This is a genomic window from Winogradskyella costae (genome assembly GCF_013403865.1).
GTDB classification, from domain to species: domain Bacteria; phylum Bacteroidota; class Bacteroidia; order Flavobacteriales; family Flavobacteriaceae; genus Winogradskyella; species Winogradskyella costae.
Genome location: NZ_JABFDK010000006.1, coordinates 115,344 through 173,014, shown reverse-complemented (window position 1 = coordinate 173,014; position 57,671 = coordinate 115,344). Strand labels below are relative to the sequence as shown.

Annotated in this window: 50 protein-coding genes and 1 other RNA gene (2 of these 51 cut by a window edge); 19 read left to right on the top strand and 32 right to left on the bottom strand. The window is 33.2% G+C overall.

Features of this window, described 5'->3' with window-relative positions; translation table 11 throughout:
* The 7 genes from HM986_RS13150 to HM986_RS13120 all read left to right on the top strand — a co-directional run.
* A protein-coding gene (locus tag HM986_RS13150; RefSeq protein ID WP_179335549.1) for a T9SS type A sorting domain-containing protein crosses the window boundary here: on the top strand, positions 1–1,113 show its 3' portion. It extends 288 nt beyond the left edge of the window; the window shows 1,113 of its 1,401 coding nt (coding positions 289–1,401); the start codon falls outside the window, past its left edge; it ends in the stop codon at positions 1,111–1,113.
* 267 nt (positions 1,114–1,380) lie between these two features.
* Positions 1,381–3,987: a T9SS-dependent choice-of-anchor J family protein gene (locus tag HM986_RS13145; protein WP_179335548.1), complete on the top strand. Its 2,607-nt coding sequence runs from the start codon at positions 1,381–1,383 to the stop codon at positions 3,985–3,987.
* Between the two features lie 157 nt (positions 3,988–4,144).
* The gene (locus HM986_RS13140; RefSeq protein WP_179335547.1) at positions 4,145–5,146 is read left to right on the top strand and encodes a glycosyltransferase; all 1,002 of its coding nucleotides are present in this window, start codon (positions 4,145–4,147) and stop codon (positions 5,144–5,146) included.
* Between the two features lie 7 nt (positions 5,147–5,153).
* Complete coding sequence (locus HM986_RS13135) at positions 5,154–6,116, top strand: YbbR-like domain-containing protein (protein WP_179335546.1); 963 nt, start codon at positions 5,154–5,156, stop codon at positions 6,114–6,116.
* A gap of 2 nt (positions 6,117–6,118) precedes the next feature.
* Entirely contained in the window at positions 6,119–6,706 is a 588-nt protein-coding gene (gene coaE, locus HM986_RS13130; protein WP_179335545.1) for a dephospho-CoA kinase, read from the top strand.
* Between the two features lie 72 nt (positions 6,707–6,778).
* Complete coding sequence (locus tag HM986_RS13125) at positions 6,779–8,347, top strand: sensor histidine kinase (RefSeq protein ID WP_246288508.1); 1,569 nt, start codon at positions 6,779–6,781, stop codon at positions 8,345–8,347.
* Positions 8,348–8,356: 9 nt separating this feature from the next.
* Entirely contained in the window at positions 8,357–9,064 is a 708-nt protein-coding gene (locus HM986_RS13120; protein WP_020895995.1) for a response regulator transcription factor, read from the top strand.
* A 67-nt stretch (positions 9,065–9,131) separates the two neighbouring features.
* Here the strand turns inward: HM986_RS13120 and miaA are convergent, their stop codons facing one another.
* From miaA to HM986_RS13075, 9 genes are all read right to left on the bottom strand, one after another.
* A complete protein-coding gene (miaA, locus tag HM986_RS13115) occupies positions 9,132–10,049 on the bottom strand; it encodes a tRNA (adenosine(37)-N6)-dimethylallyltransferase MiaA (protein WP_179335543.1) in 918 nt (305 codons plus the stop codon).
* 15 nt (positions 10,050–10,064) lie between these two features.
* Positions 10,065–10,961 (bottom strand): ion transporter, encoded by an 897-nt coding sequence (locus tag HM986_RS13110; protein ID WP_179335542.1) that lies wholly within the window; start codon positions 10,959–10,961, stop codon positions 10,065–10,067.
* 24 nt (positions 10,962–10,985) lie between these two features.
* Positions 10,986–12,932, bottom strand: a complete 1,947-nt coding sequence (locus HM986_RS13105) for a DUF3857 domain-containing protein (RefSeq protein WP_179335541.1) — start codon at positions 12,930–12,932, stop codon at positions 10,986–10,988.
* Between the two features lie 5 nt (positions 12,933–12,937).
* Positions 12,938–14,302 (bottom strand): exonuclease domain-containing protein, encoded by a 1,365-nt coding sequence (locus HM986_RS13100; RefSeq protein WP_179335600.1) that lies wholly within the window; start codon positions 14,300–14,302, stop codon positions 12,938–12,940.
* 80 nt (positions 14,303–14,382) lie between these two features.
* Positions 14,383–15,042, bottom strand: a complete 660-nt coding sequence (locus HM986_RS13095; RefSeq protein ID WP_179335540.1) for a YggS family pyridoxal phosphate-dependent enzyme — start codon at positions 15,040–15,042, stop codon at positions 14,383–14,385.
* Positions 15,043–15,119: 77 nt separating this feature from the next.
* Positions 15,120–16,358 (bottom strand): DUF1015 domain-containing protein, encoded by a 1,239-nt coding sequence (locus HM986_RS13090; RefSeq protein WP_179335539.1) that lies wholly within the window; start codon positions 16,356–16,358, stop codon positions 15,120–15,122.
* 77 nt (positions 16,359–16,435) lie between these two features.
* A complete protein-coding gene (locus tag HM986_RS13085) occupies positions 16,436–16,789 on the bottom strand; it encodes a four helix bundle protein (RefSeq protein WP_317167362.1) in 354 nt (117 codons plus the stop codon).
* A gap of 78 nt (positions 16,790–16,867) precedes the next feature.
* Positions 16,868–17,758: a 3-hydroxyacyl-CoA dehydrogenase family protein gene (locus HM986_RS13080; RefSeq protein WP_179335538.1), complete on the bottom strand. Its 891-nt coding sequence runs from the start codon at positions 17,756–17,758 to the stop codon at positions 16,868–16,870.
* 57 nt (positions 17,759–17,815) lie between these two features.
* Positions 17,816–18,775, bottom strand: a complete 960-nt coding sequence (locus HM986_RS13075; RefSeq protein WP_179335537.1) for a Gfo/Idh/MocA family protein — start codon at positions 18,773–18,775, stop codon at positions 17,816–17,818.
* A 312-nt stretch (positions 18,776–19,087) separates the two neighbouring features.
* On the opposite strand from HM986_RS13075, the gene HM986_RS13070 reads away from it, so the two are divergent.
* Positions 19,088–19,729 carry a protein-L-isoaspartate(D-aspartate) O-methyltransferase gene (locus tag HM986_RS13070; RefSeq protein WP_179335536.1) on the top strand — a complete coding sequence of 214 codons (642 nt, stop codon included), beginning with the start codon at positions 19,088–19,090 and terminating at the stop codon, positions 19,727–19,729.
* Positions 19,730–19,865: 136 nt separating this feature from the next.
* On the opposite strand, the gene HM986_RS13065 is transcribed toward HM986_RS13070, so the two are convergent.
* From HM986_RS13065 to smpB, 9 genes are all read right to left on the bottom strand, one after another.
* The gene (locus HM986_RS13065; RefSeq protein WP_179335535.1) at positions 19,866–20,402 is read right to left on the bottom strand and encodes a hypothetical protein; all 537 of its coding nucleotides are present in this window, start codon (positions 20,400–20,402) and stop codon (positions 19,866–19,868) included.
* Between the two features lie 55 nt (positions 20,403–20,457).
* On the bottom strand, positions 20,458–22,299 hold the full coding sequence (locus HM986_RS13060; protein ID WP_179335534.1) for a Xaa-Pro dipeptidyl-peptidase: 1,842 nt from the start codon (positions 22,297–22,299) through the stop codon (positions 20,458–20,460).
* Between the two features lie 14 nt (positions 22,300–22,313).
* Positions 22,314–23,588, bottom strand: a complete 1,275-nt coding sequence (locus HM986_RS13055) for an alpha/beta hydrolase-fold protein (RefSeq protein WP_179335533.1) — start codon at positions 23,586–23,588, stop codon at positions 22,314–22,316.
* Positions 23,589–23,734: 146 nt separating this feature from the next.
* Positions 23,735–24,748, bottom strand: coding sequence for a TQO small subunit DoxD (locus tag HM986_RS13050; protein ID WP_179335532.1), 1,014 nt, complete (start codon positions 24,746–24,748; stop codon positions 23,735–23,737).
* A 72-nt stretch (positions 24,749–24,820) separates the two neighbouring features.
* Positions 24,821–25,204, bottom strand: coding sequence for a hypothetical protein (locus HM986_RS13045; RefSeq protein WP_218841440.1), 384 nt, complete (start codon positions 25,202–25,204; stop codon positions 24,821–24,823).
* A 138-nt stretch (positions 25,205–25,342) separates the two neighbouring features.
* A complete protein-coding gene (locus HM986_RS13040) occupies positions 25,343–25,861 on the bottom strand; it encodes a hypothetical protein (protein WP_179335530.1) in 519 nt (172 codons plus the stop codon).
* Between the two features lie 9 nt (positions 25,862–25,870).
* Positions 25,871–28,336: a DUF5686 and carboxypeptidase regulatory-like domain-containing protein gene (locus tag HM986_RS13035; RefSeq protein ID WP_179335529.1), complete on the bottom strand. Its 2,466-nt coding sequence runs from the start codon at positions 28,334–28,336 to the stop codon at positions 25,871–25,873.
* A gap of 241 nt (positions 28,337–28,577) precedes the next feature.
* Positions 28,578–29,414: an SH3 domain-containing protein gene (locus HM986_RS13030; RefSeq protein WP_179335528.1), complete on the bottom strand. Its 837-nt coding sequence runs from the start codon at positions 29,412–29,414 to the stop codon at positions 28,578–28,580.
* Positions 29,415–29,426: 12 nt separating this feature from the next.
* Positions 29,427–29,885 carry an SsrA-binding protein SmpB gene (smpB, locus tag HM986_RS13025; protein WP_179335527.1) on the bottom strand — a complete coding sequence of 153 codons (459 nt, stop codon included), beginning with the start codon at positions 29,883–29,885 and terminating at the stop codon, positions 29,427–29,429.
* Positions 29,886–30,024: 139 nt separating this feature from the next.
* On the opposite strand from smpB, the gene HM986_RS13020 reads away from it, so the two are divergent.
* On the top strand, positions 30,025–30,810 hold the full coding sequence (locus tag HM986_RS13020) for a DUF6503 family protein (RefSeq protein ID WP_179335526.1): 786 nt from the start codon (positions 30,025–30,027) through the stop codon (positions 30,808–30,810).
* Here HM986_RS13020 and HM986_RS13015 read toward each other — a convergent pair.
* The 4 genes from HM986_RS13015 to clpB all read right to left on the bottom strand — a co-directional run bounded on the left by HM986_RS13015 (position 30,796) and on the right by clpB (position 35,766).
* Positions 30,796–31,308 carry a SixA phosphatase family protein gene (locus HM986_RS13015; RefSeq protein WP_179335525.1) on the bottom strand — a complete coding sequence of 171 codons (513 nt, stop codon included), beginning with the start codon at positions 31,306–31,308 and terminating at the stop codon, positions 30,796–30,798. The genes HM986_RS13020 and HM986_RS13015 overlap by 15 nt on opposite strands.
* Before the next feature lie 80 nt (positions 31,309–31,388).
* On the bottom strand, positions 31,389–32,087 hold the full coding sequence (gene deoD, locus HM986_RS13010; RefSeq protein ID WP_179335524.1) for a purine-nucleoside phosphorylase: 699 nt from the start codon (positions 32,085–32,087) through the stop codon (positions 31,389–31,391).
* A 27-nt stretch (positions 32,088–32,114) separates the two neighbouring features.
* On the bottom strand, positions 32,115–32,777 hold the full coding sequence (gene deoC, locus HM986_RS13005) for a deoxyribose-phosphate aldolase (protein WP_179335523.1): 663 nt from the start codon (positions 32,775–32,777) through the stop codon (positions 32,115–32,117).
* A gap of 382 nt (positions 32,778–33,159) precedes the next feature.
* Positions 33,160–35,766: an ATP-dependent chaperone ClpB gene (gene clpB, locus HM986_RS13000; protein ID WP_179335522.1), complete on the bottom strand. Its 2,607-nt coding sequence runs from the start codon at positions 35,764–35,766 to the stop codon at positions 33,160–33,162.
* 358 nt (positions 35,767–36,124) lie between these two features.
* Between clpB and ytxJ the strand changes: the two genes are divergently transcribed.
* A complete protein-coding gene (gene ytxJ, locus HM986_RS12995; RefSeq protein WP_179335599.1) occupies positions 36,125–36,511 on the top strand; it encodes a bacillithiol system redox-active protein YtxJ in 387 nt (128 codons plus the stop codon).
* A 484-nt stretch (positions 36,512–36,995) separates the two neighbouring features.
* Here the strand turns inward: ytxJ and HM986_RS12990 are convergent, their stop codons facing one another.
* A complete protein-coding gene (locus tag HM986_RS12990) occupies positions 36,996–38,180 on the bottom strand; it encodes a hypothetical protein (RefSeq protein WP_218841439.1) in 1,185 nt (394 codons plus the stop codon).
* A 225-nt stretch (positions 38,181–38,405) separates the two neighbouring features.
* On the opposite strand from HM986_RS12990, the gene HM986_RS12985 reads away from it, so the two are divergent.
* Complete coding sequence (locus HM986_RS12985) at positions 38,406–40,091, top strand: RluA family pseudouridine synthase (protein WP_179335521.1); 1,686 nt, start codon at positions 38,406–38,408, stop codon at positions 40,089–40,091.
* A gap of 87 nt (positions 40,092–40,178) precedes the next feature.
* On the opposite strand, the gene fahA is transcribed toward HM986_RS12985, so the two are convergent.
* Positions 40,179–41,471 carry a fumarylacetoacetase gene (gene fahA / locus HM986_RS12980; protein ID WP_179335520.1) on the bottom strand — a complete coding sequence of 431 codons (1,293 nt, stop codon included), beginning with the start codon at positions 41,469–41,471 and terminating at the stop codon, positions 40,179–40,181.
* Between the two features lie 110 nt (positions 41,472–41,581).
* Between fahA and glyA the strand changes: the two genes are divergently transcribed.
* Entirely contained in the window at positions 41,582–42,856 is a 1,275-nt protein-coding gene (gene glyA / locus HM986_RS12975; RefSeq protein WP_179335519.1) for a serine hydroxymethyltransferase, read from the top strand.
* A 102-nt stretch (positions 42,857–42,958) separates the two neighbouring features.
* Here glyA and HM986_RS12970 read toward each other — a convergent pair whose 3' ends face one another.
* The 4 genes from HM986_RS12970 to HM986_RS12955 all read right to left on the bottom strand — a co-directional run bounded on the left by HM986_RS12970 (position 42,959) and on the right by HM986_RS12955 (position 46,962).
* The gene (locus HM986_RS12970) at positions 42,959–44,527 is read right to left on the bottom strand and encodes a right-handed parallel beta-helix repeat-containing protein (protein ID WP_179335518.1); all 1,569 of its coding nucleotides are present in this window, start codon (positions 44,525–44,527) and stop codon (positions 42,959–42,961) included.
* A gap of 152 nt (positions 44,528–44,679) precedes the next feature.
* On the bottom strand, positions 44,680–45,453 hold the full coding sequence (locus HM986_RS12965) for a hypothetical protein (protein WP_179335517.1): 774 nt from the start codon (positions 45,451–45,453) through the stop codon (positions 44,680–44,682).
* Between the two features lie 83 nt (positions 45,454–45,536).
* On the bottom strand, positions 45,537–45,926 hold the full coding sequence (locus tag HM986_RS12960) for an acyl-CoA thioesterase (RefSeq protein ID WP_179335516.1): 390 nt from the start codon (positions 45,924–45,926) through the stop codon (positions 45,537–45,539).
* A 7-nt stretch (positions 45,927–45,933) separates the two neighbouring features.
* Positions 45,934–46,962: a glutaminyl-peptide cyclotransferase gene (locus tag HM986_RS12955; RefSeq protein WP_179335515.1), complete on the bottom strand. Its 1,029-nt coding sequence runs from the start codon at positions 46,960–46,962 to the stop codon at positions 45,934–45,936.
* Between the two features lie 87 nt (positions 46,963–47,049).
* Between HM986_RS12955 and ffs the strand changes: the two genes are divergently transcribed.
* From ffs to fsa, 3 genes are all read left to right on the top strand, one after another.
* An RNA gene (gene ffs, locus HM986_RS12950) (signal recognition particle sRNA small type) lies at positions 47,050–47,148 on the top strand.
* Between the two features lie 144 nt (positions 47,149–47,292).
* Positions 47,293–48,096, top strand: a complete 804-nt coding sequence (locus HM986_RS12945; RefSeq protein WP_179335514.1) for an SDR family oxidoreductase — start codon at positions 47,293–47,295, stop codon at positions 48,094–48,096.
* A 567-nt stretch (positions 48,097–48,663) separates the two neighbouring features.
* The gene (gene fsa / locus HM986_RS12940; RefSeq protein ID WP_020894780.1) at positions 48,664–49,317 is read left to right on the top strand and encodes a fructose-6-phosphate aldolase; all 654 of its coding nucleotides are present in this window, start codon (positions 48,664–48,666) and stop codon (positions 49,315–49,317) included.
* A 19-nt stretch (positions 49,318–49,336) separates the two neighbouring features.
* Here the strand turns inward: fsa and HM986_RS12935 are convergent, their stop codons facing one another.
* Positions 49,337–50,797 (bottom strand): TlpA family protein disulfide reductase, encoded by a 1,461-nt coding sequence (locus HM986_RS12935; RefSeq protein ID WP_179335513.1) that lies wholly within the window; start codon positions 50,795–50,797, stop codon positions 49,337–49,339.
* Positions 50,798–51,149: 352 nt separating this feature from the next.
* Here HM986_RS12935 and HM986_RS12930 point away from each other — a divergent pair, with 352 nt between their 5' ends.
* Positions 51,150–52,775 carry an ABC-F family ATP-binding cassette domain-containing protein gene (locus HM986_RS12930; RefSeq protein ID WP_179335512.1) on the top strand — a complete coding sequence of 542 codons (1,626 nt, stop codon included), beginning with the start codon at positions 51,150–51,152 and terminating at the stop codon, positions 52,773–52,775.
* A 163-nt stretch (positions 52,776–52,938) separates the two neighbouring features.
* Here the strand turns inward: HM986_RS12930 and HM986_RS12925 are convergent, their stop codons facing one another.
* Positions 52,939–53,181, bottom strand: coding sequence for a putative signal transducing protein (locus HM986_RS12925; protein WP_179335511.1), 243 nt, complete (start codon positions 53,179–53,181; stop codon positions 52,939–52,941).
* A gap of 211 nt (positions 53,182–53,392) precedes the next feature.
* Between HM986_RS12925 and katG the strand changes: the two genes are divergently transcribed.
* Positions 53,393–55,624 carry a catalase/peroxidase HPI gene (gene katG, locus HM986_RS12920; protein ID WP_179335510.1) on the top strand — a complete coding sequence of 744 codons (2,232 nt, stop codon included), beginning with the start codon at positions 53,393–53,395 and terminating at the stop codon, positions 55,622–55,624.
* Positions 55,625–55,695: 71 nt separating this feature from the next.
* Positions 55,696–56,169 carry an ankyrin repeat domain-containing protein gene (locus HM986_RS12915; RefSeq protein WP_179335509.1) on the top strand — a complete coding sequence of 158 codons (474 nt, stop codon included), beginning with the start codon at positions 55,696–55,698 and terminating at the stop codon, positions 56,167–56,169.
* Between the two features lie 334 nt (positions 56,170–56,503).
* Here HM986_RS12915 and HM986_RS12910 read toward each other — a convergent pair whose 3' ends face one another.
* Positions 56,504–57,067, bottom strand: coding sequence for a thioredoxin family protein (locus tag HM986_RS12910; protein WP_179335508.1), 564 nt, complete (start codon positions 57,065–57,067; stop codon positions 56,504–56,506).
* 35 nt (positions 57,068–57,102) lie between these two features.
* Between HM986_RS12910 and HM986_RS12905 the strand changes: the two genes are divergently transcribed.
* On the top strand, positions 57,103–57,438 hold the full coding sequence (locus HM986_RS12905) for a tRNA-binding protein (RefSeq protein WP_179335507.1): 336 nt from the start codon (positions 57,103–57,105) through the stop codon (positions 57,436–57,438).
* A gap of 174 nt (positions 57,439–57,612) precedes the next feature.
* Here HM986_RS12905 and HM986_RS12900 read toward each other — a convergent pair whose 3' ends face one another.
* A protein-coding gene (locus HM986_RS12900) for a M14 metallopeptidase family protein (protein ID WP_179335506.1) crosses the window boundary here: on the bottom strand, positions 57,613–57,671 show its end. It continues 2,449 nt past the right edge of the window; the window shows 59 of its 2,508 coding nt (coding positions 2,450–2,508); its start codon lies beyond the right edge, outside the window; its stop codon occupies positions 57,613–57,615.

Genomic DNA, 57,671 nt, shown 5'->3' with positions numbered 1-57,671 from the left:
GGATGTGATGCTGACTTTAACGGCTTAGATGTTACGGGTTTTTCTACTATAACGCTTACTTCGAATGATCTTGACGGTTATTTTGATGTAATATTTTTTGATATAGATTTATTAGTTAGCTTTGATGCATCTAGTCCACCATCGTGTGATGCTATGTTATCTGCAACTGAAAATGTATTTTTAGAAGGTGATATTTCATGGTCAGAAGCTTCCGGCATAGTTGATGGTTATGATGTAGCTGTAGGAACTGCCTCTGGATTATCAGATGTTTATTCTGAAACATTAGGTAATGTTACTACGACTAATATTGGTGCGTTATTAGAAGGTACTACGTATTATGTAACTATTACACCATTTAACAGTGTAGGGGCATCAATTGATTGTGCAGAACAAACATTTGTCACATTTGTATTTCCTGTCAATGACGACATTGCTGCAGCCATAGCAATTACTGTAGATGAAGGATTTTGTGATGGTACAAATACTAATGCAAATAATATTCAAACATCAGGTTCTGCTGAAGCATTTGGATCTTGTTTTCAAGGTACAGAGGCGCTTAGTGATGTTTGGTTTACATTTACCGTTCCTGCAGATGTAGCAAGTGTAGATGTTTCTACTGATTTTACAGGAGGAACATTAACAGATACTGAATTAGCAGTTTATTCTGGTATTCCAGGTAATTTAGTAGAAATTGGTTGTAGTCAAGATGAAGGTACTACTGTTTTATCTAATGGGAATACTTACAATTCGTTAATTACAGATTTAGCTGTAACTGTTGGAGAAACTTACTATGTACAAGTAGATGGTTATACTACGCAAACAGGAACGTTTTGCTTAGATATTTCTACTAACCAAGTATTAAGTACTGTTAACTACGAAAGTGAATCTGCTTTCACTTACTATCCAAACCCAGTTAAAAATACATTAACATTAAATGCTCAGAACACAATAGAGCAGGTTGCAATGTATAATATGCTAGGTCAAGAAGTATTAGGAGCTACTCCTAATGCTGTAGATAGTGATTTAGATATGTCTAACTTGGCAACAGGTGCTTACTTTATTAAAGTAACTATAGCAAATGTGACAGAAACAATAAGAGTGATTAAGCAATAAGCATTAAACACTTTATTAAATACAGGAAGCCGCTAATTTTAGCGGCTTCTTTTTGTTTTAGACTCTATTGAATCTCTAAGTTATGCCATATTTATAGCGTTGAAAATAAAAAAAAAATCAAGTTCAAATGTTAGACGTTTTAAAATTAAATAGATGGTTTAGTGCTAAACGTTTTTTTTTGCATTTAAACGATTTGAAAGTTAAACCTCAGATTTATATGAATAATTAACATATTTTTAAAGAATTACTAACTAAAATATATTTTATATGAAGAAAATTACATTAATGTTATTTGCATTCGTTGCCTTTTGCTGGCAGTCTAATGCGCAATTTACCGAGAATTTTGATGCAAGTACTGACTTACCCGTTGGTTGGAATGTTATTAACTTAGGAGGAGTCGGTGAGAGCGGTGTTGATGGTTGGACAATATTTAATCAAGGTGCTTCTGCATTTTCTGGAACTAATATTGCTAGAATTCAATATGATGCTGTAGCACATGACGATTATTTAATCGCTCCAGCTATTACTGTTACTGCAGGTGTAAATGATAGAGTATCATTTTATGTTAGATCTTTGAATAGTGGCTTTTTAGAACCTTACGAGGTGAGACTATCCACAGCATCAAATACTTTAGATACAGATTTTAGTGTTGTTTTACAAACAGAAGAATTAGCAATTGCAGGTTCTTGGGAGCAGAAAGAATTTGACTTAAGTGCTTATGTAGGACAAACTGTTTATGTAGCTATAAGAGCAACAGGGACAGATAGAGATCGTTTAGGTGTGGATGATTTTGTAAGTGATACAGTTCCTTCTTGTTATGCTGCTGAATTTGCTAGCGCAGTTGCCGTTGACGATTGTGATAATTCACAGTTTTCTATTATAGTAGATGTTACTGATTTAGGTAGTTCTGCAAATCTTGAAATCACTAACGATGCAGGTGTTGCTTCAACAATGGTGACTGAAACAGGTGAGGTTACGGTTGGTCCATTTCCAGCAGGAACACCAGTGGTATTAACGCTTGAAAATGAAAATGAGGATACGTGTGATGTTGTGTTAGACTCAGTTTTGGATTTCTGCCCAACCGCAGCAAATACATTAGATTATTATAACTTACAATGGCCTGCTACATTAACATTTCCTGAAAATGAAGCGGCTGACCAATTGGTTTTTGCACAAGTATACGAAGCTGGTTTAACTGACACTACTACAGGTGCAGCAGCAGGTATTGAGGCGTGGATTGGTTACAGTGATACAGATACAGATCCATCTGGTACAGGTTGGACTTGGGAAATTGCACCATTTTTCTCTGAAGAGGGAGGAAATAACAACGATCAATTTGCTGTAGCTATGCAAGATCTTGGTTTAACCGAGGGAACTTATTATTATGCGAGTCGTTTTACTTTGAACGCAGGTCCTTATATGTATGGAGGTTTTGAAGGCGCATGGGATGCAACGACTAATCCATCGGGTGTGTTAACGGTTACAGCACGTTTAGCAGTTCCTGGTGACGATTGTGCAAACCCAATTGTTATAAACACTTTGCCATATAACACTACAGACGATACTGTTAATTACACTAATTTTTTCGGGAATGGTGATAGTGTTTGTAATGCTAATTATTTAAGTGGAAATGACGTTGTGTATACATATACACCAAGCGCAGATGCTAATATTAATTTAGATTTAACAGAATTAACAGCTACGTGGTCTGCTATTCATTTATTGGATGGATGTCCTACGGATGAAGCAACGGCTTGTGTAGGTTTTGCAGGTTCTAGTGGTAGTGCTGATAGAGGTATTGAAGGTGTAGATGTTGTTGGAGGAACTACATATTATATTGTGATTTCTACATTCGCAACACCAAATTCTGTGGGTTACACTTTAGATATTACAGAAAACACTTGTGCCAATGCAACGGCTACATATACTGTAGTTAGTGATTGTGGTACTAGTGGTGGATTTAATATCGAAGTAGATATTACAGATATGGGAACAGCTACTGCTGTTACTGTAACTGACGATCAAGGTAGCGCCGCTCAATCAGCAACAGGAGCAACAATGCTAACATTTGGTCCATATGTAAATGCTACGGATGTGATAATAACAATATCAGATATAAATGATGGAAATTGTGTACAAACAAGTGATGCTTTAACACAACTAGCATGCCCTCCTGTAAATGACGATATTGCTACTGCAATAGCAATTACAGTTGATGAAGGATATTGCGATGGCACAAATACTAATGCAACTAATTTGTCTGCAACTGACTCAGGAGAGACAGTAGGAGAGTGTTTTCAAGATGCAACAGCAAATAATGATGTTTGGTTTACTTTTACTGTTCCTGCAGGTGTTGCTAGCGTTGATGTTTCTACAGACTTTACAGGTGGTACATTACTAGATTCTGAATTAGCTGTTTATTCAGGTATGCCAGGTAGTTTAGTGGAAATGGATTGTAGTCAAGATGAAGGAGTTACAATTTTGTCAAATGGATCTTCTTGGAATTCTCTAATTACAGATTTAGCAGTAACAGTTGGTGAAACATATTATGTACAAGTAGATGGTTATAGTGATATTAGACAAGGTTCATTTTGTTTAGATATCTCTACTAACCAAGTATTAAGTACTATTAACTACGAAAGCGAAGCTGCTTTCACATACTATCCAAACCCAGTTAAAAATACATTAACTTTAAACGCTCAGAACACGATAGAGCAGGTAGCAATGTATAATATGCTAGGTCAAGAAGTATTAAGAACTAATCCTAATGCTGTTGATAGTGATTTAGATATGTCTAACATGGCAATAGGTGCTTATTTTGTTAAAGTAACTATAGCTAACGTTACAGAAACAATTAGAGTGATTAAGCAATAAGCTTATTAACTACATAATTTTAAAAGCCGCTATTTTAGCGGCTTTTTTATGCACTAAAATCAACAAAACTCTGTTCTATATATTTCCGAGTTTTAACTTTATTTTAAGCGACAGTAACTGTTAAAAATTGCGTTTGGTTTATTTACCTTTGTAACTTATGAAGGCCATTAATTTTTCATTTATTATTCCTGTTTATAACAGACCAAACGAGATTAAAGAACTTTTAGAAAGTTTTTCAAATTTTGAAGGTCAGCATACCTATGAAATTGTAATTGTAGAAGATGGCTCAACCGAGACATCAGAGAATGTAGTTAATGAATTTAATAATGAATTAAATATATCTTATCATTTTAAGCCTAATTCAGGACCAGGAGATTCTAGGAATTATGGTATGGAAAAGGCTAAAGGAAATTATTTTATCATTTTAGATTCCGATGTGCTATTGCCTTCTAATTATTTATCAGAAGTGAAAACGTTTTTAGAGGCGTCATTTTATGATTGTTTTGGTGGTCCGGATGCGGCTCATAGTTCGTTTTCTAATCTTCAGAAAGCTATAAATTTTGCGATGACTTCTTTTATAACCACAGGAGGTATAAGAGGAGGAAAGCAAAATGTAGAAGACTTTCAGCCACGAAGTTTTAATATGGGTTTGTCTAAGAAAGCGTTTTTGGCATCAGGTGGATTTGGTAAAATTCATCCCGGCGAAGATCCAGATTTATCCTTACGATTACAAAAATTAGGATTTAAAACGACCTTAATTGAAACTGCTTTTGTGTATCATAAACGACGAATATCGTGGTCTAAATTTTATAAACAAGTTTATAAATTTGGTATGGTTAGACCTATTCTCAATCAGTGGCATCCAAATTCTAAAAGTATAGTGTATTGGTTTCCTACAGTATTTAGTTTGGGTTTTATAGTTTCCGTCTTTATGGCTATACTTCATATACATCTGCTATTATATTTCTATGGATTATATTTCGCTTTAGCATTCATATTAGCATTAATTACAAATCGAAATTTAAGTGTTGCATTTCAAGCTTTGTTGGCCGTTTTTGTTCAATTTTTTGGATATGGCTATGGATTTTTGAAATCTACTTTTAATTTGGTTATCTTAGGAAGAAAACCTGAAGAATCTTTTCCTCAATTATTTTTTTAAATTCAAAATGGCTTCAAAAAAGAACGAAAATATATTGCACCATTTAAAAAAGAAAAACGTTAAACTGTTTACGCTGTTTTTCGTAGTTGCATTTGTATTTTTAATTTTCTCTAAATTATCGAACGACTATAAGCAAACTATAGAATTAAAAGTAAATTTAGTTAATGTTGCTGATGAGATACTCGTAAAGAACGATTCTGCGAACTATATTAACGCCTACGTAGAAGCAAAAGGATTTTCCTTAATGCCTTTTATATTTAACAACTCTAAGACGTTAGATATCAATGCAAAAAGTGATGTGACTTTAAAGTCTAACAATTTTGTGTTCGATGTTGTAAAGCATAAATATCTTATTGAGAGTCAATTAGGTAGTGCTTATGAGGTCATTTCTTTGATGCCTGATACACTCTTAATCGCGTACTCAAAAAGAGCTTCAAAGATTGTTCCTGTTACATTTAAAAAAACCATTAATTATGCTATTGGTTACGATTTAAAAGGTGAATTTCGTTTTAACATAGACAGCGTAAAAGTTGTTGGGCCGTTAGAAGAGGTGAATAAAATAAAGGCTATTACTACAGAAGAGTTGGTATTAAATGATATAAAAAGTGATATTCAACATATTGTGAGGTTAGATGTTTCTGATTACCAACATGTGGAAGTGTTTCCAAAAACATTAGAGGTGTCCGGTAATGTTACACGGTTTACCGAAGGCATAATAGAGGTGCCAATTGTAATTACTAATCAGCCAAAAACTATTGTAATTAATTATTTTCCTAAAACTGTTACGCTTTCATATTATGTAGATTTAGAAAATTATGACGCCATAAAAGCTTTAGACTTTAAAGTGGAATGTAATTATGCTGAATTAGAAGACAATCAAACTTTTTTAATACCAAAAGTGGTAAAGCAGCCAAGTTTTATAAAACATGTCAATATAAAGCAAAAACAAATAGATTTTATTGAACTCTAGTTATGATAGTAGGATTAACAGGCGGAATTGGGAGTGGTAAATCCACTATATTAGAATATTTTAAATCATTCGGTGTCCCTGTATATATTGCCGATGATGAAGCAAAAAAACTAATGAACAATTCAAAAATCATTCAGCGAAAGCTGATAAAATTGTTTGGGGAAGAGGCGTATGTCAATGGCACATTGAATAGACCCTATTTGGCTTCAAAAATTTTTAATGATAAAACTCTACTCTCTAAAATGAATGCTGTAGTGCATCCTAAAGTTGGAGCGCATTTTAAACAGTGGCTTAATAATCAAGATGCGGAATACGTTATAAAGGAAGTAGCCATTATTTTTGAAAACAATTTACAAAACCAATACAATTATATAATAACAGTTGTTGCAGACGAAGATCTAAGAACGCAACGCGTTATGAAACGAGACAATGTTTCAAAAGAAAAAGTTAAGGCTATTATGAAAAATCAATGGTCTGATGAAGACAAAATAGCAAAATCTGACTTTGTTATTGTTAATAATAACCTGCAAGAAGCTAAGAAGCAAGCGCTAAATATTCATAATATGCTACTTAAAATACTAAAACGTTAATTATCTACTTTCATTTGTTAACGTTAGGTTAAACCTAATTTATACTAAATGTTAAAATGTTAAATTTGACTGATGAGCAAAAAGCTATTTGTGTTATTGATAGTTTTAATGAGTTTATCTCTCATTGGAATTATTTTTGTGCAGTCATTTTTTATAAATAACAGTATAATTAATGAGGATAAAAACTTTACGTTTAGTGTAAAGCGTTCGCTAAGTTATGTTTCTAAAGCTATTGAGGAATATGAACTTAGAAATTATTTCGATAAAATAGGACCGTATCTAAACAAAGAGAATAAGATGGATTCTTCCATCATTAAACAATTGTTAATAGCAGAAGATGATGATGTTAATGATAAGACCATAGTACATCGTAATACGGTTTTAGAAGAGCGTTTTAAAGTGCCTTCCTTGTTTAACGAGATCGATGCAGATAGTTTTAGTATCAGTAAATTATATAGTGAGCGTATTACCGAGACTTATAATATTACAACTATAGATGGTGTAAGGCGAATAGACCCAGAAACTAGAATAAGAGAATATTCATCTTTAAATGCTTTTGAGAAGCAGTTTTATTCAGATTCTTTTAAAGATTTATTAAAAGATAAATTGGTTTATAATCGTGTTACAGCAACTCAGGTTGAAACTTTTTTAAGACGTGAATTAGAAGATGAAGGGGTAAGTTTAGATTTTGAATTTGCCATTTATGATAATGATCTTGCAACCAAAGTACAGTCTCAAAATTTTGAAATGACACCAGATGCTCATGGCATTAAAATATTTTTAGATAACAATAATGAAAGCAGTTACAATCTTTGGATTGATTTTCCTGAAAGAAAGAAGTATTTAATATCATCAATATTTTGGATGATTATTCTTTCAATAATATTTACAGGTATTATAATTATTGCTTATACCAGTGCTATATATCAGTTAATAAGGCAACGTCAAATATCACAGATAAAAACGGATTTTATTAATAATATGACGCATGAGTTTAAAACACCAATTGCCACTATTAATTTGGCTTTAGACTCTATTAAAAACCCTAAAATAATTAATGACCAAGAAAAGGTGTTACGTTATTTAGGAATGATAAAAGAGGAGAATAAGCGTATGCATGCACAAGTAGAAAATGTATTGCGTATTTCTAAGCTAGATAAAAATGAGCTTAATATTAGTAAGGAACGTATAGACTTACACGACTTAGTCGAAGATGCTATTACACACGTAGAGTTGATTGTTGAAGATAGAAAGGGTTACGTAAAAACGCATTTAAAAGCAGACCAAACATCAGTTTTGGCCAACGATACACACTTTACTAATGTTATTGTTAATGTATTGGATAATGCTATTAAATATTCGGACAATGCACCAAAAATAGATGTGTATACCGAAAATGTAGGAAACAATATCATTGTGAAAATAGCTGACCAAGGTAACGGAATGTCTAAAGCCGTTGCAAAACGAGTGTTCGAAAAGTTTTATAGAGAACATACAGGAAACGTGCACAATGTAAAAGGACACGGATTAGGTTTAGCATATGTTAAAAAGATTGTAGAAGACCATCAGGGTCATATATCAGTAGAAAGTGAAAAAGGAAAAGGCAGTACTTTTATAATAAAGATGCCGTTAATATCATAAAAACGAATTATGGAAGAGCAAAATAAAAAAATTCTTTTGGTAGAAGACGATCCAAATTTTGGAACTGTTTTAAAAGATTATTTAATGATGAACGATTACGACGTAGTACATGCCAAAAATGGTATGGAAGGTTTTGAGAAGTTCAAAAAGGACGATTATGATCTTTGTATTTTAGACGTTATGATGCCTTACAAAGATGGTTTTACACTCGCCAAAGAGATTAGAGAAAAAAATGAAGATGTGCCTATTGTGTTCTTAACGGCGAAAGCCATGAAAGAGGATGTACTCAAAGGCTATAAAGTAGGGGCAGATGATTATTTAAATAAGCCTTTTGATAGTGAGGTTTTATTGATGAAAATTAAAGCTATAATGCAACGTAAGGCAAAAGATACTGTTGCAGATAGTAAGCAATTCGAATTTAAGATTGGTCGTTTTGATTTAAACTCTAAATTGCGTTTCCTTAAGTTTGACGGAGGTGAACCATCTAAACTATCACCAAAAGAAAATGAATTATTACGTTTGTTAGCATTACATGAAAATGATTTAATGCCGAGAGAATTAGCATTAACAAAAATTTGGAGGGATGACAATTATTTTACATCTAGAAGTATGGATGTATATATAGCAAAATTACGTAAATATTTAAAACCAGATCCAAATGTTGAGATTTTGAATATTCATGGTGAAGGCTTCAGATTAGTAATTAATAATAAATAAGTTTGTTCTTTATATAAAAACATCCAACTCATTGAGTTGGATGTTTTGTTTTAATATAGTTTGTGTATCACTCAATTTGAGTGTGTATGTAGTTTAAGATGTCTTCAACGTCAGTTTCATAATCAAACCAAGTAATGGACTCGTCTTTTCTGAACCACGTGAGTTGTCTTTTTGCGAAACGTCTGGTATTTTTTTTGATTTCAGAAATGGCAAATTCTAAAGTGAATTCGCCCTCAAAATAAGCAAACAACTCTTTGTAACCCACCGTGTTTAGTGCATTGAGACTTTTATAAGGTAATAATGCTTTAGCTTCTTTTAATAGACCGTTTGCAATCATTATATCTACACGTTGATTAATTCTATCATAGATAATAGAACGGTCTGCATTAAGTCCGATTTGAATGGTTTTAAATCCTCTATCCTTTTCAGAGTTAGTTAGAAAGGAAGAATACGGTTTACCAGTTCCGATACAAATTTCTAAAGCTCTAATCACACGTTTGGGATTATCTATCGCAATACTGTTGTAAGCCTCCTGATCTAAACTTTGCAATTGTTCTTGTAAAGGTAATAAGCCTTCACTTTCTAATTGAAGATTTAGGGTCGTTCTAATAGTAGGATCTACATCAGGAAAATAATCTAAACCCATAGTTACTGCTTTAACATAAAGGCCAGAACCTCCAACAATAATCACAGTCGGGTTGTTTTGATGTAATTCTTCAATTTTTGAAATGGCATCACGTTCAAAATCACCAACATTAAAAGGTTCTTTAACTGATTTATGTTGAATAAAGTGATGTGAAGCAGCCTTTAGTTCTTCATCGGAAGGTACAGCTGTTCCGATAGCCATTTCCTTAAAGAATTGACGAGAATCTGCAGATATAATTTCAGAATTAAAATGTTGCGCTAGTTTTATACTTAAAGCGGTTTTACCAATGGCAGTCGGACCAACAATGGCAATTATATAGTTTTGGAACTTTTTAGACATTACAATATCTGTAATTTAATGATGAAGAGGGTGTCCGCAATTATAACAAAAATCAGCATTGTCTCTATGGTTTGAAACATTACAGTAATCGCAGTGTTGCGAGTTGAGATCGATCGTTATATTATCTTGTTTTGGCTTAATTGCTGCCTTATTATTTTGCTCTAAAGCTTCATTTTCTTTATCAGCTTTTTGACTAGTTTTAACATACTCTGCGGATACAATTCCTGTGGGTACAGCGATAATGCCATAACCTAATATCATTATAAATGTTGTGATTAATTGACCTAGTGCAGTTTGTGGTGCTATATCTCCAAAGCCAACAGTTGTAAGTGTAACGACACACCAATACACACTTTTGGGAATATTATCAAAACCGTTAGCTTCTCCTTCGACTAAATACATAATGGTACCAAAGATTACCGAAGAGATCATAACGGCAAATAAAAAGACCATAATTTTTACACGACTCGCAATTATCGAATCTTTGAGTTGGTTAGAAGCGCCTAGGTATCGTGCTAATTTTAAAATTCTAAAGACCCTAAGCAATCGCAAAGCTCTTAGAGTTACCAATGCTTGGGAGCCCACAAAGAAGAACGATAAATACATTGGTATGGTTGATAAGAAATCGATAATTCCGAAAGGACTAAAAATATATTTTAGCGGCTTTTTTACAGAAACAATTCTTAAAATGTATTCAACAGAAAATAATATGGTAACAATCCATTCTCCAATATATAAAAGTCTATGGTACTCTCTATCAATACTCACCACACTCTCTAACATTACCAAAACGATACTGAGCATAATAAATACCAACAATAATATGTCAAAAAGCTTTCCAGAGGGGGTATCCGCTTCATAGATAACTTCGTGAAGTATCGATTTCCAGGTATATTTCTTGTTCGATTCCATATTCTAAATGTACGAAAAGTTAAATCATTGTTTTTCTAAAACAATAACAGTGTTGTTTTGAAGTTCGACAACTTTATCCATAAACGACTTTAAGTACGGATAATATTCAGCCGGATAAATTGGCAGGCTAAATGTAACTTTAAAATAAAGTATAAGCTCGTTATTTTGTAGCTCTGCATTAAATATAAGATTACCAGAGTGATTCGGTAATGCATAATTAACAGCCTTTGGAATTTCGAGAACTTTTAAATTTTCATTAAGATTTATTTTCATACTATAGTTATAAATGTCTTTATAACCAAAATCGATAGGGTAGGTTCTTTCCTGAAGTTGAAAAGGATTTTTTTCAAAAAATTTAATGATAAACGGATTCAAATATATTTTATTACCAATAAATTCGGGTTCAAGAACAATATCCATTCGCTCATTAAAACTTGACTCAGAGGTATTGAAATTTATAACTTCATGGTTATCAATGGTTATATCTGTATGGTTGTTTATTTTTTTATCTAAATAAGTAATTGGGTTCTCGTCGTATCGTTGTTTAGGATTGTGAGAATGGTAACCTCTAAATGTACTTTGAATATTACCAATTAATTGTTCATCTTCTAAAGAAGAGAGCGCAACACGATGTATTCGCATAGAAAAATCTTTAACGGTAATGTCTTCCCAATAACTACCATCTTCAAAATCCATTAGTCGTCCATATTGATTTAAAGCTCTAAAGGGTAATTCTCCATAGGCTAGGTAAGGGTCTGTGGCATCTAAAAAATAAACTTCATCATCTATTATGGCTTTCACTATTACATAGTTAAAGTCCGTGAGTACAGGATATACTTTCGTAGCTAAACCATTTCCTCTAGTAGACATTAAAATAGGAAAGACCTTAATATCTTCACTGGACAAGAGGTTCTCTAGTAATAGATTCATTTCGAATGCGCTACCTACTTTTTCTTTGGTCAGTGTTTTTACAGAAACATCATGGCGGTCAAATTTCCCATTCCATTTATAGTTATTAATAATATGCTTGTAAATCGATTTTGCTTTTGTAAGATTATCAGAAATGGAAGAAATAGAATCGGGTAAAATACCTTTTACGAGACTTTTTTTACTGATTTGTCCGCCAAAATCGGAGTCAATTTTTAGCTCTTTATCAACGTCTTTCCATGTTTTAGACATTTCATCAATTTTACCATCAAACGTCTTAAAAACACTCATCTCATATTCTACTCTAGAAATATAATTTAGAGCAGTGGTTGTATAATCTTCAGGTTTGTAAGCAGGAATGTTTTTCATGATGAATTTAGAAATAGTACAGTCTGCGCTTGCTCCATATCCAAGTACTAAACAATTTCTTTTTATACTTAAATCATGCGTGTCCAAAGGAATGTTGCCCACAAGTTTTTTATGGTATTCATAATTAGCAGGAATACTTGTATTGTATTCACTGTATAAAACAGGATCGTTACCTTGAAAAAACCATGGTTGATATTTAGTTGTAAATCGAGACTGTGTTTCGTAGCTTACGGTGATTACACTTCCTACTTTTACATTAGGCAAAACAAATTTAACTAATGTGTAGTTTTCGTTTTCCTCTAAAAAAATGGCTGCTTTCGTTAAATGTGTTTTTACGATTTTACCATTTTCTAAGTTATAGGTTGTGCCTTTTATATTTTCAATTTTTTCTTTAGAGGATTTTCCTTTGTAAAGTTGAACCTCAAATTGGCCTCTATCAATGCCTTCTGTTCTTAAAATTTTAATCTTTTGTTCGGTTTGAAATCTTAACCAAAAGCTTTCTTCATCTATAAAACTATTTCCGTAATCATATATAACTAAGGCGTTTGCTGTAGAGTCTTTAGAATAAGAGTTGAGTTCTAAATCACTTTTAGTAACGGTCATCGCCACATTATAATCTTGTGAGAAACCTAAAAAAGTAATTAATAGTGCTACAATTGTAAATCTATAAATCATATATTTTAGTTTAAATCAATAATTTTGAGTCTTTTATTTCTTCTCATATAACTCTGAATGATATGCTTTGTATCCCTATTATTTTCCATAGGAGTTATAAGGGACGTCAATATAGATCTATTATTTATCTGATAGTTTAAGTCAAAAAATCCCATCCCTTTAAAAATACCATTTTCAATTAAAAACACACTTTTCTCTTCAATATCACGACCTTTATCAATGATAAGCATGTTTTTATTAGCGTAGCTGTATTTTTCTATAAGCGAATGAACTCTTTCATTATAAGTCACGGTAGGCTCTTCATTAATGCAGGCTCCGTGACATTCTTTTACTTCATATTTAAAACAACTTGTTTTAGTGTCGTACAAATCCGTAAGTTTTTGACACAAATTATAATCTTCTGCGGCTTTAAACATAAAATTTTTAGCACTAGCTCTATTACTAAATGTTGTAATAGGTGTGTCTTCTCTATTAGATTTATCGATAAAAAGATTGACATAGCCATTGTCGTCGGTAGAACTGTATAAGGCGTGTGTAAAAACAGTACGTCGTAGGGCTCTATTAAAAATAGGTTTATTTGCTTTTATTTCAGCACTTTCCTTTAATAAAGCAGCTAATTCACTTCCTGTTTTTTCATAAGTGACCGTACTAACTAATCTTTGAATTTTTTTAGACTTTGAATTTGTTCCTGTGAAATGCTGTATAATTCGCTTTCTAATATTATTACTTTTACCAATGTAAATGATTTCGCCGTTTACATTGTGAATGTAATACACTCCAGTATCTGAAGGCAATTCTTCTATGATATCTTTTAGATTGGGTGCGATATTCGATTTTTTTTCAATCTTAATGGCATCCTTTACTATAACCTTGTCTAGATCCTTGTTGAGTAACATTTTAAATAGCTTTACTGTAGCCATAGCATCACCATTAGCTCTATGTCTATCGCTCATCGGAATTCCTAAGGCACGCGTTAGTTTGCCTAAGCTGTACGAGGGCATATCGGGAATGAGTTGTTGAGACAGCTCAACAGTACAAAGTGTTTTTCTTTTAAATGGAAAGCCTAAACGTTTAAATTCAGTTTTAAGGATCCTATAGTCAAAGGAAGAATTATGAGCGACTATAATGCAATCTTCAGTAATCTCAACTATGCGTTTGGCCACCTCATAAAACTTTGGTGCATTTTTAAGCATGTTGGAATTAATACCTGTAAGATTAACAACAAAGGGTTGAATCTCTCGTTCCGGATTAACTAATGAAATGAATTGATCTGTTACTTTATGGCCGTCAAACTGGTAGATTGCAATTTCTGTAATTCCTTCTTCATTGAACTTTCCACCAGTGGTTTCTATGTCTAGTATTGCGTAAATGTTGTATCGTTTTTAATGTTTAGTTCTCAACTGAAAACTGATATTAAAAGCTCTCGGGAGCTAATGCGACTGAGAACTAATTAATTATAGTTTCTAGACCCAAAGATACTACTTCCTACCCGAACCATAGTACTTCCGCAGTCAATTGCTAATTGGTAATCTCCACTCATTCCCATACTTATCGTTTTTAGTTTTGGGTTTGTAGCTTTAAGCTCTGTAAATGTGTGTTTTAGGAATTTAAATTCGCTTTCCACTTGCGTCATGTCTTTTGTAAAAGTCGCCATTCCCATAACGCCAACAATGCTAATGTTTTTTAATTCTGAAAACTCATCAGACTGTAAAAGGGCAGAAGCATCCGAAGCAGACATACCAAATTTACTATCTTCCTCAGCGATTTTAATTTGAAGTAAGCAGTCTATTATTCTGTCATGTTTTTTTGCTTGTTTATTGATTTCTTTCAATAATTTGAAGCTTTCTACACCATGAATTAGACTTACAAATTCAGCCATATATTTTACCTTATTTCGCTGAACATGACCTATCATGTGCCATTCTATATCTTTTGGCATTTCGGCATATTTGTCTGCCATTTCTTGGATTTTGTTTTCTCCAAAAATACGCTGGCCAGTGTTGTAAGCCTCCATTAAATCACTTATCGGTTTTGTTTTAGAAACGGCCACGAGCGTAACCTGCGCAGGTAAGGTTGATTTTATGTGATTAAGATTTTCTTGAATATTCATTGGAATAGTATTGTAAAGCTATTTAAAGTAAAGTTATAGAACAAAGATGACTTAGCAATAAAAAAACGAGGCATATTTTAATATTCATAAATCGTAATTCCACTTCGCAGCTTTGGTAAAATATAAGTACTTTTGGGAGGCATGGTTAAACCCTCGTCTGCAATCTGTTTCATTTGTTCAACATTAGAAGGACACATCCCAAAGCCAACGGTATAGTCACCACTATCTACGCTACTTTTGATGGTTATCATGTCATGTTGGCCATTGACGTATGAAATTCGATTATCATGTCGTAAATCGTTAATTCCTAAAATAGACTGCAGAATTGTTGTATATAATAACTGTGCATCTAATTGGTCTAATGCCGTTTTGAAATTGTATTCGGATTTTCTTAAGTAAAGTGAATAAAATTCACCATCCAAATACATGCTGAAATGATGTGGTTTAGAAGGCTTATAGGGTATTAACCCTCTGTTTTCAATACGATAGGACGCATCTAGTTTTATTAAGAATTCCTTTTTTGTTAAACCGTTTAAGCCTTTTATTAATCTATTAAATTCATGAATCACTAAATCCGATTCTGGAATTAAATACGACATAAAAAAGTTATAAGACTCACTGCCGTTATGATTAGAGTTCTTTGCTTTTTCATCTTTGTATAAAAGATAAGATGAAGCTGATCTGTGATGACCATCAGCAATATAAACCGTTTTCATTTTTTCGAATTCTTTTTGAATGGTTGCAATAGTATCATCAGCATCTATTTTCCATAAATAATGCGTGTCTCTATACGTCATTGTAAATTCGAACTCAGCATGCCCTTTTTGAGTATCATTTATAATGCTAGCAATTACAGTGTTATCAGGATAAGTTAATAAAACAGGTTCGGCATTAAAGCCAACGGTTTGTAAGTAGCTTTTAAAGGTTTCTTCACGTTTGGCAATCGTATCTTCATGTTTTCTTATGAGGTCATTTTCGTAATCTTCAGCACTTGTCGCTGCTACAATACCGTTGAATTCTTGGCCATGCCGATTCACAATTTTATACACATAAAAGGACGGTTTTATATCTTGAACAAAAATACCGTCCTCTTTAAATTCAGAATATCTATTCTTTACGAGTTTATAGCGTTCTTCACCTATCACTTCTTGGTCGTATTTGTAACCAGGATTCACAATATGAAGAAAACTGTAAGGATTATAAGCCATTCGTGATTCGCGCTCATCAATCGTATAACTTTGATAAGGACGTGCTGCAACGAGGCCAACGATTGCTCTGGTTGGTCTTACCGCTTTAAATGGGATTATTTTGGGCATTTTTTTTAGTGAAAAGTGTAAAGTGAAAAGTGTTGAGTAATAAGTAATAGTTCTTATTTATGTAATTTTACTTTATGTTAAGATTCTTTTGAACCGAATTTGTTAGGATTCAATATCATATAATTTATGAGATTAGCTATGTCTTGTGATTCTTTCAGTAAGTTGTTATAGGTCTCATTTGAAATATAATCACAAGCTAAAGCAAATTCTAGCCAAGTTTGTGTTTCTCCATTTTCAGCATCACAATCTGTAAGTTTACTAATAAAATGTTTCGGATATCGTCGCTTTCTATAGGCTTCAGATAAATTAGCGCAAACACTACGAGAGCATCTTCTTATTTGATTCGTAAGTGAATACGTTTCTTCTTTAGGAAATTTCTTAGAAAGATGAAATATATCCATTGCTAATTTAAAACCTTTCTTGTAAGCTATTAAGTCTTATACTTTCATTAATTACTGTATTAATTGAGTAATCTTACTTCACACTTCACACTTCAGCCTTTACACTTTTTACTTCAAAAACTGACCAGCAACCTTCTCAGCCTTTCGACTTTCTGAATAATCATAAAAACCTTCTCCAGATTTCACACCTAATTTTCCTGCCATTACCATATTAACTAATAGAGGGCATGGTGCGTATTTTGGATTCTTGAAGCCATCGTACATCACATTAAGAATAGATAAACAGATATCTAAACCAATAAAATCAGCAAGTTGTAACGGTCCCATTGGATGTGCCATGCCTAATTTCATAACGGTATCAATCTCAGCAACACCTGCAACTCCATTGTAAAGGGTTTCTATTGATTCGTTTATCATTGGCATTAAAATACGGTTGGCAACAAAACCTGGATAATCGTTAACTTCTGTTGGTACTTTACCTAAAGTTTTTGAGAGCTCCATAATAGTTGTGGTGACATCATCACTAGTGCTATAACCTCTAATGATTTCTACCAATTTCATAATTGGTACAGGATTCATAAAGTGCATGCCTATAACTTTCTCTGGTCGTGATGTTACAGCTGCAATTTGAGTAATTGAAATAGAGGAGGTGTTAGTTGCTAAAATGGTGTTTTCATCACAAACCTCGTCGAGTTGTTTAAATATTTTTAATTTTAAATCGATGTTTTCTGTGGCTGCTTCAACGACTAAATCAGCATTTTTTACACCGTCTTCAGTACTTGTGAATGTTGTAATGTTTCCTAAAGTAGTCGATTTATCAGTCTCGCTTATTTTTTCTTTAGCGACCATTCTGTCTAAATTTCTAGAAATGGTATCCATGCCTCGTTTTAAAGAGTCTTCACTAATATCAATAAGTTGAACGTTAAATCCTGATTGTGCAAAGGTATGCGCAATACCATTTCCCATGGTTCCTGCACCTATAACTGCTATATTTTTCATTGAATTTTTAATTTTTATTCCTGTAAAAACAGGTATCTGTTAATCATTAAAGGCGAATTAAAACTGATTAATAATCATGTTTGCTACGCGCAATGCTTCAGTACCGTCATGAAGCGTCACAATTGGCTTCGTGTTGTTATTAATGGCATCTGCAAACGTTTCGAGTTCATCTAAAATAGCGTTGTTGTTGGCGATATCTGGATTGTCAAAATAGATTTGTTTTTTAATGCCTTCAGCATTTTGAAGAATCATATCAAAATCACCAGGATTATCTGGTGCATCTTTCATTTTAACCACTTCACATTTCTTTTCTAAAAAATCGACTGAGATATAAGCATCTTTTTGAAAGAATCGTGTTTTACGCATATTTTTTAATGAAATTCTGCTCGCGGTTAAATTCGCTACACAACCATTTTTAAACTCAATACGTGCATTGGCAATATCTGGTGTGTCACTAACAACAGAAACTCCACTTGCTGAAATTTGTTTCACTGTAGAATTTACAACACTTAAAATAATATCAATATCATGAATCATTAAATCTAAAACCACTGGCACATCTGTACCTCTAGGATTAAATTCAGCAAGCCTATGACATTCTATAAACATTGGATTTTTAATCTGATCTTTAACTCCAATGAATGCAGGGTTAAAACGCTCAACATGACCAACTTGACCTTTAACTCCGTGTTCAGCAACTAAAGTTCTAATGGTTTCAGCTTCTTCAACCGTATTTGTTATTGGTTTTTCGATAAAGATATGTTTACCTTTTTTGATGGCTTGCTTGGCACAATCATAATGAGAAAGGGTAGGAGTGACAATATCAACGATATCTACAGCATCAATTAAATCATCTATGGAATCAAAATAGGTATAACCAAACTCGTCTACAACGCGTTTTGCATTTTCGGCATCTGCATCATAAAAACCAACAAGGTCATATTTATTGGATTGGTTAAGTAATCTCAAATGTATTTTTCCAAGGTGACCGGCACCAAGAACTCCAGCTTTTAGCATGTTTTTCTGTTTTTAACAAAAATAGTCGTTTTCGTTCAGAAATTGAAAAAAGTAAATGTAAAATACTGCGAAATTGATAAGGTCTTAGCCTGATTTTTTTTGATACGTTACAGATGTACAAAATAAGGGGGTATGCGGAAAAAGCGAATTAGAAAACTTAACCATTTAAGGTTTAGTTAATCAACTATGTGATATACGTTTTTAGACTTGCCTAACCATCTGAAATTTGTCTCTCTTTGAAAAAAAATCAAGTATCTTGAATTTGAAGTTTGCGTTTTTTTGAAGTATTTTTACCTTAAACTAAACTACGCTTTGAAAGATACATTTAAGCATCAAGGGATGCGCCAACAACTCGTTGAAACTCTTATTAATAAAGACATAAAAGATAAAGCTGTTTTAAAAGCTATTGGTAAAATCCCGAGGCATTTGTTTATGGATTCAGGATTTATAGATCATGCATACCAAGATAAAGCGTTTCCTATTGCTGCAGACCAAACAATTTCTCAACCTTATACTGTGGCTTTTCAATCTGAATTGTTACAAGTTAAACCAGGAGATAAAGTTTTAGAAATAGGAACTGGTAGTGGTTATCAAACCGCTGTATTATTAGAACTGGGTGCAAAAGTTTATAGTATTGAGCGTCAACAAGAACTCTTTAAGAAAACCTCGAAGTTTTTACCTAAATTGGGTTACAGAGCAAAAAGTCTCATATTTGGCGATGGTTATAAAGGTTTACCAGCTGAGGCTCCGTTTCAAAGTATAATTGTAACAGCAGGTGCACCTTATGTTCCTAATCCGCTTTTAAGTCAATTAGCTATTGGAGGACGTCTTGTGATTCCTGTTGGAGATGCTGTGCAAGTCATGACTATGTTTATTAGAAAAGGACCAAAAGAGTTTGAAAAACATGAATTTGGCGATTTTAGATTTGTACCAATGTTAGAGGATAAGAATTAGGTTTTTATTTTAAGAATTTAGTGTGCTTAGCCTTTAGAATAAAGAATCAAAAATTAAGAATTAAGACTTGATTTGAAAGTCGGTTTAAAAGTTGAAAAATCAATAGTATTGACATTACGGTATTGTAGTACGCATTCTATTCCACTTTTATTTTTATTTCTGTCGATTCAAAAGGGTTACCTTCAATCCCGTAAACTGTTCTGCAGCTTCCCATAATTAATATACTTGGATTATCGAGCAGATATTTTTTGTCTATTTTATTCTTTATTTTCAATTCTGGTATATCAATCACTATTTCTTTTTCCGTTTCAGTAATAGTGCCTAAAAACGTTTTTTTTAATGGATTTTCCTTTGATATGGTATAGTTATCTATATACTCACTATCATCTCCTGTTAAACTAGGTCCTTCAATAAAATGTTTTTTTAAATCCTGAGTTAACCCAAGATGTTCAGCTTTTGATAAAAATGAAATTTCGAAATTATTTAGATTTTTATAGAGCCTAATAGTTTTTTCCGCTTCGATTGGTACAATACGGACTGTTAATTCAAAGTTATCATTGGATTGATATGTCTCTTTGTCAAATTCTATATACAGTTTAGTGTCTTCAAAATCATTTTTAGAGCAACTGAATGCTAAAATTAATAGTAGCAAAATGGCTAAGTGATTCTTCATTTTATATATGCTATAATTATTAAATCTCAATCCTCTTTTAAAAATTTAAATTAGACTAATGCGTTGCCTTCGTAAAAGCTCCTTTCCCTCCAACAATTGGTAATGTTAATTTAGTACTTCCTAAATGTATCATCAGTTCAGTACCTGGTTTTGGATGTAATGTAAATTCTTTGTCGCTTGAAAATATCATTAAGCCAATTTGTTGTCCTGCTTTTATAATTTGATCATCAGGTTGTAAATCGAAAGTTATCGTATAATCTTTTCCTATGACTAAATTTTCCTCTTTAGTTAGCGATTTGTGATTTTTAGGGTCTGCCCATCCTCTTGTAATGATGTTATCCGTAATCTTTACATCTTTTCCTTCTTGCCAAGGTAACGAGACCAACCAAACCGATAAATTGGCTGCTGGTTTACTGCTGGCTAATGTAATGGTGACTTGTGGGATACCAGAAATGTGAAGATCTTCTTTCAATTTAGGAGTAACATATAGTAATCTGTTTTTTGAATTTGTAGCTTGTGCAAGTTCACTTCCTGAAATTGAGGCGTCATCTGAAAGCATTTCGCCTGCCACCGGAACTTTGTTCAGTGTTAAGCCACCAATGGATGTGCCGCCATATGTTAAATTTAAAGAAACATCTGAAGCTTCAGGATTTGGATAATCTTTATAAGCTGTTGGTTCTTGTGGATCATCATATTCTCTAACAATATAAGATTTATTCTCCGCGTTCTCAACACCATTGTCAATACCATGAAGATACTTTGTAAACCATTTATTCATCATAGACGTTGGAGGTGGTCCACCATGGCCATTTTGGTGATAGTAAATCTGAGTTGGTAGGCCTTTTTCTTTTGCGGCTTTGTAAATGCGGTAACTATGCACAGGCATCACATTCCAATCGTTAAAACCATGAGACATCAATAAAGCAGCTTTCATGTTATCCATTTGGTTTAAGTAATCTCGTCCTTCCCAAAATTCATTATAATCGCCAGTTTCTCTATCCATACCGTTTTTCATTTCGGTATCTCTTATGGTTTCGTTATTATATGGCCTGTTTTCTTCTTTCCCACTATGTACAAAATCATAAAGGACATCAATATCTTCACCTAAATAACCACCAGGCGAACGTACTAAGCCATTAGAACGGTAATAATGATAATACGAGGTATTTGGCGCAATAGGAATAATAGCTTCTAAACCTTCAACTCCTGTCGTTGCAGCTGCTAGAGGTAAAGTGCCGTTATAGGATGTGCCTGTCATTCCCACTTTTCCTGTAGACCAATAAGCTTCTACTTCTTCGGTTCCTTCACGCTCGGTGTAACCTTTTGCTCTGCCACATAGCCAATCGATTACTGCTTTTGGAGCTAAAGATTCATTTTCTCCTCCTATAGTTGGTGCTCCATCAGATAAACCAGTTCCTGGTGATGAAGAATGAACTACGATATAACCTCTAGGTACCCATTTTCTTAAGTGCGAATTAGAAATAATTGGTCGGTGACCTCTTCTGGTGACTTCAGGATGAACGCGTTCTTTTGCCGATTCTCCTAATTCTATTTCAACATCCCACATCACTCCTGGTAAATCTGCAGCAACTCCTGCAAAATAAGGGCTAGTAACATAGATTATCGGTAGTTTTAGATCTTCAGTTTCTGTTTGCTCTGGTCGCGTTACGGCGACATGCATACGATCTGGTTTGCCATCTCCATCAGTGTCAAATTCTGTTTCGACCCATAAATCGTGTCGAATCCATTTATTTGTATCACTAAAAGCTTCAACAATTTGAGCTTCTCCATCTTTAAAAATAGGTGTTGTTTTTTCTGTGGTGTTTTGGGCGCAACTTATGATTGAAATTGACAACGCAATAATTAAAGTTGAAATGGATTTTGGTGAGATGATCATAATTCAATGGATTTTTAATTTTCTAGTGCTGTTAAGATACTCTGAACATTAGGATTATTTTCTAATTCAAGAGTTTTAGTATAGTATTTTTTTGCGTGAACAGTATCGTTTTGTAATAAGTAAAAGTCAGCTAAATCTTTAAAAACGCTCGGTCTATTGGGATAATATTCAATATTAAGTTCATAATTTTCACGTGCTTGTTCAGGTAATTTATGATAGTTAAGCAGCATACTAGCATTACTACTAACCCAATTTTTATCAGGTTTAAACGTATAACCTAAATTTTGTGATACCCTATTAAAATGTTTTTTTGTTAAACTAGCAAAGTGATCATCACTAATTTCGGGTACAAAAAATTTGCTACGGTATTTGTGCTCTTCTTTAAATTCAAACCAAGAATAAAAAAAACGTAAACCGTCTAGTTGAGCTAAATATGCCGTACTTCCGTGAGTATCGTTATTATAATATTTCCAACCCATATTCAAGTTCGTATCAGAATAATTTATTTGATCAACAAGGTCTAAGGAATGACGCACATATTTATTAGCGTTAATGGTGTCTTTTTTTATACTTTCAAGAGTACTTCCATAAGTGGCCGTATTTGCAATAGCTATATAAAGATTTTTATTTTGAAAATGCTTTCCCTTTAAACTATAAGTTGGATTGTTTAGGAAAAGGTTATTGTCAAAATAAAGACTGCCATCTATCAATAAATAATTATCAAACATTTCGGGATGCTTGGTTAGCGCATGCATAACGACTAAACCTCCAAAAGAGTGTCCAATAATTGTTCGGTGTTGAGCACCTGAATAATTTTGCTCTATATAGGGAAATAGTTCAGTTTTTATAAATTCTAGAAACTGAGATCCTCCTCCAAACTGTTTTGGTTTTCCTGCTGTAGTTGGAGAGAAATCCATCATTCGGCTTTCATTATTAATATTAGATATGCCTACTACAATCATTTCAGGTAGGATTTTAGTATCATGCATTTCACTATACTGTTTCAGCATTCCCACAAACGGAACAAAATTATAACGACCATCCAACAAATAAACTACTGGATACTGTTTTCTTTTCCTGTTAGGGTCTTTTGCGCTCTCCGGAATATAGATAATAAGTTCTCGCTCTTGGTTGAGCATTTTGGAATATATTGTATCTATTATACCTAGTTGGAGTCCCGAGTTTGAAGTCGCAGATGATTTTTCTAATATATCTTTCTTTTTATGTTGTATACATGAAACACTAGCCAAAACTAAGATAATAAGGATTTGATTTTTAAATTTCGGCATGGAAGCTTGGTGTCATTTAGTGATTGCCATAAAAATAAACACTTAAAAATAAACATCACTTAAATCTGAGATTTGTTTTTTGAAAATAAAACTCCTAAAACGAATAGCGAAAAGCCATAATTTTAGGAGTTGTTTTCATAACTGTGCTATTTGGTTATTTGGTGTTCCCAACTAGCTCCACTAATATCTGTCATTTTTATGGTGTAATTACCACTTGGTAAATTCTGAAGTTCGGAAGTCTTGAATTTCATTTTAGCTTTGGCACCTAATGGTACAATTAAACTGTGTTTACTAGGTTTTATTTTCGCGATATAATAATTCTCTATAACATGTTCAGGTAAGTTGGCCAACTGATTTTGAGTATAGTTTATAACCACATTGCCGTTCTTATCTTTAAGTTCTATACCAATAATCCAAGCTCCATAAACATCAACACCTTCAACTCTAAAAACATCAAAAGAAAGTCCGTTTTTATCCAATTTTCCTTCCGTAATTTCAAGTTTAGGTTTTACAGATTTGTTGTGCAAAGTTCCCCAAAGTCCACCATGAAACACTTGATTTGTATAAAGGGTTAGTCCTAATATAAAAAATGAACTCACAATTACAACTTTACCAAATAGACTGTCTTTAATAGGATGTAAGCCAGAACCTAACCAAGCAAACCATTTCTTTTTAGTAAAAGCGACATTCTTATTCATGAAATAATTATCTAAAGAAAATCGTCCGCTTCCTGTTAAGAATAAAACAAAACCAGTGGCAATACCAAGCACTCCAATTTGCCATTCATCTAAGCAGGTGGTGCCAATCCAACCCGAACCTAAAAGGATTCCCATAGCCAATCCAAAGACTCCAATACTCATTAATCTGGTGAATAATCCGAATATAATGAATAGGCCTACGATGCCCTCAATAATGGTAAATGCGACCATATTATAGTATAGTATATCTGGATTTTCTACTAAATATTGAATAATAGGTTTTATGCCTAAAGCATTCGGTAGAAAGTGGTTAAACTTTTCGCCGATATAACCGGGTAATTCTGGATCTAATTTGTTGGCTAAAATGGTGCGTCTAAAAAATGCAGAAAAATACGTCCAACCGATGACCATTCTGACTGCAAGGGCTAAGAAACCCGAATCGTTTTTAATATGTAAATTCATGTTGTATATCTATAATGTGAGTAATAATTTTCTACTAGCTAGAATGCTAGACTTAGGTGTGAAGAAAATTAGTTATAGATATGCTTTATTATTTTGAAAGAGAATATAGTATGGAGCTAAAGGCGGAATTTCGGCTCTAGCATTGTAATATTGTGTTATAGGTCTATCAGCAAGTGAAGCCGTTTTAATATTAAATTGCTTGTGCTTTATTAAAATAGCTTGCGAAAGTTGAAGGCTCTGATTAGCTGTTGAAATTATCGTTTCTGTATCAATAGAAATATCACAACTGCCATTTTTTAGAGACGATATGCTTTTGTTTGAAACTTCTGTTTTGGAAGTTTCAAAAACCTCTTGAATAGAATTTCGGACTTTACAAGGGGAAAAAATCAATAGCACAACCAACCCAATTATGGATAGGATAGAGGTCAGCTGTTTTATGTAATTTGAAATTTTCACTTCGTAAATATGCTATTTACAATTTTAGTAATTTTAAAAAATATGTTAATTGTTGGAAAAAGGCTATCAAGGTTCTCGATACAAATTTCGGTCGTACCTCTTGAAATTCACTCGAACTAACGTAAGGTACTATTTAAACTACTGTTTAGGTAAATAAGTTTCAGGAATAGGAATTTCTTTAGATTCTTGTTTCCAATATAAATTAATAATCCACCAACGCGTACCATCATTAAATAATTGAATACTATTAATTCCACGTATAAACGGAGTATCATCGTCTTTACTATTGTAAGATTCGTAAGTACTAAAAACGTGTGCAAAGTCTCCAAAAGTTTGTGTTTCTCGTTTTATTTCAATTTCATGAAATCCATTCTCTACTAACCATTGTCCGGAGGTTTTAATATAATCTTCTGTTGACATGTAACGCACCGTTGTTTTTTTATCTTTTTTTCCTATTGGAATAAGTTTAGCATCTTCTCTAAATAAATGCTTAAATAATTCCCAGTTGCGAGCTTTTCCTTTATCTCCAGAAATTACAGAGTATAAGGTGGCTATTGTACTGTCTATGGTGGCGACTTTAGAAGTGTAGTCTTTCTTTTCTTGAGCTATGACGCTAAAAGAAATCGAAAATATTAGAATTAAAAAAGTGTTTTTCATGGTGTAAAATTAAAAGAATTTCAAGCCAAAAACAATAGCATCGCTCTGAAATCCGCTTTGGTAAGAGCGCAAATAATCAACTCTTAAGAATCTCCATTTTCCCCAACCGATATTATCAACACCAACGGAATACTCCTGATACGGTTTAAAATCTGGTGTGGCTAATACATGTGCGCCAATGACTAAGTTAAAATTCAACTTATTTAATAATGGCATTTTCCCGAGTAAAAAGCCGTTAAAATCGTGTTCTATATGTGCTTCAAAATACGACTCATTGGTGCTCGCCGAGTAATAATCTAGATTGTTAAACACATTGGTATAATTCCCTTCTGTGCTAACGTGCGTTTGGTTACCGTTAAAATGTTGGTAATCCATAAAAGCAATATCATCGGCATTAAAAAAGGTGCCGGCTTTTAGATTATACATCAATCGACCTTTGTCTTTTACGTTAAATGATTGTATGAGGCTTGCTTTTATTTGATCAAAATTATAATCGCTATTGGTGGCGCCAAATCCTTTTTCGTAACCTATATATAAGGTTGGGTAATCGTCATTACCAACATTGTATTTAGCATCAGGATAGCTTAAGTATTCTTGTCCAAAATTAATACGTGCGTCAATATTTGCTTTTATAATATTATGGGTTTGAAAAGGCGCAATGCCAAAAGCAGTTTCATCTAGAGGATTGTTACTCGTATATACATCGTTCTCTTCATTAATAAATGTTTGGTCTGTGGTGTTGAAAAGTGCTTTTCGTCTTTCATAACTTACACCTGCATATAATCTGAAGCCGTTAAATAGCTCTTCCGAATAATTTAAAGCAACATAACTCTTGTCATATAGCTTCATGTAATTATCTTCAAAAAAGAGTGTGCTTACGGAGTTGATTAATGGAGAAATGGGATTCGAAGGATTAAATTGTTCTGCAGAAACGCCACCAGACAACCTTAAAAAGGAATTACTAATACTGTTGAATTTATACAATAACGCACCTGTTGCACGTAAACGTTCATCAGAAAATCCATATTGAATGTTTCCACTAGCTCTAAAAAAGCGTTTAAAATCGTCATAATTTTTTGTATAAAACACATTCGCATTAGCCGTATAACCTTGAACGGTATTAAATTGCACTCCTAATAATGGAATGTCATAACCTAAGCGATAATCTTTATGAGAATTCTGATAGGTATAGCCTAAGATACTACTAAGTTTAAATTTGTTTCTTCCAGCATCTATAGAATCTAAGTATGGTTTAGACTCGCGTAGAATCTGAATACTGTCTTTTTTTACGTAATCTATACGTTCTTCAGCAGTTAAAGGTACAGGTCTAACGGCATTCCAGAATATAGAATCTTTCTTGTTTGCTTCTTTTTCGTAAGCCACGATTTCACGACTAAAATCTTTTCTGGTAAGGCCAGTATTAAATTCGTAATTACTGTAAACTGCCGTAAAACGACCTTCACCTTTAATGCCGAAAAGTGCATATTTAAAATCGATACTTTGCGAAATTTGAGCCCAAATATCATCAGCTTCAGAATACGAAAAACTCTGTTGTAGTGCAATGACATCTACCATAGGAATACGTGCTTGAACACCAGTAATATCTAATTCAATAGCAAAAATATCCCACTGATCTTCTACAATATAAATGAAGCCAGAAAATACAGGGTCATTTTTACGTTTGGGTATAACTTTTACTTTGTTTATGAGGTTGCCTCGGTCGTCGTAAAATATACCTTCAAGCTTATAACGGTAATAACCAAAGGCATTATTAGCAATAGGTGAAACAATTTCATTACCAAAACTAATGGTGTTATTATAAAAATTAAAGTCGACATCTAAAGCACTATTAAAGCTAAAGCCATTGCTATCTCCACTAATTTTTGATGCTGTTATTTTTTCTTTAAGCTTATCGGGATTCAGAAATTGAATTTTAGAAATGGTCTCCGATAAATAGATGATTCCGCTTCTTGTGGAATCTAAACCACCACCTAAATCACCAACATCTTGACCCATTATTTTTTCGGGTGCATCCTTAATTTTAATTAAGCCTCTAGAATAGAAATCGGCCTTAAAAGAGTTTATTTTATCAAGATTAGCTTTACGTTGTGCAATGGCTTGACGCATTATGGCATTGGCTGGATCATTTTCTGCATCAATCAGTACTTCGTTTAACGAAACAGATTCTTCTGTTAACGTTATATCTAACTGATATGGAAACTCATGGATTGTAACTGTCTTTTTTACCGTTTTATAACCCAAATAGCTATACACAATAGTATAAGTTTGCGGCGAGGAAATATTAAGTTCGTAATAACCATCGTCATTACTTGTTGTGCCTTTGTACGTATTCTCGATTAAGATATTTACAAATGGAAGCGGTTCGTTGTTATGGTCTGTAATGTTGCCAGTGATTTGTGCGGACACTAGTGTAGTTATACAAATAAGGAAGGCGCTGAGTAGTGTTTTAGTCATAAAGAGTGATTGATGAAAATAAAGTTTGATTCGAATATCACTTCAATTCACAAATTTTGTGCCTAAAGTTGAAAAATTCTTGTGTTACGTATTATAATAGACGTAAATAAATTGCAAAAGGTTGCATCAAACTTAGACTAAAAATAGAATGTAAAAGTTATAGGAATCTTAAAATTATCGTTTTTGGTTAAATAAAATCACAAAAAAACAATATGACATAGACACAAAGTGTTGCTGAAGACTATTCTTTGTTGAGATTTTCGGTAATGGTTTTAGGGTTGGGTTGAAGCGTGTTGTTAACCCATTTTAAATTCACTTCAGTTATACTAGACTTCTCCCAAGTAGGTTCATTTTCAAGATTATCCATTTCTGAATATTGTCCATGTTCCTGAAAATAAATTATTTTGTCTTTTTCTCCTTTAGGATCATTAGGAAAAATTAAATTCTCTGATTCCCAAAAACCAATATCTGCGCTAGAAAAAACGTCAATGGCTTTGTATAGGTTGTTACTGTCTAGAAAGAGGTAGTAGCCGCCAGAATTTGCTCCACAAGATTCTGGGAGGTAATTAATAAATAGAATATTATCAATGCTATTAACACCGCGATTATTATAGAGGTTTATCTTAAAACCGTAATTGCTTCCAAGAAATTCTGATTTGTTTTCAAAATATTCAGTCTTAGAAGTAATAAGTGCCCTTGTAATAATATACAATTTCTCTTCAACCATTTCTGTAGCAAATAGAAATCTAACATTATCAGCTTTCTTTTCTACTATTGAAATTAAACCACCTACAACATAACCGTGTTGGTTATTATGTTCTACCTTATACCATGGAGAGTTTATGCCGTTATACACAAACGATTCAGAACTCTTTTCTATAATTCTTAGCGGTTCTCCTATGGTTAATAATTTAACAACATCAGAGTCAACAGAAGGAGAGTGTCTTAATTTTACATTATCGCCAAATAAATATACAATTTGGTCTATGTTAAACTCTTGGTTAATTTCTAAATGGTTGCTGTCTTGAGCGAAGCTAAAGTTTAATGCTAAAATAAATACAATGATAAACTTGTTCATTTCTAATAAGTACTATCGGAAATCTTTTTTGATACGATCTAAGTTTCGCTTATTGTCACGATCTTTAATGGTCTCGCGTTTGTCGTAGAGTTTTTTACCTTTCCCTAATCCAATAATAAGCTTAGCCAAACCTCTGTCGTTAAGAAATAATTTTAAAGGAATGATAGCATTACCTTTTACATCCATTTCTTTCTTCAGTTTTTTAAGCTCTTTTTTATTAAGTAAAAGTTTACGTTCGGCTTTTGGTCTGTGGTTGTAATAGGTACCATATTTGTATTCTTCAACCGTCATATTAATAACAAACAATTCACCCTTGTCATTAAATTCACAAAAACTTTCAGCAATAGATGCCTTGCTAGATCTTATGGATTTAATTTCAGTTCCGGTAAGTACAATTCCAGCCGTATATTTATCTGATATCTCGTACTGAAATTTGGCTTTCTTATTTAGTATGTTAATCTTTTTTTGCATGGGAGGCAAAGATAGTTTTTAAAGTTATAAGTTAAAAAGTTTTGAAGAAACAAAGTTTTTAATATTACGTTAATGCTTTGTATTAATTGTAATCTTATCTCTAGTTTTACGACTTTAATAAAAATAAATGAAGTCTTATATGAAAAAATATATAGTTGTCTTATTGATCGCTTTATTGTATAGTTGTAAGAATGAGAATTCTAACTCCACCACAACAGATAATAAAATTAATCAAAAAACGTTAACTGCAGACGAAATTATTACTAAATCTATTGCGGTTTCTGGAGGTGAACGTTTTAACCAATCGAGTTTGAAATTTGAATTTAGAGATACCTATTACCAGGCTTTGCGGAAAAACCATGAGTTTTTGTTAGTTAGAGTTTTAGTAAAAGACAGCGATTCTACTTTTGATATGTTGAGTAACGTCGGGTTTGAGCGTTACCATAACGATGCTTTTGTAAAGCTTGAAGATTCCATTGCTGATGTATATTCTGCGTCAGTAAATTCAGTACACTATTTTTCTGTATTGCCCTATGGTTTAAATGATACTGCTGTTAATAAATCACTTTTAGAAAGTGAGCAAATTAAAGGTAAGGATTACCACAAAATAAAAGTAACATTTAATGAAAATGGTGGAGGTGAAGATTATGAAGATGTTTTTGTGTATTGGGTAAATAAAGAAACTTTTAAAGTTGATTATTTAGCGTATTCATATGCCGAAGTTAGTGGTGTAGGTATGCGATTTAGAGAGGCTTATAATGAACGTTATATTACGGGGTTGCGCTTTGTTGATTATAACAATTATAAAACTGAAGACGTTACAATTCCAATTGAAAATATAGCAAAGGCTTTTGAGGCAAATGAACTAAAGTTATTATCGAAAATAGAACTCGAAAATATAAAAGTGGACTTAGTTAACAACTGATAATTTTGAAGTCTTACCTGTTTTTGATAGGGTCACGATATAAAGATTAGCATTGTTGTCGTCTTCAATATCTTCATATTTTTCATTGCCTAACAAACCATTTACGAACTTTGGAGTTGTATTACTATGACCAACAACTAATACGGTCTGCCCTTTAGTTTTTTCTATGAATGCTTCAAATTTTATATCTGAAGGACTATAAAGTTGTATGTCTATGTTATTTGCTTGTGCAGTAGGTAAAGCTGTTTGTTTTGTTCTGTTGTAATCTGTAGAATAGATGGCATCAAACTTTACGTCTTTAAAATGGTTTCTCCAATTCTTGGCACGTTCCAATCCTATATTATTAAGGTTGGGATTCTTGTTTGTTTTGTCAATGCGTTCTTTTTCAGCATGTCTAATTAAATAATACGTAGCGACGTTTTCCTTTTGTTCTGATTTTTCAGCACAAGATGAAAAGAAAAGTAGCGAGATAAGTACTAGTAGAATTAATTTCTGCATAATGAATTAGATTAGTTAAATAAGGCTAATTTACTACTTCTATTATAAACATGAATAATGCGAACAAGTATAGGATCATTTTAGGCTAATTCTAGAGCAATTTCTATCATACTTTTAAAAGTCGTTTCGCGCTCTTTACTAGTAGTGCTTTCGCCTGTGACTAAAGAGTCTGATATAGTTAAAAGAGCTAGGGCATTAACATTATGTTTAGCCGCTACGGTATATAGCCCAGCAGCTTCCATTTCTACGCACAATACACCGAATTTAGACCATTTTTTAAAGGCTTCTTTATCATCCTCATAAAAGATATCTGACGATAAGACGTTACCTGCTTTAATCGGAATGTTTTTAGTACGAGCGGCCTCGGTAGCTTTTATAAATAAGTCGAAACTCGCAGTGGGCGCAAAATTAGCACCTCCAAAGCGTAGTTCATTAACACCAGAGTTAGATGAGGCCGCCATTGCTATAACGACATCTCTTATTTTTACCTCCTTTTGGTAAGAACCAGCGCTACCAACCCTAATAAGGTTTTTTACGCCATATTCTGTTATAAGTTCGTTGGCATATATTGATATACTTGGCACTCCCATACCAGTTCCCATTGTAGAAACACGTTTGCCTTGGTAGGTACCAGTATAACCCAACATACCTCTAACTTCATTAAAGCAAAATGGATCGTCGAAAAATGTTTCGGCAATCCATTTTGCTCTTAATGGGTCTCCAGGTAGTAATATAGTTTCTGCAATTTCGCCTTTTTCGGCTCCGATATGTACACTCATGCTACAAAGTTAAGCAAAGTGTTTTAATTAGTATGCTGCGTTTGACATTAGATTATTCATCATGGCAACTCCAGATGAAGCTCCAATTCGGTCAACTCCAATGTCTACATATTTTTGAGCAGTTTCCGCATCTCTAATGCCACCAGAGGCTTTTATTTTAAGTTTATCTCTAACTGTTTTTCGCATAATTTTAACAGCTGTTAATGTTGCTCCGCTTTTTGAAAAACCAGTAGATGTTTTTACAAAATCAGCTTTAGCATCAATACAAATTTCGCAAGCTTTTACGATTTCATTTTTTGAGAGTTCACTAATTTCTAAAATTACTTTAAGCGTTGTATTGCCAATAGCAGTTTTAATTTTACTAATATCCTTGAGAACAGCAAGATAATTTTTGCTTTTAAGACGGCCAATATTTATGACCATATCGATTTCTGTTGCACCTTGCTCGATAGCCGATTTGGCTTCAAATATTTTTGCTTCAGTAGACATCGCTCCTAAAGGAAAACCAACGACGGTACAAATTTTAACTTCAGATCTTCCTAAGGCTTGTTTTGCTATTGGAACATAACAGCTATTGACACAAACGGAGTAAAAATTGTATTTTAAAGCTTCTTCGCAAAGTTTCAAAATGTCTGCTTCTGTAGCAGAGGCACTTAATAAAGTGTGGTCTATGTATCTATTCAATTTCATTTTATTATAAGTAGGGTTATAAAATAAATTCGCTATAGTAATTATCTACAACGTAGAGGGATTACTAGTTATTAATTAAAAATTTTAAGTAGTGTTGGAATTAAATAGCTCGACAAAACTAGTCATTAATCCGTTAAAAGGAGTGTTAAAAAAAATAATTTATTATGTCGTTCGTCGAATAATTGTTAATAACTCGTAAACTATTTAATTACTAGGACCATATAAATTCAGTTTGGTAGGATTTTTTTTACGATGCTATTTTATTAGTTTCAAAAAGGTAAAAAAGAAGAGCAATACTCCTTTCAAATGCTTGAAATTTGTATTGCTCTTAACCAACCAATCATTATATAGGCTATAATAATACCTATAATGTTACACTGTTTTAAATACGCTCTACTGTTAATTTACCTTGATTTCTAAAAACAAGTTGACCATCAAACTCGTCGAGTAAAATAATACTATCAGTGTTTACTCTACCAGATAATATTTCTTTACTTAACTGATTTAAAACTTCTTTTTGAATGACGCGCTTTACGGGTCTTGCTCCATATTCTGGATTATAACCTTTATCTGCTAAAGAATTAACAGCTTCTGATGTAGCATCAAACGTAATGCCTTGTTTAGCTATCATTTTAGTAATGCCTTTAAGTTGTAAACCTACTATAGATAAAATGTTCTCTTTCGATAAAGGTGTAAACATTATAATATCATCAATTCGGTTTAAAAATTCAGGTCTTACACTTTGTTTTAATACTGCTAAAACATCGACTTTTGCGGCTTCAATTGCTGAAGGAATATCTTTAGTGGCTTCAAATCGCTCTTGTATAATTTGACTTCCCATATTAGAAGTCATAATAATTATAGTGTTTTTGAAATCTGCAATTCTACCTTTGTTGTCAGTTAAACGGCCTTCATCTAAGACTTGTAATAAAATATTGAAAGTATCTGGATGTGCTTTTTCAATCTCATCTAATAATATAACTGAGTATGGCTTTCTTCGAACAGCCTCCGTTAATTGACCTCCTTCATCGTAACCAACATATCCCGGAGGTGCACCAACCAATCGACTAACAGCATGACGTTCTTGGTATTCACTCATGTCAATACGCGTCATAGCATTTTCATCATCAAACAAATATTCAGCTAATGCTTTTGCCAACTCAGTTTTACCAACACCTGTTGTTCCTAAAAACAAAAAGGTTCCTACTGGTTTATTAGGATTTTGTAACCCGGCTCTAGAGCGACGAACAGCATCACTCACCGCTTCAATTGCTTCTTCTTGCCCAACGACACGTTTGTGTAATTCATCTTCAAGTTTTAGTAATTTCTCACGATCGCTTTGAAGCATTTTGGTTACCGGAATTCCTGTCCATTTTGCGACAACATCTGCAATATCTTCATAAGTCACTTCCTCCTTTATTAAAGATGTACTTTGCTGTTTTGCCAAATCCTTTTGGAATTTTTCAAGCTTTTCGGTCGCATCTTTAATTTTTCCGTATCTAATTTCAGCAACCTTTCCGTAATCACCATCGCGCTCTGCGCGTTCAGCTTCAAGTTTATAGTTTTCAATCTCTTCCTTTATGTTCTGAACGTTATCAACGACTTCTTTTTCGGACATCCATTTCGCGTTTAGCTCGTTTCGTTCTTCTTTGAGATTTGCCAAATCAGATTTTAAGCTTTTTAACTTGGTTTCGTCCTTTTCACGTTTTATAGCTTCATGTTCAATTTCCAATTGCATAATTTTACGATCTAAAACGTCTAACTCTTCGGGTTTAGAGTTGATTTCCATTCGTAATTTGGAAGCAGCTTCATCCATTAAATCGATAGCTTTGTCTGGAAGAAAACGATTGGTTATGTAGCGTTGCGATAATTCTACAGCACCAATGATAGCTTCGTCTTTAATTTGAACTTTATGATGTGCTTCATATTTTTCTTTAATACCTCGAAGAATAGAAATAGCACTTTCGGTATCTGGTTCATCAACTTTTACCATTTGAAAACGACGTTCTAGAGCTTTGTCTTTTTCAAAATATTTTTGATATTCATCTAAAGTCGTTGCGCCAATGGCTCTTAATTCTCCACGAGCTAAAGCAGGTTTTAAAATGTTAGCTGCATCCATAGCGCCTTGTCCACCACCAGCACCAACAAGTGTGTGTATTTCGTCTATAAACAGAACGATATCTCCGTTACTTTCTGTTACTTCTTTGATCACGGCTTTTAAACGCTCTTCAAATTCCCCTTTAAATTTTGCACCCGCAATTAGGGCGCCCATATCCAAAGCGAAAATCTGCTTGTCTTTTAGATTTTCTGGAATATCTCCATCGATAATTCTGTGTGCTAAACCTTCTGCGATAGCAGTTTTTCCTGTACCTGGTTCACCAACTAAAATTGGGTTATTTTTGGTTCTACGTGATAAAATTTGAAGTATTCTTCTAATTTCCTCATCTCTACCAATCACAGGATCTAACTTTCCATCTTGGGCTAGTTGATTTAAGTTCTTAGCATATTTATTTAGCGAATTGTAAGTTTCTTCTTGACTTTGAGAAGTAACACGATCACCTTGTCGTAATTCTTCAATAGCAGTATTTAAACCTTTTTCAGTAACACCTTGATCTTTTAGAATCTGAGCAATTTTACTCTTAGATTTAAAAATGGCTAAAATGAGATGTTCAATTGAAACGTAGTCGTCATTCATCTTTTTAGCGATGATAGACGCTTCGTTTAACGTTTTGCTAGCTTCTCTAGATAGCATAATATCTCCGCCAGAAACTTTAGGGAAACTTTCAAGGTCTTTATCTAAAATTTGTTGGAGCATTGGTATATTGACATTTAACTTTTTAAGTAAGAAAGGCAATACATTTTCATCGACCGTAAAGAGTGCCTTAAAAAAGTGCTCGTTCTCTATCTGCTGATGACCAAAACCTTGAGCGAGCTGCTGCGCTTGCTGAATGGCTTCTTGCGATTTAATGGTATAATTATTAAAATTCATCGTATAAAGTTTTTATATAGTTTGATAAACAGAGGCTTGAGTTATACGTTATTAATGTACCCAAAGCCAAATTGTTTAATAAATTGTTGTATTTGTATATCACTAGTCAATTATCTTACCATTCTTAAAATGTAAGAAAAAAATGACAAAATGACTGATTTTGTATTTTTTAGCGTGACGTTTTGACTGTTTAGGTGTTATTTTAAATAATTTATAAAACCATTAACTATAGAAAAAAAATAGACGTTCAATTTATGAATAAAACCTACAATGCATGAAAAAACGTCACTTTACATTATTTTAATTTTATATAGTGATGAGACTTGTAAGTTTCGAGTTTATATACGACATTTATAGTATGGGATTATTCAATAAACTATTTAGCGGTTCGTCAGAGCCGAAAGAAGAGAAGGTATTACCGTGGTTGCCTTTAAATACGATTGATCAATTAGATATTATTCTAGAAAAGTCTAAAACCAAAGCGCAACTGATATTTAAGCACTCTACACGTTGCGGAATTAGTAGAATGGTTATGAATCAATTTGTGTCTGCATACGATCTGGAAATGAATGTAGATTTATATTATTTAGACTTACTAAGTTTTAGAGATGTTTCTAATGAAGTTGGGTATAAGTTTCAAGTGATGCACCAATCACCTCAACTTTTAGTTATAAAGAATGGAGTAGTTGTGGCACATGAATCTCATGGTGCTATTAATGAAATGGATTTTGCTCAATTGATATAAGGATTCTATTTTAATAATACAAGAGAGATTGTTCTGGTGTGGTGTTTATTATGAGGGCTTAGTAGCTAATCTTATAAGTCCGATGATTTTGGTTAACATAGAAAAAATGTATTTTAATAAATATAAAATACAAAAACAAAAATATAGGTAAGACTTCTTTAGTTTCGTTAAAAGATTTTGTATTAACTGTCTTAGATGTAATTATTTGATTTTTAGCTATATGTTAAAGTTGCTTTTGACTAAAAGAGTGTTCAAATATAATTTTAAACCTATTTCAGCTTCCATATCGTCATTGGATTGCAATAATCATTTATAAATAAGATTATTGTCTTTTGGTAAGTTATATTTTTTTTGATGCTAGAAATGAAAATTTAAAGGCCTTATTGTATCTGAGATTTTGAAAAGTACAACATAAAAAAACTCTCAGACTTTAGTATGTATATGCAAAGTCTGAGAGTTTTAATTTATAAATATAGAAACAATTTTAGCTGCCTCTTATACTATAGGAGTTAATGATATCCTTTAGTTTTAATTTAAGATCTTCACCAGTATCAAATACCATCTGCTCATCGGTTGGAAACAGAATTTGTCTTTGTCTCATAAGGTTTCTGTCACTATTATTTAAAGCACGCTCATCTCCTTTAAAGGTTCCAAATATATTTTCGAAAATATAACCACTATCTATTGTAAATGTATCAATAGTCTGATTGTGTTTTAGGTCTGTATAAACGACATCTGCAATAAGCTGAGCTGATTTAGTTTGTACAACTTCAATAAGGCGTGCCTTTACATTGATGATTTTGTCAATCTTTATATCATTACCAAGGCTATCTTTCCTTACATTTCCTGCTCTATCTAATAGGTATTCCCAACCATCTACAACATTTTGTTCTCTAGTTACTAAACGTTCATTAATGCGTTCTGGCGAAATATTTATTTGCTTTAATTGTAATTGCATCGCAAAATCGTAATTAATAGCTTTATCTGTATTAGCATGGTAAGTTGTCCAGAATTGATTTAATCCATAGGTGTTAAAATCTAATAATTCTGATTCTAAACGTTGCGGAATTATTTGTTCTGTATGGTTTTTAATAGACACATGTACGTAATCCATTCCTTTTTGATGTGCTTCTGTAATTAAACTTCTGTTTTCTTCAAAATTCGGATTAATACGTTCAATATAACTAAAAATGTCATGTGCTTCTCTGGCGTTATATTTGTCGTTAGAATCTAAAAGTGCGATACCTTGATTAATTAAATAATCAGAAGTTTTGTATCTATAATCAACCAGTTCAGAGCTGTAATCGTTAAATTTTAGGTGCAACGTTTTTCCATTTATTTGCAAAGGCATCACGCGTTTTATAGCAACTTGCCTTGCTTCTAAATCCGAATACATATTGTAAATAATTTTATACTGCTCAGGATTGCCATCTTTTTTAAGATGTTTTATCGTTTGTAGATTCTCGTCTAAAACTTTATTATAAGCATCCTCTAGCATTATAATATAATCTTGCTTTCGATTTTTATCTTTATTATTTTCTAATTTTTCTAAAGCTTCAGAAATAGCGTGGTCATAATTTCCCTGGCTAATGGCGCTTTCAATTTGTTTTTTGGCACTACAAGATACGAGTACCGTAACAAGGACTGATAAGAGTAAAAATTTTTTCATAATCTTGTGTTTTTTGTGGTTATAAATCTGTAATTCCAATTATGATGCCAAAGTAAAAAAACTTTTGATACTTAGAATGATTTTTATCTCGAAAGCTTTTAAGATAAACTAATGAGTCGACAGGCTTTGCAATGCAGCTGCATCTCTATTCAAATCCAAAAAAAATTAGAATCTTACGGATTAACGATAAAGATTTTTGTTCCTTTACAAATCAATAAAAGGCTCATGTTTCGTATAGAAAACGGATATTTTCATACTATAGAATCTCATCTTTTGGAAGCACTTCCTAACCAATTCACCTTTCCGTTTTATTACACTCCCCATTCGCTTTGTATTGCAGCGGCAGATGAGGTTAAGTCGTATTTAAATTTTCAAACAGATTTTGAACACAATTTTGGACTAGACGACCACAAGAAAGGTTTAAGAATCGGTAAGATGTTTGGTATTATGATTGTTGAAACTGAACAAGGGCAACTCGGTTATATTACTGCTTTTTCAGGAAAATTAGCAGAAAGTAACCATATTGAAGGATTTGTACCACCAATTTATGATACTTTAGATACAGACGGTTTTTACAAAAAAAATGAAACTTATGTAAACAGTTTAACAGCTAAAATTGAAAGTTTAGAGCGAAATCCTGATTTAGAGAAAGCCAAATTAAACTTAAAACAGACAAAACTTGAAACCATCCAAAATCTCGAAGATTTTAAAAGGAATGCAAAAGCTGAGAAGCAATTAAGAAAACAACGTAGAGTAGAAGCAGAGGGTAGACTCTCAAGTGAAGAAAAAGAATTGTTTTTTGAAAATTTGAAGCAAGAAAGCATTCAGAATAATATTAATTTAAAATACTTAAAATTAGACTTAGAGGCAGTTGTACTAAAAGCAGAACAAAACTTAGCCAAATTAATTCAACCTATTGAATCATTAAAGTTAGAACGAAAAAGACTATCAGCTCGCTTACAAAAGAAAATCCACGAGCAGTATAAATTCTTAAATGCCAAAGGTGAAATAAAAGATTTAATCACCATTTTTAAAGACACAGACTTAGGAAAACCACCGGCAGCAGCAGGCGAATGCGCTGCTCCCAAATTGTTTCAATACGCTTATGCGCATAATATGAAGCCTATTGCTATGGCAGAATTTTATTGGGGAATTGCACCCACGGCAGAAGTTAGGAAACATGGGCAATTTTATCCTTCTTGTCGCAGCCGATGCGAACCGATTTTAGGACATATGATGCAAGGTTTAGATGTTGAGCCGAACCCTATAGAATTAGCAGGCAAGTTTGATGGCGAACTAGAGATTATTTACGAAGATGATTTTTTGTTAGTTCTTAATAAGCCGCAGGAGTTTTTATCAGTTCCAGGAAAAACGATTAAAGATTCCGTTTTAACAAGAATGCAAAGGTATTTGCCAGAGGCAACAGGCCCTTTATTGTTGCATCGCTTAGATATGTCTACTTCAGGCTTGCTATTGGTTGCAAAAAATGAAAGAACGCATAAAAAGCTTCAAAAACAATTTATTAATCGTACCGTAAAAAAGCGCTATGTTGCGATTTTAGACGGCACTTTAAAAACAAAAAAAGGAACCGTAGATTTACCGCTTAGAGTAGATTTAAATAATAGACCTAGGCAGTTAGTTTGCTATGAGCACGGTAAAAAAGCGACTACTAAATATGAAGTAGTTGAGGTTAAAGATAACAAAACTAGAATCCATTTTTATCCAATTTCGGGTAGAACACATCAGTTAAGAGTGCATGCGGCACATCACAAAGGGTTGAATATGCCTATTGTTGGTGATGATTTGTATGGTACGGTTTCAGATCGGTTACATCTTCACGCAGAAACTTTAGGTTTTGAACATCCTGTGAAAGGTGATTGGGTTAGTTTTAATTGTGAAACCCCATTTTAGAATCCGTTTTATAGTGTTTAATTTGAAGCAAAAAAAAGACCAAAGTAATTTAACTTTAGTCTTCTTTAAATATAAATGCGCTTATAATTACTTCTTTTTCTTAGGATTAAAAACAGGTAATAACTGTGTTTTAACCTGTCCGAAACCAATTCGAATATCATCATTCTGGCAATACCCTCTCATAATAACAGTATCGTTATCATTGATAAATTTACGCTCGCTGCCATCTTTCATTTTTACAGGTTTTGTACCTTTCCAGCTCAATTCTAACATAGAACCATATGAATCTGGAGTTGGTCCTGAAATCGTACCACTTCCCATTACATCACCAGCATTAATAGGACAGCCATTAACCGTATGATGCGCTAATTGCTGAGCCATATTCCAGTACATGTATTTAAAGTTAGATTTGCTAACCACTGTTTCTTTTGCACCTTTTGGCTGAATACCAACTTCTAAATTAATATCAAAACTCTTTTTTCCTTTTGTTTGTAAATAATCTAAAGGCTTAGGGTTTTGTTGAGGACTTTCTGTTCTAAATGGTTCTAAAGCATCTAAAGTAACAATCCAAGGCGACATTGATGATGCAAAGCTTTTTCCTAAAAATGGTCCTAAGGGTACATATTCCCATTTCTGAATATCTCTAGCAGACCAGTCATTAAATAAAACCAGCCCAAAGATATATTCTTCCGTTTCTTCAATAGGAATAGGTTCTCCTAAATCATTAGCATCTGTAGTAATGAACGCCATTTCTAATTCAAAATCTACTAATTTTGAAGGGCCGAACACGGGCTCGTTAGCGCCCTCTGGCAAAGTTTGTCCTTGTGGACGATGAATCGGAATTCCTGATGGGATAATAGATGAACTACGACCATGGTACCCAACTGGCATATGCACCCAATTTGGCATTAATGCGTTATCAGGGTCTCTAAACATAGTACCAACATTTGTAGCATGTTCTTTACTAGCGTAGAAATCGGTGTAATCACCAACCTGAATCGGTAACTGCATTTCAATTTCATCTAAACGAAACAAAATAGTTTCTTTATGTGGGTTATTATTTTTTAGAGCCTCATTTTCAGCATCAAAAATCTGAGCGATTCTATTTCTAACTAAACGCCATGTTTTTCTACCATCTGCTATAAAATCGTTTAATGTATCTTGAAGAAAAATATCATCCGTTAACGGAATTCCTTCAAAATAACCTAATTGATGTAAGGCACCAAGATCAATTGCTGTATCTCCAATTCTTGTTCCAATCGTTATAATGTCGTCTCTTGTTAAGAAAACACCAAAAGGAATGTTCTGAATTGGGAAATCTGAGTTTTTACCGACATGTAACCATGAGGTACGATCTGGATTGTTAGCGGATAATGGCATAGAGTTATTGTTGATTAATTGTTCATTAAATTCATTCAAACCTACATAATTTTTGATATTTAAACTAATGTATTCACTATTTTTGTATTGATTTAACAAACACATTATTTATGCAACGCGACGAACAAATATTTGAACTTATTAAAGCCGAAAAAGAACGCCAAATAGATGGCATAGAATTAATAGCATCAGAAAATTTTGTTAGCGACCAAGTTATGGAAGCTGCAGGTTCTGTACTAACTAATAAATATGCTGAAGGGTATCCTGGTAAACGCTACTATGGTGGTTGTGAGGTTGTTGATGAGGTAGAGCAGATTGCTATTGATCGTGCTAAAACCTTATTTGGTGCTGCATATGTTAACGTGCAACCGCATTCTGGAAGCCAAGCAAACACAGCTGTATACCACGCATGTTTAAGTCCAGGAGATACTATTTTAGGATTTGATTTGTCTCATGGTGGACACTTAACTCACGGATCTCCTGTTAATTTTTCGGGTAAATTATACCGTCCTACATTTTATGGTGTTAAGAAAGATACGGGGCTTATTGATTACGATATGTTAGCTGATCAGGCACAAAAAGAAAAGCCAAAATTAATAATTGCTGGTGCTTCTGCTTATTCTAGAGATATGGATTTTGCGAAGTTTAGAGAAGTAGCTGATAGTGTTGGTGCTGTTTTACTAGCGGATATTTCGCATCCAGCAGGGTTAATTGCTAAAGGAATTTTAAGTGACCCAATGCCACATTGCCATATTGTTACAACAACAACCCATAAAACCTTAAGAGGACCAAGAGGTGGTATGATTATGATGGGTGAAAATATTGATAACCCGTTCGGAATTACTTTAAAGAATGGTAATCTTCGTAAGATGTCGGGTTTATTAGACTCGGCGGTTTTTCCAGGAAACCAAGGAGGTCCATTAGAACACATTATCGCTGCTAAAGCTATTGCTTTTGGTGAAGCCTTAACGGATAACTTTATGCATTACATGCTACAAGTAAAACATAATGCAGCTGCTATGGCTAAAGCATTTGTTGCTAAAGATTATAATTTAATTTCAGGTGGAACTGATAACCATATGATGTTAATTGACCTTAGAAATAAAAACATTACTGGTAAAGATGCTGAAAACGCTTTAGTAAAAGCAGATATTACGGTGAACAAAAATATGGTGCCTTTTGATACCGAATCTCCTTTTGTAACATCTGGGATTAGAATAGGTACTGCCGCAGTGACCACTAGAGGTTTAAAAGAAAGTGATATGCCATATATTGTAGACTTAGTTGATGAAGCTTTAACGAACCATGACAATGAAACGGTTTTAGCAGGTGTTGCTGAAAAAGTAAATACACTAATGGGTGGACGCGCTTTATTTAATGCTTAAAAATTAAAAACCATTTAGGTTGAAATTTATATTCAAAAAGCCTTTCAATTTAGTTTGAAAGGCTTTTTTATATGCTACTATATTAATGAGTATACGTTCTAATTAATCTTCAAACGTAGTATGATTGTAAGCGCCGACATCTATTGCTCCAGATCTTGGTGATCCAAGAATATCATTTAGTATAGAAAAAGCAGCATTACCAATTCCTATAGCTTCGGAATCATTCCCAATTCGCATCATGTTATTAGATGAATTTTCAAAGTCAGGAATTTCATTAAATACATTATTTACATAAAAGGTTGCATCCTCAAAATCATAATTACCATTGCCTTGAAGGTTACTATTGTCAAATCTCAATAAGCAGTTAGTGAATTTAAAGTTAAAGACATCACCTTCATTTTCTAGTAAAAACTCAGGGTTATCATTACCATAAATAATACAGTTATTAAAATTAGCTTCGGTTAAACTGTTTGTAAAAACCGCATTGTTTTCATCTACAATAAAATCATTTAATATTAGGGCAGGGAATTGTCTAAAACTATTATTCCAATAGTTAGCAATGGTGCAGTGTGTAAAATTGTATTTCCCACCAAATGTTCCAGCAAAAGAGGATTGCCCAGCGTTATTAATCACTACATTTTCTGCTGTTATAGAGGTTGCACGTCCTAATATTCCAAAACTACTCACATTATAGATTTGAGAATTGGTAATGGTTAATTTATCGTTAGGTGCATCTTGATTGCCTTCAGACAACACACCAATGGTCGCATTTTTAATGGTTGCGTAATTTATACTATTGTTTTCACTTCCGTTAAATAACCAAATCGTTCCCCATTGACCAGGAATATCTTCGTAAAGTGGTTCTAAACGATCACCTTCTAAAATGACTTCGTTTTCTAAGGCTTCTTGATCTGTGCTGAGTTGTCCATTTATAGTTAACGAGGCATTGTTGGTTACCATTAGTCCTGATTCTGCATGAAAATGAACTCTCGCACCAGCTTCTATGGTTAAGGTTTTTCCTGCGCCAACTCCAGCGTAACCATAAATAACATATGGTTTGTCATTAGTAAAGGTTAGTTCATCATCTTCTAGAAAACGACCTTGTAAGGTGGTTTCGTCTGGTGTACCATCTCCATCAACATCAAAGCTTAGTGTTTCAATAATACCGGTTACGTCATCTTTGCTTGGGTATATAAAAACAGCATCCTTAACTAAGGTCACAACATCAACATTTTGTTGGTTGTTTCCAGAATCAAATAGAATTTTGTCAGTATATAAAAATTGATTCTCTAAGGCTCCTAATGTAGAAATGTCTATAGTTGTTTCAATAAAAATGAATAAACTATCGTTAGCTAATAATTCTACATCTTCGAAGAATTTTCCTTGTTGTAAACCTTCTAATCCTGTGGTACCATCGATATTCATACGGTAACGTGAATTCACACCATTTTCGAATTGTATGGTCGGGATTACAATATCATCATCACTACGATTGTACACTTTTAAGTTATACGTGCTAGAGCCAATATTAGTAAAAACAGTGTCTAAATAAATAGTGTCTTTGGCAAAGCCAAGGTTTCCTTTGTTTGGTGTAAATTCGAAATCGTTACGACAAGAACTCCAAAATAATAAAATTCCAAAACAAAGTAAAAATGATAGCAATCGCTTCATAAGTGATAAATATAATTAAGGCTTAAAAATATAACTTTTGAAGTTAGGATTTATTATAGATACGTATAAATATGCGAAGATTATGATTACTGAATAATCAGAAATCCAATGGTAAAGATATAAGACGTTAGTGTGGTCAGGAATGTAAGTGGTTAATTCTTATTTTGCTTAACGCTCTTATCTCCATATTCGTCCAATAGAATTAAAAATAACTGACTACTAACGACCAACTCTTCTAGGAATTGCATTTTATTTTCTTCTTTAAGCATTTCCGAACTAATTTTCTTGGCATCGCAATAATCGAAAAATAGATGTTTTCTGCCTTCGGGAATTTTTAGATTATCAGTTAATAATTGCGTGTTAAAAAATGAGCTTGTACTGAACAATGAGTCCATTTGCGTATAGGTAATCGGTTGGTACGTAGTTGCAATGTATTTATCTTTCTTTTTAAGAAGATTAGCAACTAAGTCAATAATAGCAAAGAGATCTGGACCATAAGACTCCACTTCTGGTTTGTATTTTTCTGGATGATTCTTTATGTCCTCCTGAATGAGATTTTTAAGTTCCGTATTATAAGTCTCTTCTACAAAAACTGGTTGTTCTGGTTCTGCTTTTATTTCAACTTCATCGAGTTCTGTGAGTATTTCTTTAATTTCAAAAACGGCTGTACCATCAAAATGATACGCTTGTAACGCTACTGTTTTGGGATGGTAGAATACGGACTCAATAGAAATCGTATCCGTTACTTTGGCTTCGAGGCTAAATTGACCGTTGTTATTTGTTATCGTAATTCGGTTTTGTGTTTTGTTAAAGACTTTTACATTTTTAACGGTTCCGCTAGCATCATATACTTTTCCATTTAAAGTTTGAGAAAAGTGTAAGAGAGGTAGACCTAATAAAAAGAATAGAATAGTAATTTTACGCATACTTGATTTGATTGATGCGTTAAAGTAAAGTGATTAAGTTGAAAGCAATCTGCGTTTTAAAAAAACTTTAACCTAATAAACTGTTAATTAAAAAGTTCACGAATTTCTGGTGGTATACGTGTTGGGCGCTGTGTCTTAGAGTTCATTAAACACCATTTTGCTTTAGAACTTACAATAAGTTGTTGAGTTTTAATATCGATAATTTCTACATGTCTAATAGTGCTGACTCCTGCAACTTTCGGGACATATGTTTTTAATAATAGTTGGTCGCCAAGTAGTGCCGGACTTTTATACTCTATATAATGATTCACTAAAAACCATGAGTAAGTTTCTAAAATATCTTCTGTAGCGTAGGCGAGCCAATGATCTTTTGCTATATCTTGAACCCATTGCACATAACGTACATTATTTACATGGTTAAGATCGTCTATATCGTCTTGGTTAACAGTAATGGTTTTTTCGAATACGTGCACAGTGCTATTATTGTTTCATTATTTTAACTTCAAAAAGTTTGTCCCAATTTTTTCCTGTTACAAAAATGGTTTCACGCTCTGGATGGTAAGCAATACCGTTTAGAACATCTAATTCAGGATGCTGCGTCACTAGTTTTTTTAACGGTTTAAAATCAATAACACCTTCAACACCTCCTGTTTTGGGATTTATAATGGCCACCCCATTTTTTTGATACAAATTGGCGAAGATCTTACCATTAATCCATTCCATTTCATTTAAATTAGGAATTAAGCCTCTTTCGGTATAAACTTCAATATGGCTTTTTTTACTAAGATTTTCAGGGTTTAATAAATAGATTTTCTCAGTACCATCGGATTTGTAAAGTGTTGTACCATCATTACAAATTCCCCAACCTTCTTTACTGGTTCCGTAATTAAATGTGTTTAATTTTTCAAAGGTATTTACATCGTATACAAACCCAATACCTGCTTGCCAAGTTAATTGATAGATTTTATCATTCAGAATGGTAAGACCCTCTCCAAAATGAGCGTCATCTAAATTAATGTTTTTTAAGACCTCTCCTGTTTCAAAATTTACTTTTCTAAGTTTAGACTCTCCTCTTTGTCCTGTACTTTCATATAATTCTCCATTGTAAAATTCCAAACCTTGTGTGTATGATGTAATATCGTGAGGGTAGGTGTTTATAACTTCATACTTGTAGTAAGAAGGAATGATGTTATTAAAAATTTGAACGGATTTAGTTAAGGTTTCTGTCTTACCATCAAAATTAACCGTTGCAGTGATTTCTTTTTTACCTAAAGTAACTTGGTCTAAAACACTAATGCTATCAACTGGTTTACCATTTAACTGATACCTAACTTTAGTAATTTCAAAATTCTTCGGATTATCTACTGAAAGCTTCAATGTATCACCAAGCATTAAAGATTTTACGGAAGTATTTATAGATAAACTAGAAATTTTTGAAGCATTTGTTTCACCGCAATTAGATAAAATTAAGCTTAACGATAAGAGAATGAAATATTTAGAAATATGCATAATGTTTGTTTGAATTTTCAGCAAGTTATTAAATAAAATTCAGTTTAAAATCATTGCGTAAGTATTAAAAGATTGTATCTTTGCACCTGGCAAGTCCTACACAACCAGCTCCTGTTGAATCCTCCAGGGCGGGAACGCAGCAAAGGTAAATGGTCGTAGCGGTGTGATGTAGGTAGCTTGCCTTTTTTTGTACCCTAAAGTCAAATCTTGAACGCCTCGGCGAATCGAGATTTTTTCAGTTTATGTAGGTTCTAATCGAGGTTAGCCTAGTCTTAAAAGGTCTACTAATTTCAGAATTTGTATTTTCGACATTATAATTTATAAAACAGTATGTCTAAAGTTGTATTAATAACAGGTGGTTCTTCAGGAATAGGAAAATCGGTTGGTGAATTTCTTCAAACCAAAGGATTTAAAGTTTATGGCACAAGCAGGAATCCTGAGAGGTATCCTAATAGTAAATTTCCTATTGTAGCTTTAGATGTTACAAAGCCTGAAACGATTTCCAATTGTGTTGCAGAAATCCTAACTCACGAATCTCGAATAGATGTACTCTTAAATAATGCAGGTGCAGGAATTACTGGGCCAATAGAAGAGATTCCTGATGTAGAAATTAAGCGCAATTTTGAAACCAATTTATTTGGCCCCATAAATATGATTAAGGCGGTCTTGCCTGCGATGAGAGCGCAAAATTCTGGCTTAATTATAAATGTTACCTCAATTGCTGGTTATATGGGTTTACCTTATAGAGGTGTGTATAGTGCCAGTAAAGGGGCGTTAGAGTTAATTACGGAAGCCTTTAGAATGGAATTGAAAGGGTTTCATATTAATATGACCAATGTTGCTCCTGGTGATTTTGCTACAAATATTGCTGCTGGTCGTTACCATGCACCTGCTTTAGAAGATTCTCCTTATAAAGCAACGTACGGAAAAACGTTAAGTATGATGGACGAGCACGTGGATAGTGGCAGTGATCCTAAACAAATGGCAGAAGCGATTTATAAAATCATTCAGACTAAAAAACCGAAAATCCATTATAAGGTCGGTGCCTTTATGCAAAAGTTTTCTATTGTTTTAAAACGTATTCTTCCAGATTCAACTTATGAGAAGTTATTAATGAATCATTATAAGTTGTAGGGATTGTGGTAGGTTTTTTGAGTTGTAAAACTAAATCAACTAGAATGAAACGTTTTAAAATGCTTCCTAATTTTAGTTTGTTTTTTATGCTTTGGGTGCGAAGATATTATAGAGTGTATAATTAATAAAAGCCCCGAAAGACCTAATAAATCTTTTGGTGTTGGTTATGTTAATAATTACTATTACGAAGAGTTGACTTCAGAAATTAGAAATGAGCCTAACGACGATGATTATGGCTATACCTATGAAATCTATGGTGACTTACCAGATGGTTTAAAGTTTAGAGACATTCACTAATTTTAGAACATTATTGATAGAATGAACAGCACGGACTTCAGAAACTTTTATATTTAAGGTTTAACTCTATGTTGATCCACCTGAGTATTATGATGAAGATTCTGAGCAATACGAAGATTCTTTGTGTGCCTATTCTACTTCAAAAGAGTTTACTATAATTGTCAATTAGATGTTTTTGTTAATATATTCTGAAAAATCATTTCTTTAAATGTGAGCTTAAAGTCGTAAATTCGCCACAACTAAAAACACAATAATTCAAAATCATATTACATGAAATTTTTTATCGATACAGCAAACCTAGAGCAGATTAAAGACGCTCAAGATATGGGTATTTTAGATGGTGTTACAACAAACCCATCGTTAATGGCTAAAGAAGGCATTACAGGAACAGATAATATTATGAAACATTATGTGGATATCTGTAATATTGTAGAAGGAGATGTTTCTGCAGAAGTTATATCTACAGATTTTGAAGGTATGGTAAGAGAAGGTGAGGCCTTAGCAGAATTGCACGATCAGATTGTGGTAAAATTACCGATGATCAAAGATGGTATTAAGGCGTGTAAGTATTTTTCGGATAGAGGAATTAAAACCAACGTAACTTTAGTGTTTTCTCCTGGTCAGGCCTTATTAGCTGCAAAAGCTGGTGCAACTTATGTATCTCCTTTCATTGGTCGTTTAGATGATATTTCTACAGATGGTTTAAACCTTATTGCAGAGATTCGTCATATCTATGATAACTATTCTTTTGAAACTCAGATATTAGCAGCTTCTGTACGTCATACAATGCACGTCATAGATTGTGCTAAATTAGGTGCAGATGTTATGACGGGGCCTTTGAGTTCTATTACAGGATTACTTAGACATCCATTAACCGATAGTGGATTAGAAAAGTTCCTAGCAGATTATAAAAAAGGAAATTAAATCTATATTTTACAATAATTTAAAGAGCATCTTGTTTTACAATAAGATGCTTTTGTTGTAATAAGTCCTCTAGAGTATCATTAAACTCAGAGTTGAAAATGTTAGCATTAGGGTGTAAAATAATGCCATTTTCATCAACAATAATGCATTTATTTAAGTAGTTTACTGCTAAGCTTTTGCGTGCAGATTTTGAATTTTTAAATTTAAACTCATTAATAGTAGGAAAGTTATAATTGTCAATGATGTTTTTCCAGAATCTATCATTATTATCATTAACATTAATAGAGATGAAATCAGTTTGAGGAAAATTTGCTTTTAATTTTTCTACCATATAATGGCTATTTCTATATTGTGATTTCGAATTAGACGACCAGAAATAAATTATAGTAGGTCTAGTTATAATAGAATTAATAAAATGCTCTGTATCATTATAATTCACAATAGAAATATTTGGTAACGGATTACCTTGACGCAATAATTTTAATGAAGATACCAAATCAGTCATATACTGTTTGTCTTCTTCGTTAGTACTCTTTTCTAAATAATAATTGAGTAGTTCATTAGCGTCATCCTCCGTATGGTTGTAGCTTATATATTCTCGTGCTTTATATTTTAATAAGTTGTTTTTAATAATAGGATCTGTGATTATACTGTCTATTAAATCTAATTTAGACTTATTATAACCCATGGCATGTCTATTAAACTTGCTGTGGTAAGCATTATCCTTATAATAGTTATGAATCGCTAAATTATCTATATGAGAAAATAAGAAACGATTATAGGCAAAGAATCGACTTAAATGTGTAGCATTATAATCGATGTCTTTTCTATGTCCAAAAAAGTCTTCAGGTAAATCTTTAATATGAATTAATTTATTGTTGCCAAAATAAGCGAAAGGATAAATTTCTTTATCCGCGTAAGCATTATAATTGATATTAGCTTCTATAATAGATTTGAAAAATTCTGATTCTTCATTTCGCGTTAAAAATTGATCAAATTCATGTAATTGCGTTTGTCGTCTATTTTCAACAAACTTATTAAAAGCCTCAGGTTCCATCTTAGAATATTTTACCAACTGCTTCGCCTCTTTTTCATTAGATAAATAGGTTTTAAGGAGGTAGTTGTTCTTTTTGGCACCGTTTCCTGTAAAAACTAAAGACTCGTCAAAATCGTAAGTGTTTAATCTAAACATTATACTATCATTAGGTTCTAACAACAACATTTGGTATTCGCCGCCATGTGTCAAAGAATATAAACCCGGATGAAGATTATCTATTTTAAATATAAATCGATTGTTTTCGTCTAATATAATAGAGTCTAAAACCTGCCCATTAGTATTATAGAGGACAACACTACTATTTTTCGGATTGATAATTTCACCACCAATATATGCAGAGTCACTAGTATCACCACCTTTGAATTGACATCCAAAAACAGTTGATAACAAGGCAACAGTAAGCACTATACGAAAAGTTAGCATGTAGAAATAATAAGAGTTAGAAAACAAAAATATACGAAGCTTCACGCAACTGCTGTTAATACCTCGTTAAATCTTATGAGTAAGTCTTATAATTTCAACTAAATGCACAAATCTTAGTCGTTTTACAATTAATATTTTACTTTATTAGTAGCAATACCATTTAGAAATAAGTCGTAATTTTTTAACTAAGCGTGGTCATTGCGTTCAGAAACGTCTTTCAATTAAAATTTTACGCTTTTTTTAAGATTCATAATGGGGTAAAATAGCAGATTTTGAGTTTAATTTTCTACTTTTGCACTCTCAAAAATTCACCTTTATTTATAATAAGGTTAATAGATTAAAATTTAAAGACATGTTATCAGTTTCTAATCTTTCAGTTCAATTTGGAAAACGCATACTTTTTGATGAAGTAAGCACCACATTTAATAATGGTAATTGCTATGGTATTATCGGTGCCAATGGTGCCGGAAAATCTACATTTTTAAAGATTATAGCAGGCAAAATGGATCCAACATCAGGAAGTGTTCATTTAGAGCCAGGTAAACGTATGTCTGTTTTAGAACAGAATCATAATTTGCATGATGAAGACACTGTTTTAGAAACCATATTAAAAGGAAATAAGCCTTTACATAAATTGAAATCTCAATTAGATGCACTTTATGCGGATTACACCGATGCCAATGCTGAAAAGATTGGTGAACTTCAAGTTCAATTTGAAGAAATGAACGGTTGGAATGCTGATAGTGATGCTGCTGCGATGTTATCTAACTTAGGAATTAAGGAAGATTACCATTACACTTTAATGAAAGATTTGGATGGTAAGCAAAAGGTACGTGTCTTATTAGCACAAGCTTTATTCGGAAATCCAGATTTACTAATCATGGATGAGCCTACCAATGATTTAGATTATGAAACTATTTCTTGGTTAGAAAATTTCTTAGCAAACTATGAAAACTGTGTTATCGTAGTCTCTCACGATAGACATTTTTTAGATTCCGTTTGTACACATATTTCTGATATCGATTTTGGGAAAATAAACCATTTCTCTGGTAACTATACCTTCTGGTATGAATCATCACAGTTAGCGGCAAGACAGCATGCACAACAGAACAAAAAAGCAGAAGAGAAGAAGAAAGAATTAGAAGACTTTATCCGTCGTTTCTCAGCTAACGTTGCTAAATCAAAACAAGCAACGAGTAGAAAGAAAATGATTGAAAAATTAAATATTTCAGACATAAAACGTTCTAGTCGTCGCTATCCAGCTATTATTTTTGAGCGCGATCGCGAAGCTGGAGATCAGATTTTAAACGTGCAAGGCTTATCAGCCAGTTTAGAAAATGAGGTTTTATTTAATAATATAGACATCAATTTAAATAAAGGAGATAAAGTCGTGGTGTACTCCAAAGATTCTAGAGCAACAACAGCGTTTTATCAAATATTAAATGGAAAAGAACAGGCGGATTCTGGAAAATTTGATTGGGGAGTTACAACGACACAATCGTATTTACCACTAGACAATAGCGAGTTTTTTAATAATAAATTATCATTAGTAGATTGGTTACGTCAGTGGGCAACAACGGAAGAAGAGCGCGAAGAAGTTCACATAAGAGGTTTCCTCGGAAAAATGATTTTTAGTGGAGAAGAAGCATTAAAAACGTCAGATGTATTATCTGGAGGTGAAAAAGTACGTTGTATGTTAAGCCGTATGATGATGACAAGGGCTAACGTTTTAATGTTAGATGAGCCAACAAACCATTTAGATTTAGAGAGTATTACGGCATTTAACAATTCCTTGAAAAACTTTAAAGGAACGATTATGCTAACCACTCACGATCATGAGTTTGCTCAAACTGTTGGTAATAGAATTATTGAATTAACACCAAATGGGGTTATTGATCGTTACATGACGTTTGATGAGTATATGAGTGATAAAAAGATAAAAGAACAACGCGAAAAAATGTATGGTGGTAACGCCTAAATTAAACGTATAACTTTGAAATGTAAATGCTGATATTTAAAAAATATCAGCATTTTTTTTTGTCTTATTCAGAAGTGTCTCCTCGTTTGAGTTGAATATTGAATGGACTAAGCCAATTGTGCTAGCTTCTAAATTTCTATTTTAAATGGAGGCTTCCTACTATTTAAGATGCAGTTTCCATTTCAGATTTTACTCTGTTTATAATAACCATAGCCTTATCTAACTCTTCATTATGAACATAAAGCTCTTGAAATCCCTGATTCATCGATGCATAGCCAGCTAAACGTTGCGATTCCCCTTCATCTTTAACAATGGGTACAATACCTGCGTGTTCTAATTCATCTTTAACACGCGTAACTAAAATAAAATTCCCGTAATAAACTTTTGTATATTCTGTAGTGCTCATAATTATATGTTTTAATTGATGATTAAAAGTTACGAAATTTTATCAATATTATTTACTAAATAAATCATAATTTTATTTATGTTACCTATAGCTTTTGGTTTTCTTATAGTTTTTAGCTATTGAAAAATAAATTAAAAAAATGCGTATCTTCAGTCCAGAGCATATTAATGCATAATTTTATCAAAAATTAAAACACAAAAACTTGTAATACATGGAAAAGAATCCGCATTCAAACGACGCTCCTCAGGGCAAAAATTTCGATATTAATGAAAGCACTGCTAAATGCCCTTACTTAAGTGGTACAGTTAAACACACTGCAGGTGGTGGTGTTGAAAATAGAGATTGGTGGCCAAACGAATTAAAACTTAATATTTTGCGTCAAAATGCCTCGAAGTCTAACCCGATGGGAGATGATTTTAATTATGCAGACGCGTTTAATAGTTTAGATTTTGAAGCGCTTAAAAAAGATGTTACGGATTTAATGACGGATTCACAAGATTGGTGGCCAGCAGATTATGGACACTATGGGGGTTTAATGATTAGAATGGCTTGGCATAGTGCAGGGACGTATAGAGTTGGTGATGGTAGAGGTGGAGCAGGAGCTGGAAACCAACGTTTTGCTCCAATAAATAGTTGGCCAGATAATGGAAACTTAGATAAAGCCAGATTATTATTATGGCCTATTAAACAGAAATATGGTAATAAAATTTCTTGGGCAGATTTAATGATTCTTGCAGGAAACTGCGCCCTAGAATCTATGGGTTTTCCAACATTTGGTTATGCCGGTGGACGTGAAGATGTATGGGAGCCAGAACAAGATACGTATTGGGGAAGTGAAACCGTTTGGGGTGAAAATGAAGCACGTTACGAAGATGGTGATTTAGAAGATCCGTTAGCAGCGGTGATGATGGGATGGATTTACGTGAATCCAGAAGGTCCAAATGGAAATCCAGATCCGATGGGTTCTGCAAAAGATGTGAGACAGACATTTGCAAGAATGGCAATGAATGATGAAGAAACTGTGGCTTTAGTTGCTGGTGGACACACTTTTGGTAAAGCACATGGAGCGGCAGATCCTAATGATTATGTTGGTAAAGAACCACATGGTGCTTCTATTGAAGAAATGAGTACAGGTTGGAAAAATTCATTTGGTACCGGTGTTTTAGATGATACTATTACTAGTGGAATAGAAGGAGCCTGGACTCCAAACCCTACACGCTGGGATAATGAATATTTTGATGTCCTATTAAATTACGATTGGGAGTTGACTAAAAGTCCTGCAGGTGCACACCAGTGGAAACCTACAGCAGCGTCGAATGCTCGTATGGCACCAAAAGCAGGTGATGCTAATGGCAAGCAAGATTTAATGATGACTACAGCAGATATTGCGTTAAAAGTAGATCCTATCTATTTAGAAATTTCTAAACGTTTTCATGCGGATCATAAAGCTTTTGAAGATGCCTTTGCCCGTGCATGGTACAAATTAACGCACAGAGATATGGGACCAATTTCTCGTTATTTAGGTCCTGAAATTCCTAAAGAAGAATTGTTATGGCAAGATCCTGTTCCAACGGTAGATTATTCGTTAAGTGACGCTGATGTTTCTACATTAAAAGATTTGATAGCGGATTCTGGATTAACGATTTCTCAAATGGTGACTACAGCTTGGGCTTCAGCATCAACTTACAGAGGTTCTGATAAAAGAGGTGGTGCTAATGGATCGCGTTTGCGCTTAGAGCCACAACGTAGTTGGGATGTTAATAATCCTACAGAATTAAATAAGGTATTAGCTGTTTTAGAGCGTATTAAAGCTGATTTTAATGACGAGGTATCAATAGCTGATTTAATTGTTTTAGCAGGAAATGTTGGTGTGGAACAAGCAGCGAAAAATGCTGGTCATCATGTTTCTTTACGTTTTGTAGATGGTAGAGGAGATGCTACACAAGAACAAACGGATATTGAAGCATTTGATTATTTAGAACCTTTAGCTGATGGTTTTAGAAATTATATTAAACCTGATTTAAAAATAGCAGCAGAAGATCTATTAATAGATCGTGCTAACTTATTAACGCTATCGGTTCCTGAAATGACTGTGTTAATGGGGGGGTTACGTGTGTTAGGTGCTAATTATGATGGTTCTTCTAATGGAGTGTTTACGGATACGGTGGGTCATTTAACCAACGATTTTTTTAAGACTATTCTTGATTTTACTTACACATGGAAAGCAACATCAGAAGATGATCGCTATTTTGAGGGTAGTAACCGTAACACGGGCACGGTAAAATTCACAGGTACGCGAGCTGATTTAATTTTTGGATCTAATACAGAATTAAGAGCTATTGCTGAAGTATATGGTGCTAATGATGGACAAGAGCGCTTTGTAAAAGATTTCGTTGCGGCTTGGACTAAAGTGATGCATTTAGATCGTTTTGATTTAAAATAATTAAAAGAATTGATAAAAGCATAAAAGGAGTGAGCTTTAAAACTCATTCCTTTTTATATAATTACTATAACATGAAGAAAGATATAGATGTGTTTTTTGAGGCGATTCGCTCTGGCGATAAAGATAGACTAGAAGCCTTAATAAACATAAACCCTAAATTAATAAGCGAAAAAGATGCACGCGGATTTACTCCGCTCATTTTAGCAACTTATTTTGATAATGACATTGCAACACATGTTCTTATTGAAAATAAGGCTGATCTTAATGCTAAAGATGCATCAGGAAACACCGCCTTAATTGGTGTTAGTTTTAAAGGGAATGTTGCTTTAGCAACCACCTTATTAGAGCATGGGGCCGATTTAAATGCTGTAAATAACCATGGCATAACGGCATTGACGTTTGCAACACAATATAATAAACGTGATATTGTAAAACTGCTTATAGAGTATAAGGCAGATGCTAGCATTAAAGACAATGATGGAAAAACAGCTTTAGACTACGCAAAGGAGAAGCAATTTAATGAAATCGTAGAGCTCTTAGGGTAGTATAAAATCTTATAACAATTATAAACTGAGTTTAAAAGATGCTTATTAGGGCGTTTTTTAGACTCATTTTTTTGTAATTAAAACAATGAGCACGTTTTATAGGTGTTTTTAGAGGGATTGTGCTAAGTTCTAAATAAGTTTATCATGCTATAAGGTCACCATAACGTGGTTATAAGCATGCTATAACCACGCTATAACCTGTTTTCTTATATGCGTTTTTTTAAGGTGAATGCTTAATGTAAATTGTAACGCTCACAGTTTTCCTTGTTGTTTTCCATTGTATTCAGGATATGAAACGTTTTTAATACTACTAACTAAAGTAACTCAGTTTATTCTAGTTAGTCTTCATCCACTTAATACTACAACCTAGGCTTGGTTTTTGGTTTGGATCTACAGCCTCTTGGTTAATTAAAGCATTCATTGCTGTTCTGATATCTTTTCCTGTTACGGGGTGGCCATTGCCGGGTCTAGAATCATCTAATTGCCCTGTGTAAACTAATTTTAAATCTGTATTAAACAAGAAAAAATCTGGTGTACAAGACGCCTGGTAAGCTTTAGCAACATCTTGAGTTTGATCGTATAAATATGGAAATATATAATCGTTATCTATGGCGTTTTTAGTCATTAATTCTGGACGATCTTCGGGGAAACTTTTAATGTCATTGCTAGAAATAGCAATACAGTTAATGCCTTTTGAAATGTAATCTTTAGCCAGTTGCGATAATTCTGAACTGACATGTATAACAAATGGGCAGTGGTTGCATATAAACATTATCAAAGTACCTGTAGTACCTTTAAGTTCGTTTAATGATTTTTTGGTGTTATCTACGGTGTCTATGAGATTAAAATCAGGTGCTTTTGTGCCTAAGGGCAACATATTAGATTCTGTTCTGGCCATTATACTATATTTGTTTTATTTGTTAATTTTACTAAATGGAAAAGATAATAACATTCGAAGACTTTACAAAAGTTGATTTGCGTATTGGTACAATTATTAGTGTCAATGACTTCCCAAATGCGCATAGACCAGCTTATCAATTAAGCATAGATTTCGGTGATTTAGGAGTTAAGAAGTCTTCTGCACAAATTACGACGCTTTACCAAAAAAACGATCTCATTAATCGACAAATTGTAGCTATTGTTAATTTTCCTAAAAAGCAGATAGCTAACTTTATGAGTGAATGCTTAGTGGTCGGTGCTGTAAGCGATGATGATGTGTTTTTATTACACCCCGAAACTAAGGTTAAAAATGGGATGCAGGTGTCTTAGGTTTTTTTAGTTTCAAAGTTTCAAGCTTTTAAAGTTTCAGCACCGTATAAGTATATATAAATACACAAGACTGTTGATGCATTATAGTGCTTTTGACAAAGTTGCTGTTATGCATCCTTACAACAGCTTCAAACTAAAAATATAACTTTTGGATTATATTATTTAAACAACTAGCTACATTTCCTCTCTAAAGAAAATAGCATTCATCAATAATTTATTCGTCCCGTACCAAA

What these genes read in the sequence shown, in the direction of transcription:
- HM986_RS13145 (WP_179335548.1), top strand. Translation starts at nt 1,381, where the DNA reads ATGAAGAAAATTACATTAATGTTATTTGCATTCGTTGCCTTTTGCTGG.
- HM986_RS13140 (WP_179335547.1), top strand. Translation starts at nt 4,145, where the DNA reads ATGAAGGCCATTAATTTTTCATTTATTATTCCTGTTTATAACAGACCA.
- HM986_RS13135 (WP_179335546.1), top strand. Translation starts at nt 5,154, where the DNA reads ATGGCTTCAAAAAAGAACGAAAATATATTGCACCATTTAAAAAAGAAA.
- coaE (WP_179335545.1), top strand. Translation starts at nt 6,119, where the DNA reads ATGATAGTAGGATTAACAGGCGGAATTGGGAGTGGTAAATCCACTATA.
- HM986_RS13125 (WP_246288508.1), top strand. Translation starts at nt 6,779, where the DNA reads ATGAGCAAAAAGCTATTTGTGTTATTGATAGTTTTAATGAGTTTATCT.
- HM986_RS13120 (WP_020895995.1), top strand. Translation starts at nt 8,357, where the DNA reads ATGGAAGAGCAAAATAAAAAAATTCTTTTGGTAGAAGACGATCCAAAT.
- miaA (WP_179335543.1), bottom strand. Translation starts at nt 10,049, where the DNA reads ATGTCTAAAAAGTTCCAAAACTATATAATTGCCATTGTTGGTCCGACT.
- HM986_RS13110 (WP_179335542.1), bottom strand. Translation starts at nt 10,961, where the DNA reads ATGGAATCGAACAAGAAATATACCTGGAAATCGATACTTCACGAAGTT.
- HM986_RS13105 (WP_179335541.1), bottom strand. Translation starts at nt 12,932, where the DNA reads ATGATTTATAGATTTACAATTGTAGCACTATTAATTACTTTTTTAGGT.
- HM986_RS13095 (WP_179335540.1), bottom strand. Translation starts at nt 15,042, where the DNA reads ATGAATATTCAAGAAAATCTTAATCACATAAAATCAACCTTACCTGCG.
- HM986_RS13090 (WP_179335539.1), bottom strand. Translation starts at nt 16,358, where the DNA reads ATGCCCAAAATAATCCCATTTAAAGCGGTAAGACCAACCAGAGCAATC.
- HM986_RS13080 (WP_179335538.1), bottom strand. Translation starts at nt 17,758, where the DNA reads ATGAAAAATATAGCAGTTATAGGTGCAGGAACCATGGGAAATGGTATT.
- HM986_RS13075 (WP_179335537.1), bottom strand. Translation starts at nt 18,775, where the DNA reads ATGCTAAAAGCTGGAGTTCTTGGTGCCGGTCACCTTGGAAAAATACAT.
- HM986_RS13065 (WP_179335535.1), bottom strand. Translation starts at nt 20,402, where the DNA reads ATGAAGAATCACTTAGCCATTTTGCTACTATTAATTTTAGCATTCAGT.
- HM986_RS13060 (WP_179335534.1), bottom strand. Translation starts at nt 22,299, where the DNA reads ATGATCATCTCACCAAAATCCATTTCAACTTTAATTATTGCGTTGTCA.
- HM986_RS13055 (WP_179335533.1), bottom strand. Translation starts at nt 23,588, where the DNA reads ATGCCGAAATTTAAAAATCAAATCCTTATTATCTTAGTTTTGGCTAGT.
- HM986_RS13050 (WP_179335532.1), bottom strand. Translation starts at nt 24,748, where the DNA reads ATGAATTTACATATTAAAAACGATTCGGGTTTCTTAGCCCTTGCAGTC.
- HM986_RS13040 (WP_179335530.1), bottom strand. Translation starts at nt 25,861, where the DNA reads ATGAAAAACACTTTTTTAATTCTAATATTTTCGATTTCTTTTAGCGTC.
- HM986_RS13035 (WP_179335529.1), bottom strand. Translation starts at nt 28,336, where the DNA reads ATGACTAAAACACTACTCAGCGCCTTCCTTATTTGTATAACTACACTA.
- HM986_RS13030 (WP_179335528.1), bottom strand. Translation starts at nt 29,414, where the DNA reads ATGAACAAGTTTATCATTGTATTTATTTTAGCATTAAACTTTAGCTTC.
- smpB (WP_179335527.1), bottom strand. Translation starts at nt 29,885, where the DNA reads ATGCAAAAAAAGATTAACATACTAAATAAGAAAGCCAAATTTCAGTAC.
- HM986_RS13020 (WP_179335526.1), top strand. Translation starts at nt 30,025, where the DNA reads ATGAAAAAATATATAGTTGTCTTATTGATCGCTTTATTGTATAGTTGT.
- HM986_RS13015 (WP_179335525.1), bottom strand. Translation starts at nt 31,308, where the DNA reads ATGCAGAAATTAATTCTACTAGTACTTATCTCGCTACTTTTCTTTTCA.
- deoD (WP_179335524.1), bottom strand. Translation starts at nt 32,087, where the DNA reads ATGAGTGTACATATCGGAGCCGAAAAAGGCGAAATTGCAGAAACTATA.
- deoC (WP_179335523.1), bottom strand. Translation starts at nt 32,777, where the DNA reads ATGAAATTGAATAGATACATAGACCACACTTTATTAAGTGCCTCTGCT.
- clpB (WP_179335522.1), bottom strand. Translation starts at nt 35,766, where the DNA reads ATGAATTTTAATAATTATACCATTAAATCGCAAGAAGCCATTCAGCAA.
- ytxJ (WP_179335599.1), top strand. Translation starts at nt 36,125, where the DNA reads ATGGGATTATTCAATAAACTATTTAGCGGTTCGTCAGAGCCGAAAGAA.
- HM986_RS12990 (WP_218841439.1), bottom strand. Translation starts at nt 38,180, where the DNA reads ATGAAAAAATTTTTACTCTTATCAGTCCTTGTTACGGTACTCGTATCT.
- HM986_RS12985 (WP_179335521.1), top strand. Translation starts at nt 38,406, where the DNA reads ATGTTTCGTATAGAAAACGGATATTTTCATACTATAGAATCTCATCTT.
- fahA (WP_179335520.1), bottom strand. Translation starts at nt 41,471, where the DNA reads ATGCCATTATCCGCTAACAATCCAGATCGTACCTCATGGTTACATGTC.
- glyA (WP_179335519.1), top strand. Translation starts at nt 41,582, where the DNA reads ATGCAACGCGACGAACAAATATTTGAACTTATTAAAGCCGAAAAAGAA.
- HM986_RS12970 (WP_179335518.1), bottom strand. Translation starts at nt 44,527, where the DNA reads ATGAAGCGATTGCTATCATTTTTACTTTGTTTTGGAATTTTATTATTT.
- HM986_RS12965 (WP_179335517.1), bottom strand. Translation starts at nt 45,453, where the DNA reads ATGCGTAAAATTACTATTCTATTCTTTTTATTAGGTCTACCTCTCTTA.
- HM986_RS12955 (WP_179335515.1), bottom strand. Translation starts at nt 46,962, where the DNA reads ATGCATATTTCTAAATATTTCATTCTCTTATCGTTAAGCTTAATTTTA.
- HM986_RS12945 (WP_179335514.1), top strand. Translation starts at nt 47,293, where the DNA reads ATGTCTAAAGTTGTATTAATAACAGGTGGTTCTTCAGGAATAGGAAAA.
- fsa (WP_020894780.1), top strand. Translation starts at nt 48,664, where the DNA reads ATGAAATTTTTTATCGATACAGCAAACCTAGAGCAGATTAAAGACGCT.
- HM986_RS12935 (WP_179335513.1), bottom strand. Translation starts at nt 50,797, where the DNA reads ATGCTAACTTTTCGTATAGTGCTTACTGTTGCCTTGTTATCAACTGTT.
- HM986_RS12930 (WP_179335512.1), top strand. Translation starts at nt 51,150, where the DNA reads ATGTTATCAGTTTCTAATCTTTCAGTTCAATTTGGAAAACGCATACTT.
- HM986_RS12925 (WP_179335511.1), bottom strand. Translation starts at nt 53,181, where the DNA reads ATGAGCACTACAGAATATACAAAAGTTTATTACGGGAATTTTATTTTA.
- katG (WP_179335510.1), top strand. Translation starts at nt 53,393, where the DNA reads ATGGAAAAGAATCCGCATTCAAACGACGCTCCTCAGGGCAAAAATTTC.
- HM986_RS12915 (WP_179335509.1), top strand. Translation starts at nt 55,696, where the DNA reads ATGAAGAAAGATATAGATGTGTTTTTTGAGGCGATTCGCTCTGGCGAT.
- HM986_RS12910 (WP_179335508.1), bottom strand. Translation starts at nt 57,067, where the DNA reads ATGGCCAGAACAGAATCTAATATGTTGCCCTTAGGCACAAAAGCACCT.
- HM986_RS12905 (WP_179335507.1), top strand. Translation starts at nt 57,103, where the DNA reads ATGGAAAAGATAATAACATTCGAAGACTTTACAAAAGTTGATTTGCGT.